Origin of the sequence: Pseudarthrobacter oxydans (assembly GCF_013314975.1) — a bacterium.
Taxonomy (GTDB): Bacteria; Actinomycetota; Actinomycetes; order Actinomycetales; family Micrococcaceae; genus Arthrobacter; species Arthrobacter oxydans.
This window is the reverse complement of record NZ_JABTYH010000026.1, coordinates 1-57,671: the sequence shown is the minus strand read 5'-3', so window position 1 is coordinate 57,671 and position 57,671 is coordinate 1. Positions and strand designations below refer to the sequence as shown.

The following is a 57,671-nucleotide window of genomic DNA, read 5'->3' as shown; positions in this document are numbered from 1 at the left end:
CCCATTCGCTGAGGGACTACGACGCGGACGGCCGCCGCCTGCTCCTGGTGGGCGGCCACGGGCACCACGTGGGCCGGGCCCGGTCCGAGAAACACCATCTTGGCAGCCTCCTGGACTGGGCCGGCCGGCACTACCCCGGCGCCGTTGCCACCCACACCTGGTCCGCGCAGGACTACATGCCCACCAACCTCATGCCTTTCTTCGGCAGGTTCCCCCGCGGCAAAGGCCACATCCACTTCGGCACCGGCTACAGCAAGTGGGGCATGACCAACGCGGTGGCGGCCGCCGTCGGCATCTCTGCCGACATCCTCGGCGGGAACGTGCCCTGGGCAAACACCATCCACCGCAGGGTCACCTCGCCCTCGGGAGCCTTCTCCGCCGTCGCCCTCAACGCCGGCGTGGCAGGCAAGCTTGCCGCCGGCTGGGGACAACTGGCCGCGGAGGGCCTGCGGAAGCACAGCAAGGAGCCGGCCCCCGCCCCGGTGGTTCCGGCCGACGGCGAGGGCAGGGTGTACAGCGAAGGACCCAGGCCGGTGGCTGTCTCCACCGTGGACGGCACCACGTGCAGGCTGTCGGCCGTCTGCACGCACCTCGGGGGCATCCTGCACTGGAATGACAGCGAACTCACGTGGGACTGCCCGCTGCACGGCTCACGGTTCAGCAGCGACGGAAAACTCCTGGAGGGGCCGGCCACCAGGGACCTCCCGGCCGCGGACAAGGCGTGAGCCCGGGCAGGCGGCCGGCATCAGTGTCGGTGCCTTGGGGCATGATGGAGGCATGATCGAGGAAGAGGCCCCCACCAGCGGAAAGGGCACAGGCGGAAAGGGCCCAAGCGCCAGCACCATGGCCCAGTTCAGCAGGCCCACGCGCGACTGGTTCCTCGGTGCCTTCTCAGAGCCGACGCCCGCGCAGGAGGGCGCCTGGCGCGCCATTTCCTCGGGCTCGCACGCCCTGGTGGTGGCCCCGACGGGGTCCGGGAAAACCCTCGCCGCTTTCCTCTGGGCGCTGGACCGGCTCCTGGCCTCCGCCGCGGAAGCACCGGAGGCCACGGTGGCCGCCGGCGCGGCCACCTCGAAGGGCAAGCGATCCCGCGCGCCGAAGCGCAAGACCCGTGTCCTGTACATTTCACCCCTGAAAGCCCTGGGCGTGGACGTTGAACGGAACCTCCGCTCACCGCTGATCGGCATCACCCAGACCGCCAAGCGCCTTGGGCTGCCGGCCCCGCTGACCACCGTGGGCGTGCGCTCCGGTGACACCACCACTGCTGACCGCCGCGCCCTGCTGAGCAACCCGCCGGACATCCTCATCACCACCCCGGAATCCCTGTTCCTGATGCTCACCTCCAAGGCGCGGGAAACGCTCACCGAAGTGGACACCATCATCATCGATGAGGTCCACGCCGTGGCCGGGACCAAACGCGGCGCCCACCTGGCGGTCTCCCTCGAGCGGCTGGATGCGCTGCTGCCCAAACCGGCCCAGCGCGTCGGACTGTCCGCCACCGTGGAACCCAAGGAGCTCGTGGCGCAGTTCCTCGCAGGCACAGCGCCGGTGGAAATTGTTGCCCCTCCTGCCAAAAAGAACTGGGACCTCACCGTCTCCGTCCCGGTGGAGGACATGTCCGACCTCCAGGGCGCCGCGGGGGCTTTCGACTCCGGCCCCGCCTCCGGGCTCCAGCCGCAGGCATCGATCTGGCCGCACGTGGAAGAGAAGATCGTGGACCTGGTGCTGGCCAACCAGTCCACCATTGTGTTCGCCAACTCCCGCCGCCTCTCGGAGCGCCTCACGGCCAGGCTCAACGAGATTTACGCGGAGCGGCAGCTGGTGGCGGCAGGCGGCGGCTGGGATGACCCGGCCCAGCAGGCAGCGGCACCCGGCGTTCCCGCCTCCACCGCCACGCCGGCGCACATGATGGCGCAGGCCGGAAGCTCTGCGGGGGCAGATCCGGTGCTGGCCCGCGCGCACCACGGCTCCGTTTCGAAGGACCAGCGGGCGCTCATCGAGGACGACCTGAAATCGGGCCGGCTGCGGTGCGTGGTGGCCACGTCTTCCTTGGAGCTCGGCATCGACATGGGCGCCGTGGACCTGGTGGTGCAGGTGGAATCACCGCCGTCCGTGGCCAGCGGCCTGCAGCGGGTGGGCCGGGCAGGGCACCAGGTGGGCGAAGTCTCCCAGGGCGTCCTCTTCCCGAAACACCGGGCGGACCTCGTCCACACCGCCATTACGGTGGAACGGATGCTCGGCGGAAAGATCGAGCGCCTCAGCATCCCGGCCAACCCGCTGGATATCCTGGCCCAGCAGACTGTTGCCGCCGCCGCCTTGGGCAGCATCGACGTCGAGGAATGGTTTGCCACGGTACGGCGCTCGGCGCCTTTCGCATCACTCCCGCGCTCAGCGTTCGAAGCCACCCTGGACCTGCTGGCCGGACGGTACCCGTCCGACGAATTCGCCGAACTCCGCCCACGGATCATCTGGGACCGCAACGCGGGCACCATCGAGGGCCGGCCGGGCGCGCAGCGCCTGGCGGTGACCTCCGGCGGGACCATCCCCGACCGCGGGCTCTTCGGTGTGTACATCATCGGCACGGAGGTTGAAGGATCGGCTTCCCCTTCCACGGAGGGCAAACCGGCGCCCGCCCCCAAGGGCGGGCGCCGGGTAGGCGAGCTGGATGAAGAGATGGTGTACGAGTCGCGGGTGGGGGACGTCTTTGCGCTGGGCGCCACCAGCTGGAAGATCGAGGACATCACGCATGACCGCGTGCTGGTCTCGCCCGCCTTCGGCCAGCCGGGCAAGCTGCCTTTCTGGAAGGGCGACTCGCTCGGCCGGCCAGTGGACCTGGGCCGCGCCCTTGGCGCGTTCGTCCGTGAGCTCTCGGCGTCCGACGCCGGCCCTGCCACCGAGCGCTGCAAAGCCAGCGGCCTGGATGAGTTCGCCGCGAACAACCTGATCCAGTACCTCACCGAGCAGAAGCTGGCCACCGAGGTCGTTCCCAGCGACACCACGCTGGTGGTTGAGCGGTTCCACGATGAATTGGGCGACTGGCGCGTCATCCTGCACAGCCCGTTCGGCATGCCCGTGCATGCTCCCTGGGCACTGGCCGTCGGACAGCGCCTCCACCAGAGATACGGGCTGGACGGCTCGGCGATGGCTGCCGACGACGGGATTGTGCTCCGCGTGCCCATGATGGAGGATGAGCCGCCGGGGGCGGAGCTGTTCCTCTTCGACCCCGAGGAACTGGAGCAGATCGTTACAGCCGAGGTGGGCGGCAGTGCACTCTTCGCATCGAGGTTCCGGGAGTGTTCCGCGCGGGCGCTGCTGCTGCCCAGGCAGACCCCGGGCAAGCGGCAACCGCTGTGGCAGCAGCGGCAACGGTCAGCCCAGCTGCTCGATGTCGCCCGGAAGTACCCAACCTTCCCCATCGTGCTGGAAACCGTCCGCGAATGCCTGCAGGACGTCTACGATCTCCCGGCGTTGAAGGACATCGCGGCGTCCGTGGAACGGCGCGAGCTGAGGATCGTCCAGACCACCACGTCCCAGCCGTCCCCGTTCGCCAAGTCCCTCCTGTTCGGGTACGTGGCGCAGTTCCTGTACGAAGGCGACTCTCCCCTCGCGGAGCGCCGAGCCGCCGCGCTGGCCCTTGATTCCACGCTCCTGAACGAGCTGCTGGGGCGCGTTGAACTGCGCGAACTGCTGGACTCCAAGGTCATCGAAGCCACCGAGCGCGAGCTCCAGCGGCTGGCGCCGGACAGGCGGGTGCGGGGCATGGAAGGGGTGGCGGACCTGCTGCGGCTGCTTGGCCCCCTGGCGCCCGAGGAGGTGGCCGCGCGCCTGGAACCGGCCGCAACGGGTGGCCAGCCCGCGGCAGTGGTGCCGCCCCCCGCATCCGACCAGGACGGGGCAGCAACTCAGCCGGCGGAGGCCACCGGTGGTGTCGCTGAGGACCTGGTTGACGCTGACGACTCCGTTTCCCCAGAGGACACCGGGCACGGCCACGCCACGGTGGACGCCGGGCACGCCCAGCCGGTGGAGGCCACTGCCCACCTGGTGGCCCTGCAGCGCGCCAACCGTGCCATCAAGGTCAACATCGGCGGCGTGGAACGCTTTGCGGCTGTGGAGGATGCCGCGCGGCTGCGGGACGCCATAGGCGTTCCGCTGCCCATGGGGGTCCCGCTCGCGTTCATCGAACCCGTCGCGGATCCCCTCAGCGACCTTGTTTCGCGGTATGCCCGCATGCACGGACCCTTCACCGCGGCCGAGGCAGCAGCACGGCTTGGCCTGGGCGTGGCAGTGGTCAGCACTGCCCTGAAACGCCTGGCAGCAGACGGTCGCGTAGTGGAGGGCGAGTTCCGGCCGCATGCAGGGCCAGCGGAAACCGTCCCGGACACCACCAGCGGTGCCGCCGGAGAAGGCACCGGACCGGAGGAAAGCCAGCCTGCAAGTGAACCAGCGGCGCCCAACCTTTCCCCGCACACGGTGGTCAGCGAATGGTGCGACGCAGAGGTCCTGCGCAAGCTCCGCCGTCGTTCGCTGGCAGCCCTCCGCGCGGAAGTGGAACCGGTGGATGCGGCCGCCTACGGGCGCTTCCTGCCCGCCTGGCAGCATGTCAGGACACCCGGCGGAGGGCGCGGCCAGCCGTCGCTGCGGGGGCTGGACGGCATCATCACCGCCGTCGACCAGCTTTCCGGGGTGCCCATTCCGGCCTCGGCCTGGGAACCGCTGGTCCTTGCCGGCAGGGTGTCCAACTACCAGCCGGCAATGCTGGATGAACTGATGGCCGCCGGGGAGGTCCTCTGGTCAGGCGCCGGAGCCCTGCCCGGAAACGACGGCTGGATCAGCCTCCACCTTGCCGACTCCGCCGAACTGACTCTCAACCCTGCCATCGAGTACGAGCCCGGGGATGCGCAGCAGCGCCTCCTGGAGCACCTTCGCAACAACGGCGGCGGCTACTTCTTCCGGCAGCTCACGGACGTCGCCGGGGGCATGGATGCCGTCCTCAGCGACCAGGAAGTGGTGACGGCACTCTGGGACTTGGCGTGGGCGGGCCGGATCACCGGGGATACGTTCGCCCCGGTCCGCGCGCTGATCGCCGGTGGCCACACCGCGCACCGGCAGGTGGCCCGCGCACCCCGCGCCAGGGCACCCCGGCTCAGCAGGCTGGGCCGTTCCCATGGGAGCGGGCTCATGGGATCGCCGGGCCTGGCGGGCGGCAGGTACGGTGCGTCGGCCGGAGGTGCGTCAACTCCCCCGATGGCCGCCGGCCGCTGGTCTGCCCTGCCGCAGCCGGAACTGGACGCCACCATCCATGCCCGGGCCACGGCTGAACTCCTGCTGGACCGCTATGGCGTGGTCACCAGGGGGTCCGTGATGGCGGAACAGATCCTGGGCGGCTTCGGCCTCATGTACAAGGTCCTCGCGAGGCTGGAGGAAGCCGGACGCTGCCGGCGGGGCTACTTCATTGAGCACCTGGGGGCGGCCCAGTTCGCGGTTCCGGCCACTGTTGACCGGCTGCGGTCCTATTCGGAGGACACCCAGCTCGCCAGGCCCGAACCCGTCGCCCTGGCGCTGGCGGCGACGGACCCTGCCAACCCGTACGGAGCGGCCCTCCCCTGGCCGGCCCTCCAGGACGACGCCGGCACGGGGCACCGGCCCGGGCGGAAGGCGGGTGCCCTGGTGGTGCTGGTGGACGGGGCCCTGGTCCTCTATGTTGAACGCGGCGGCAAGACACTGCTGGCCTTCAGCGGCGATGAAGCCGTCCTCTCGGCCGCCGGCGCGGCGCTGGTGGGCGTGGTGACCCGGGGAGCCGTGGACAAACTGATCATGGAGAAGGTCAACGGGCACGGCATCCTGGATACCCCTGTCGCTGCCGCCCTGAGCTCGGCCGGCGCCTACTCCACCCCGAAAGGACTGAGGATCCGTGCCTGAGGGCGATTCCGTCTGGCGGGCAGCCAACCAGCTGCACCAGGCCCTGGCAGGACAAAAACTCCTTGCTTCCGATTTCCGCGTGCCCCGCTTTGCAACCCTCAACCTCACCGGCTGGACCGTGGCGGAAGTGGTGCCCCGCGGCAAGCACCTGCTGATGCGCGTGGTGGGGCCGGACGACAAAAAGCTCACCATCCATTCGCACCTGAAAATGGAGGGAACCTGGCAGGTGTACCCGCCCGGCGGACGGTGGCGCAAACCCGGCTACACCGCCCGGTGCGTGCTGCGCACCGCCGCTGCGGACGCCGTCGGATTTTCCCTGGGGGTTGTTGAGGTGGTGGCCACCGCCAGCGAGGACTCCATCGTGGGTTTCCTGGGTCCGGACCTGCTGGGGCCGGACTGGGACCTGGACGAGGCGGAGCGGCGGGTCCGTTCCGCCCCGGACGTCCCCATCGGCGTGGCGCTGCTGGACCAGCGCAACCTGGCCGGGATCGGCAACATCTACCGCTGCGAAACATGCTTCCTGTCCGGCGTGCACCCCGCTTCCCCGGTCTCGGCGGTCCAGGATGTGCGGACCATGATGACGGACGCCAAGCAGCTCCTGGAAGTCAACCTGGGCCCGGGCCGCCGCGTCACCATCCTCAACGCCCGCGGCATGCCCGTCGGCCGGATGGCGGGGCGGCCCGGCTACTGGGTCTACCGCCGGGAACACCAGCCCTGCCTGAAGTGCGGGACCCCCATCCGGCGCGGCGTGCTGGGCAAGCTGAACGGCGACGAGGAACGGGACATCTACTACTGCCCCCAGTGCCAGCCGCTCCCGGCCCAGGGTTAGGCCTCCGTGTGGTGCCTCAGCTGTTGCCGGCCAGGGAGGCCTTAGCAGGAGTTCCAAGGTTGCTGCCTCCCGGTGAAGCGATGTCTGCGCGGCGTGGCGCCGGCACCATGAACAGCGGAAGCAGCAGCTGGACCAGGGGGCCGATGGCCAGGGCGTAGACAACGGTGCCCACGCCCACCGATCCGCCCAGGAACCACCCGAAAGCCAGGACCACAACCTCGATCAGCGTGCGGGACCACCTGACGGACCAGCCGGTGCGCCTGGCCAGGCCCGTCATCAGTCCGTCGCGGGCGCCGGGACCAAACCGGGCACCGATGTAACAAGCGGAAGCGATGCCGTTCAAAACCACCGCGCCGCCGAGCATGCAGATCTGCCCGCCCAGATGGGTCACGGCCGGAATCAGGGCGAGGCCAATGTCCGCGAACACACCCACCAGGATGGCGTTGCACAGTGTTCCGAAACCGGGCCATTGGCGCAGCGGAATCCACAGCAGAAGCACCAGGAAACTCACGATGATGACCACCACGCCGATGCTGAGTCCTGTCCTGCCGGCCACGCCCTGGTGGAAGACATCCCAGGGGTCCAGGCCCAGTCCTGCGCGGATGAACATGGCCAGGGAAACGCCGTACATGGCGAGGCCGGTAAAGAGCTGAAGGAGCCTGCGGGTCAACATAGGAACGACTCTGGCAGAAAACTGGCCTTGAATTACATAGCCAGTTTGAGATACTGGCCTGATGTCATCCCTCACCGCCTCCGGCCTGTCCCGTCTCCTGGGCGAGTGGAACGTCGGCGCAACGCCCGGCTACCGCGAGCTGGCCGACGTCGTACGCCTGCTGGTGCTCGACGGCCGGGTGGCCCTGGACACTGCGCTGCCCAGCGAGCGCGCCCTGTCCGAAGCCCTGGGCGTCAGCCGGACCATGGTGACTGCCGCCTATGGGCTGCTCCGCGAGCAGGGCTTCCTCACAGGCGGCCAGGGCAGCAGAAGCCGGACGCGGATCCCGCGCCTCACCCCGGCAGGCACCACGCTCTTCACGGGACCGGTGCGGAACGATCCGGCGCTGACCGCCCCCGGGCTCGCGGCTCCGGAGGGACTGATCGACCTCGCCTACGCCTCGCTTCCTGCCAGCGGGGAGGTGGTGCACCGTGCGTTCGCCGCCGCCCTCACCGAGCTTCCGGCCCTGCTCCCCGGATTCGGCTACGACGCCCTGGGCCTGCTCCCGCTCCGGGAAGCAGTTGCTGCGCGCTACACGGCGGCCGGGGTGCCCACAACCGCCAGCCAGATCATGGTGACATCGGGGGCGCAGCACGCCCTGAACATCATCCTCCGCGCCCTGGCCGGCAGGCAGGACCGCGTACTGGTGGAACACCCCAGCTACCCCAACGCCCTCGACGCCATCCGGGCTGCGGGCTGCCGGCCGGTCCCGGTAGCATTCTCGGCCGGTACCGGAATAAGCCCACGCAGGGCCGGCACCAGCGCCGGCACGCACGGCGCCCGGGCAGGGGCCGCGCAGGCGTGGGACATGGCCGCCCTGCAGGCCGCCCTGCAGCAGCAGCGGCCCCGGCTGGCCTACGTGGTGCCCGACTTCCACAATCCCACAGGCCAGCTGATGCCCGACCTCCAGCGCCGCCACCTGGTCCGGGCAGCTGCGGCCGCCGGGACGGTCCTGGTGGTGGACGAGACGCTGCGGGAGCTTAACCTCGACGGCGCTGTGACCGCACCGGTCGCGGCGTTCAGTCCGGCGGTGGTGACCATCGGCTCGCTCAGCAAATCCCATTGGGGCGGGCTGCGCACCGGCTGGATCAGGGCCTCGGAGGACCTGATCCAACGGTTTGCGGGAGCCCGGACCTCACTGGATCTCGGCGGCCCCCTTATGGAACAGCTGGCCGCAGCGCACCTGGTCCGGGCCCTCGATGAGCCGCTGCCGGCACGGATTGCCGCCCTCAGGGACAGCCGCGCCGCCCTTTTGGAGCTCCTTGCCGGCCACCTGCCGGAGTGGGAGGCGGCCTACCCTTCCGGCGGACTGTCCGCGTGGTGCCGGCTGCCCGCTCCCATCAGCACTGCGCTCACCGTCATCGCCCCCGACTTCGGGGTCCGGCTGGCGGCAGGGTCGCGCTTCGGGATAGGCGGCGCCTTCGAGCGTTACCTGCGGGTGCCGTTCACCCTGCCGCCGGACAAGCTTGAAGCTGCGGTCCTGGCCCTGCGTTCAGCGCAGGACCGGCTCGATGCCGCCCCGCAGCTCCGACGGACCCTGAAGAGCGCCCCGGCCGTGGCCATTGCGTGACCGACGGGAGCCCGTGCCCGCCGATCACTGGGTCCCGGGCTCCTACGCGTAGGCCTTTTCGAGGAAGCCGCCCCAGGCCTTGGCCGTGGCATCCGGGTCGCCGGTGCCGCTGAAATCATGCACAGTCATCCCCACCGGAGCGCCCCAGGCGTTGCGGCCGAAGAAGCGGTACATGGCGTCGGAGGTGCGCAACCCCAGGAAGTGCTCGTTGGAGAAGTCCACTTCCCCCGAAAGCCGGCCCACGCCGTCAAGCTCCAGATCCACCCGGGAACCCTGCCCGGCGGAGTCCACGCCCAGCGCGTTGCGAAGCCGCGCAAAGCCGTCCGGAGCCTGGGACGCTGCCGGCGCCTGGATGTCCGTGAACACCACGGGCTGTCCGTCGAAGTACTTCAGGTACTGGCCCAGGGTGTGGAGGTAGAACTCCGTGTGGCGGCTGGCGCCGTCGTACTGCTCGTCCCAGTTGTCCGCGAAGATGCCGCTGTGGACATAGTGCAGGCGGGCGCGGCCGCCGTCGAGCGGTTCGAGCACATGCTCGAGCTGGTTGAACCAGCCGTCCGGGCCCTCGATCCGGGAGACCAGGTGGGTGGGGTACTCCTGGACGGTCTTGACGTCCGGCCACCCGTCCGTGGGGAACATCCACGCGGGCGTTCCGGTGGTCACAGCCTCCCAGACCCGATCCGGCGTCCCCGGAAGTTCGGTGTCGTAGACGATTTCGAAGTTGCGGTTGTCAGTCATTGTCCTGCTCCTTGCCTGAAGGGGTTTGTGTGGGGTCTTTGGCGGGTTTGAGAACGGGGTGGAGCGCCACCACCAGCCGGTGCCGGCGCCCGCGGGGGGCATCGCCGTCGTGGTATTTGTCCACCAGCCGGGTGACCGCCACGCCGAGCTCTTCGGCGAACGCTGCGCGGTCGGCCGCGGTCCGGAACGTGACTTCACCGTCCACCGCGAACGTGGCCAGCTTCTGGCGGGCAGCGGCCGCGCCGGCGATCAGCTTTCCCATCTCCTGGACCATGCGGCCCGCAAGCGCCAGCAGCCAGAATGCTGAAAAATGGCTGGAAAAGCGGCCCGGGTCCGGGGACACCGAGGCCAGCGCCTGGGGAGAGATCAGGTAGGACGACGCTGTGGCCTGGAGGATGCGTTCGGTCATGTTGCCTTTGCGCCGTTCCTCCACCAGCTCCACCAGGCCGTGCTTTTCCAGGGCCCTGAGGTGGTAGTTGACCTTCTGCCGCGGCAGCCCCACCCGCACCGCGAGCTGGGTTGCCGAGGCCGGCACCACCAGTTCGCGAAGGATCCGGGTCCGGATCGGATCCAGCGACGCCTCGGCCGCGGCGGGATCCTCGATGACGGCTATCTCCAACATGATTCAAGTATCGCTACCGACAATTTTTATTGTCAATAACTTTTTTGTGTTCGGTGCCGGGTGTGCCCCTGGGGGCTCCGCCCGGGCCGGCAGCACCCGCCGGTAGAATGGTCCGGTGATGCAATCCCCCCTCCCCGTGCGCGACGGCGTCAACGCCACCCGGCTGCGCCTCCCCGGAGAAGGGCCCTGGGACACGGCCATGGACTACATGATGCACCGCTGGGGACACATCGACCCCCAGGGCATCGAGGACAGGTTCGACGCCGGCGAGATCGTTGGCGAGGGCGGGGTGCCACTGGACCGCGCCACTCCCCTGCAGGACCACACGTTCATCTGGTACTATCGCAGCCTCCCGCCGGAGACGCGGATTCCGGTGGAGATCACCATCCTCCACCAGGACGAGCACCTGCTGGTGGTGGACAAGCCGCACTTCCTGCCCACCACCCCCGGCGGCACCTACATCCAGGAGTCGGCGCTGGTCAGGCTGCGCAACCAGCTGGAGCTGCCGGATCTGATACCCATGCACCGGCTGGACCGCATGACGGCCGGGGTCCTGCTCTTCTCCACCAATCCCCGGACCCGCGGCAGGTACCAGGTCCTCTTCGAGAAGCGGCAGGTCCAGAAGGACTACGAGTGCGTGTCCGCCGCCGAGCCCGCGGAGGGTTATCCCGCCGTCGACTTCCCGGTGGTGGTCCGCAACCGGATGACCAAGTCGCGCAGCTACCTGCTCGCCGAAGTCATCGACGGCGAACCGAACGCGGAAACGCGGATCGAGCGCCTGGAAACGTTCGACGGCGGCGCTGCGCCGGGTGCGGCGGGCACCTCTGCCGCGGCACCGGGAAGTCCCCGGCGGCTGGCCCGCTACCGGCTCGAGCCGCACACCGGAAAAACGCACCAGCTGCGGGTGCACATGGCGTCGCTGGGGCTGGGCATCGTCAATGACGCCTTCTACCCGGACCTGCTGGACAAGGCTCCGGACGACTACACCAGGCCCCTCCAGCTCCTGGCCCGCGGCATCCGGTTCGTGGATCCCATCAGCGGCAAGCCCGTGGAGTACCGCAGCGGGCTGGAACTCAGCGAGGCACACCCGGGCCAGGCCTGATCCGCCGTCTACCTCTGGATGGCCGGTGCGGAGAGGACTATCCTGAGGGGTACCTGGGGCAAGGCAAGGAACCATCATGGACGCATTGGCCTGGATCCCGGGCGACCGCACCGCCGCCAGGGCCGCCTACGCCGCCGCAGGCCTGGGCGCAGTGGGGGTGGCCACCCTCGGTGCCATGTATGCGGTGGAAGTACCCCGCAACGGCCCCTACGTTTTCGGCACCATCAATGACGCAACAGGTGCCCTGTTCAACCTGGCGGCCATCCCCGTAATCCTGCAGGTGCACCGCCGGCTGCCGCGGACGGTGGCCTCGGAGGCCGGCAAATGGGTGGTCACCGCTTCCTGCGCTGCCGGCTCCGCAAGCTCGTTCCTGCTTGTCGTCAAACAGCTCGACTTCAAGAGCTCCACAGTTGTCTCCGTTGCGGCCATGACGGTCCAGGCCGCGTGGTTCCTGCTGGCGCACCGGGCGCTCCTGCCCTCCGGCGCCTACCCTCGGAACCTCGCCCGGCTGGGACAGGCCATCGGAGGCACGCTGCTGGTGGCGCTGCCGGTGGCCGGCCTGACCTGGGCGGAGCAGCTTCCACACTGGGTCCGCTACGGCATCGGCGGAGCAGGAGTCGCGGCGGGAGCAGTCGCCTGGGTCGCCTGGCCCTACTGGTACTTCCTGGCGGGGCAGCACCTCAGCCGTACACCGAAGTCCGAACGGTAGGGGCAGCGCCGGCCGGCCAAATCTGCGGTACGTTGTGGCCATGGACTTCGGCAGCGCTGAAAGCTGGGGGTCGGCGATCTATTTCTGGATCATCCCCGTGGTCCTCGGCGACGCCATTTTTCCCCTGATCCCCTCCGAGATGGTGGTGATCACCGGCGGTGCCCTGTCCGCGGACGGCCGGACCAATGTTTTCCTGGTGGGGTTCCTCTCCGCCCTGGCGTCCTGGGTCGGCGACATGGTGGTTTTCCAGCTCTTCCGGCGCCGGCTGAGCCACGTGCTGGACCGCTGGGCGTGGGGCCGCCGGATCCACCGCGGGATCCATGACGCCATCGCCCGGGCCGGCCGCTCCTCCACGTACGGGACCATCATCGGCGCCAGGTTCATCCCGGGCGGCCGCCTTGCCACCTCTGCCGCGGCAGGCATCGCCAGTGTCGCCGTCCGTGGCTTCAGCCTGTGCGCAGGGATAGGGGCGGTGCTCTGGGCCTGCTGGCTGGTGGGCCTGGGCTACTTCACCGGCTCGGCCACAGGGCTTCCGTTCTGGGCCAGCTCCCTCATCGGCGTGGTGCTCGGCCTTGTGGTGGGGGCCGCCGTCGGCGTTATTGCCACGCGCCGGCGCGGAAATCCGTCCCCCGTGGAGGAACCCGGCCCATTGGCTCCCGAAGCCTGAAGCGCCGTCTTACACCGGCCGCTAAACCGGCGTCCAGCGGGCAGCTAAACCGGTGTCCAGCGGCCGCGGCTGCGGCGCAGCACGGTCAGGGATCCGGTCAGGGCCACGCGTTCGACGGCGTCACGCATCATGGCTGCCGAATCCCGCGCCTGCCGGTTCTCGCCGCTGTATTCTGTGGCGTCAACGAGGAAGCGCAGGTTCAGCTGCGGCACTCCCCCGGCAAGCTGCAGCTGGTGCGCCTCCACATGGTGCCGGGTCCCCAGGGCTTCCACCGCGGTGTCCATGACGGCCTCGGGCGGGTTGCCCGGCCGCAGCCCGGTGATTTTCAGTCGGGTCTGGAAGGAAGGCATGCCCTCCAGCCTATCCCGGCGGCTTCCCCGTCCCCCAAGCCCCTGCAACGCTCTCTCACTTTCTGCAGGGAAACCGCCAACGCTCTCTCACCGGTGCATGAGCGTTGGTGAAAACGCTGCATTAAGTGAGAGAGCGTCGGGGCTAGCCGGTGTTGCGGAGGCCTGCCGCCACACCGTTGACGGTGATGAGCATGGCGCGCTGCAGCCGTTCGTCGATCTCTGCGCCGGTGATGCCGTCGGCTTTCTCCGCGGCTTCGGCAGCTTCCGCACGGACACGGCGGAGGAGCTCCACCTGGAGGTAGCTGATGGGGTCCAGGTACTGGTCCCGGATTTCCAGCGAGCGCTTGAGCGTTGGCTGGGCGTCCAGGAGCAGGTTTTCGCCGGTCAGGTTCTGGACCTCGGCCACGGTGAGCTCATACTCCTCGCGGATGGCGCGGAAGATGTGGTGGAGCTCTTCGGGGACCAGGGTGGAGACGTAGTAGCCTGCGATGTCCAGGTCAGTCTTGGCCAACGTCATTTCCACGTTGGACAGCACCGACCGGAAGAAGTTCCAGTTCTCCCACATCTCCACCAGCTGCGCGGTGTTGCCTGCCTCGCGGGCAGCCTTCAGGCCGGAGCCGACGCCGAACCAGCCGGGCACAATCTGGCGTGACTGCGTCCAGCCAAACACCCAAGGGATGGCGCGCAGCCCGCCGAGCCCGGCGCCGGAGTCCGGGCGCTTGGACGGGCGCGACCCGATGTTCAGAGAGCCCAGCTGCTCCACCGGGGTGGAAGCCATGAAGTAGGCCGGCAGGTCCGGATGGTCGATCAGCTTTCGGTACCGGTCGAAAGCGGCGTCGGAGATGGTCTCCATGACGTGCCCGTACCGTTCCCGCTGGTCCGCGGAGGTGCGCGGATCGCGGTGCAGGGCCGAGCCCTGCAGCACGGCGGCGAGCGACAGTTCCAGGTTTTCGCGAGCGAGTTCGGGCAGCGAGTACTTGTCCGAGATGACCTCGCCCTGCTCGGTGAACTTGATTTCGCCTTCCAGGACGCCGTTGGGCTGGGCCAGGATGGCGTCATAGGTGGGTCCGCCGCCGCGGCCCACGGATCCGCCGCGGCCGTGGAACAGGCGCACGCGCACGCCGTGCTTGGCGGCGATGTCGCGCAGCTTGCGCTGGGTCTTGTGGATTTCCCACTGGCTGGTCATCACGCCGGATTCCTTGTTGGAGTCCGAGTAGCCCAGCATGACCTCCTGCACGTCGCCGCGGAGGCGCACGAGTTCCCGGTAGGAGGGATCGGACAGCAGCTGGTCCACGATTTCGGCCGAGGCCCGCAGCTCCTCCACGGTCTCCAGCAGCGGCGCGAACCCGATCTTGGCGTAGGGCTTCTCGCCGAAGAGGTTCACCAGGCCGGCCTCACGGGCCAGGACTGCCGCGGCAAGCACGTCGTCGGCGCCGCGGGTCATGGAGATGATGTAGGTCTCGATGACGTCCGGGCCGTAGGCGCGCAGGGCGCGGCGGATCTCACGGAAGACGTCGTACGTACCGTCGGCGGCGCCGTCGAGCTTAATGGGGTGTCCGGAGAGCGGCCGGCGCGAGGCGAGCTCGGAGCCGAGCACCTCGAGCCGCTGCCCGCGGCTGAGTTCCGCGTACCGCACGCCGGGCCCGCCCAGCCGATCCATCAGCTGGCCGACGGCGTCATGGTGGTGGTCCGCGTGTTCGCGGATGTCCAGGGTGGCCAGGTGGAGTCCAAAGGAGGCGATGGCGCGGCGGACCCGGGCGAGCGCGCCGTCAGCAGCCAGCGACGCCGAGTGGTTCCGGAGCGAGAGTTCCACGAGTTCCAGGTCGGCAAGGAGTTCGCCGGTTCCGCTGTAGTCGCGGCCGTGCTCGTGGTTGGAGTTTGCAGCCACCCGTTTGCCCGTATTGATCAGCTTGGCTTTAACGCAGGTCAGCTTGAGCCGGTAGGGCTCCTGGGCGTTGAGCTCCAGGACGCGCTTGTCCAGGCCGGGCAGCTTCTTCAGGTCCGCCTCGATGGAGTCCAGGAGCTCCTGGTCCGCGCCGGCAAGCGCGGTGGAGTTGGAGAGGATGGAGATCAGTTCATCGATCATTCCGATGCTGATCCGGACCGCATGTTGGTTCTGGATCTGCAGGATCTCGCGGGTGACTGCCGCGGTGACGTTGGGGTTGCCGTCTCGGTCACCGCCGATCCAGGAGCCGAAGCGGATGGGCGCTTCCTGGGAGGCAAGGCTCACGCCGTGCTCGCCGAGCAGTTCAGAGAGTTCGGTGAGCATCTCCGGCATCGCGTCCGTCAGGATGCTGCTCAGGTAGTAGATGGCGTTGCGGGCCTCGTCCACCGGAGTGGGCCGGACCTGGCGGAGCTCGTCGGTCTGCCACATCTGGTCGATGATCTCGGCCAGCTGGCGATCCTGGCGGCGCCGGGCGGTGGTGCCCTCGGCGCTGGGCTGGGCCAGGACGTCGGAGAGCTTGCGGATCTTGTCCAGCACCGAACGGCGCGAGGCTTCGGTGGGGTGCGCGGTGAAAATGGGGCGGACGTCCAGCCCGTTGACCACTTCCTGCAGCACACCGGTGCCCGCCTGCTCTGCGATGTCCGCTACGGTCTTGGCCAGCCAGCCGTCTTTTTCGGCGCGGGTCCGCAGGCCGCGCACCCGGTGCACCTGTTCAGCGGCGTTGGCAAGGTGGAAGTAGAAGGCGAAGGCACGGACCAGGTCGGTGGCCTGCTCGATAGGCAGCGAGCCAAGGAGTTCGCGGACCTGGGCCACGACGTCGTGTGCGCTCCACGGGCCGGTGGCATCGGCGCCGCCGCGGGCGGCTTCCTTGGATTCCTTGGTGAGGAGGCGGACCTGCTCCACGAGGTCGAGGAGTTCGGGACCGTGCTGGCGGACGAGCGATTCACCCAGCAGGGTGGACACGCGGCGGACGTCTGCCCTCAGTTCGGAGGCAAGATCGGTTTCGGGATTCGTTGCAGTGTGAGCCATGGAAACTATCTTTCGAGGGTTCGGACTTGGCTCGTACACTGCGCTGGATACTGTGAGCCACGTAACTAGCTAAAGATGCTACCCGCAGTGCGGCGCCGTGGGGGAATCCGTCTCAGATAATGTCGCGCACCGGGTAACCTACATGGCGCTTGACGTGGTCCAGCTCTTGGCGGAGCTGGTCAACTTCGGCCCGGTACGCGGTAATTTCCGCGGTGCGGCGCTTGGCAGCCCGGGCGCCGGCCGCCAGGGCCACCAATGCCAGGGGCACGGAAAGCGCCAGGGCCCAGCCCGCGGCAGCAAAGAAATCCAGTGCCACCGGCAGGGCGGAGCGGAAGTCCACGAACTCGTTGACGCCGTCCGTGACGCCGCCCAGCATCCCTTCCAGCGGTTCCAGGAACTGCCCCACCATGGGCGCATCGGAGAGCGGGGGCGGGCTCAGCCGGGACTGCCGCCCACCGCCCCAGCGGCCGTCGCCGAGGTGGTTCAGGACGTAGATCCCTGCGCCCGCGCTGGCTGCCATGAAGACCATCACGGAGGCCAGCCCTGCCAGGTCGGGCCGCCGCGGCCGCCACAGCAGGACCGCCACCCCGGCTGTCACGGCCGTGATCCACGTCAGGGCTTTGAGCCAGTCACCACTTATGCCAGCAAGTATGTCCACGGCACCTATTCAACCGCGCGGACCACCTTGATATTGAAATTGGGTGTGCCCAGGGCGGCGTAGAGGCGCAGCCACAGCGGCAGCAGCATCTCGGCTCCGCGGGCCGTGGTGATGTCGCCCAGGTCGATCACATCGCGGTGGCCCAGCTCCTCCAGCAGACCCTTGACCACCGCCTTTGCGTCCGGATCATCCCCTGACAGGAAAACGGAATGGTCTCCGTCCGCGAGCCGGCGCGGGTCCACCATCAGTCCGGCGTTCATCGTGTTGAGGGTCTTCACAACCCGCGCGCCGGGAAAGGCCCGCTGGATCCGCTCGGCGAGGCTGTCCGTGTTCACCGGGTTCAGCACCGGCGGCATGCCCTGGGAGAAATCCAGGGGGTTGGAAACGTCCATCAGCACTTTGCCGGCAAGGCGTGCTGCCCCGGCTGACCCCAGCGCGTCCAGCGCTCCCGCGCCGTTCGTGGCATTGACCACCAGCTCAGCGGCCTCCGCAGCCTCGGCGAAGGTCATCAGCGGGATGTGGCGGTTCGCGGCATGCCATTCGCTGAAAGCAGGCGCACCCATCATGTCCGGCCCGGTCCTGGCCGAGGTGGCGCCTGGATCCCGTGTTCCGATGTCCGCGACATGCCCCAGCGCGGTGAACGCCCCCGCGAGGGTCCGTCCCACCATGCCTGTGCCAAGCACCGCGATCTTCATGGCCTCCCCCTCTGGAAAGCAGACAGTTTGGAAGTGGTGTCAAAAGCAGGTGCGGGGGCCGTGAAGCACCCGGTCCCTCTGGTTCCGAGGGTACTCCCCGGCCCGGACAAGGCAAGCGCCGGAATGAACAACGGCGCGGAGCGGTTGTAGCCGGGGCAACCCGAAACGCTTGAAAGGAACCATGGGCACCCTCCCGGCCGCCAAGCTGGAACGCTGGCAGCGCTTCCGCGACAACCGCAACAAGGCCCTCGCCGCCCGCCACGGCTGGCTCACCCTCACCTCCTTCCAGTGGCTGGAGGACTCCCCTGCCGCCGTCGAACTGGCACCCGGTCTCTGGTCAACGGATGGTACGACGGCGTCACTTACCGCAGTGCCCGCGGACAAGCTGTCCCTGGTGGAGTCAGGGGACGCTGTAACCGGGACCATCACGGCGGCCCTGGCCGATGAGGAGTCCCTGATGTGGGTCCAGTTCGGCGGCCCCGGCGGGGACCAGGTGGTGGTGGAACTGGCCAGGCGGGCCGGGCGCTACGCCATCCGGACCCGGGACGCGGCCTCGCCGGTACTCACGGAGTTCACCGGCGTCCCCACCTATGGATACAAACCGGAGTGGGAGGTGGCGGGCCGGTTCGAGCCGTACCCCGAGCCCGTGGACGTTCCCATCGCCACCGCCAACCCCCTGGTGGACGGCGTCCACCGGACCGTGGGTGAGGTGGTGTTCCGTGTTCCCGGCAGCGGGCACGAGTTCCGGCTGCAGGCGGAAGAGGAGAAGCTTGGGGCGCTGACCGTCACGTTCCATGACGAAACCAACGGGGAAACCACGGACGACTGGCGGAAGCTCGCCGTGCCCCGCCCGCGGCCGGACCATTCCGTGGTCCTGGACTTCAACCGCACCATCAACTATCCCAGCGCGTTCACCCCCTACGGCACGTGCCCCATGCCCGTGAAGAACAACTCGCTGGACGTGCGCGTGGAGGCAGGCGAGAAGCTGCCCTCCGCTGATTGAGCTGATCCAGCCGACTGGCTGCGTCAGGCGATGGCTGACATTCCGGTGACGGCGCGGCCCGCGATCAGGGTGTTGATCTCGAAAGACCCTTCGTACGTGTAGATGGCTTCGGCATCGGAGAAGATCTTCGCCATCCGGTAGTCGGTGACAATGCCGTTGCCGCCCAGGATGGACCGGCCCAGTGCCACGGTCTCCCGCATCCGTGCGCTCACGTACGATTTCGCGAGTGCCACCTGCGGCATGTCCGCGGCGCCTGCATCCTGCAGCCGGGCAAGCCCGGCCATCATCCCCATGCCGGCCACGGCGTTGCCCAGCATGGTCACCAGCTGCTGCTGGATGAGCTGGAACTGGGCCAACGGCCGGCCGAACTGCCGCCGCTCCACGGCATACTGCCGGGCGACGTCGAAGGCGGCAAGCTGCTGGCCCACTGCCTGCCACGCCACCATGATCCGCGAACCCCGCAGCAGTTCCCTGGTGTCCGCGAAACTGCCGATATTCGCGAACCGGTCTGCCTCGGCCACGTGCACATCCGCCAGGACAATGTCCGCGTTCTGCACCGTCCGCAGCGCGATCTTGTTTTCGATCCGGGTCCGGCTGACGCCCGGCAGGGTGGCGTCCACAATAAAGCCGCGCACGGACCCGTCAGCCTCGTCGCGGGCCCACACCAGCATGAAGTCGCAGAACGTCCCGTTGCCGATCCAGCGCTTTGCCCCGTTCAGCACCCAGGCGTCACCGCCGCCGTCCGGTTCTCCGGTGGCCGACGAGATCCGCCGCGCCCGCGTCTCCATCCCGCCGGCAACGTCCGAACCGTGGTTGGGTTCGGTGAGGGCAAACGCACCGGTGATGCGCAGGCTGGCGGCGTCGGCCAGCAGCCGCTGTTTCTGGTCCTCACTGCCGAAGTCATAGAGCGACTGGACGAACAGGTCGTGGTGGACCATAAAGAACGTGGCGATCGACGTGTCCACGCGCGTCATCTCGGCAATGACCAGGCCGGCGAACAGATGGCTGTAGCCGCGCTCGGCGGGAGTGCTCAGTTCCAGGGCAGCCAGTTTGGGCAGGATCTGCGCCGGGAACTCGGCCTTGTTCCACCAGTCGCCCGCATGGGGTGCGATCTCCGCGGCCAGGAATTCCCGCAGCTCGGCCAGTTTGTCCCGTTCCTTCCGGTCCAGCAGGGACTCAAAATCAAAAAAGTCCGCTGAGGGCAGGTCCGGCATGCTGTCCCGCACTGTTTCGGAGCCCGCCTTGTCAGCCCCCATCATTTCGGTCCCATCCGGATGGCCCCGTCAAGGCGGATGGTCTCCCCATTCAGCATGGCGTTCTCCACGATGTGCGCCACCAGGGCCGCGTACTCGCCGGGCCTGCCGAGCCTGGAAGGATGCGGCACCTGCGCTCCCAAAGAATCCTGGGCTTCCTGCGGCAGCCCGGCCATCATGGGTGTCTCAAAGATGCCGGGCGCGATGGTGACCACGCGCACCAGCGAGCGCGCCAGCTCCCTGGCAACCGGCAGGGTCATGGCCGCCACGGCCCCCTTGGAAGCCGCGTAGGCGGGCTGGCCGATCTGCCCCTCGAAGGCGGCAACGGAGGCGGTGTTGATGATCACGCCGCGCTCCGGGCCGCCCAGTTCCGTGACCGCCGGCCGGGTGGCCACCATCGCCGCCGCTGCCAGCCGCAGGACGTTGAAGGTGCCCACCAGGTTCACCTGGATGACGCGGTTGAAGGCCTCGAGCGGAAGCACGCCGTCCCTGCCCAGGACTCTCCCGGGCGTGGCGATCCCGGCGCAGTTGACCACAATGCGCAGCGGCCCCAGGCTGGCAGCTGTGTCGACGGCGGCCTGCACCTCGGCTTCGTTCGTCACGTCTGCGGGGGAAAAGACGGCGGAACGCCCCTGAGTCCCGGACGCATTGAGCTCTTCTGCCAGGGCCGCGCCGCCGGAGGACGGGAGGTCAACCAGCACCACGGAGGCGCCGTCACGGAAGAGCCGCCGGGCCGTAGCCGCCCCCAGGCCCGAGGCTCCCCCTGTCACCAGTGCAACAGCGCCTTTGACGTCCATACATCCTCCTTGATGCGGGCCCGCAGCGGCTGCCGGCCGCCCGGTGTTAGTTAGTGAATGTTAACTGAAATACCTGCGACCCGCACCAGCGGCCGGCCGGGACCGGCCCGGGGCCGCGCGTTAGGGTGGGAAGCATGACCCGCCTGGACCCCGCCCCCGCCCGCCAGGACCCGTCCGGATGGGATGCCCGGGCCAACCAGGCTGCACAGTCGGTGACCGCACTGTTCGGGCGGAGGCTGCTCTTCCTGCCGGGCACCCACCTGGGTACCGTGCAGTGGCCTGCCCCCGCATGGCGCAAGGACCCCAGGGAAGCGCTGGCAGGGCCCTGGCACTACTGGTGGCAGGCACACTACGTTGACTGCCTGGTTGATGCCGGACGGCGCGAACTGGCCAACGGCGCCACGCCGGACGCCAGGTTCAACGGCCCCGGCCACCCAAGCGCCGGCCGCCTGGCATCCCGGCTGGTGACGGGAATCCGCCTGCGCAACGCCTTCACCTTCGTCAACAGCTATTACGACGACATGGCTTGGCTGGCGCTCGCCACCCACCGGCTCGACACCCTAGCCGAAGAAGCACGCAGGTCCGGACGCCGGCGCAACGCCCGCGTCCGCAGGTCCCTCACGCTCCAGTTCGAGGCCGCGTGCACGGATGACCTGGACGGCGGTGCCTTCTGGAGCAAGAAGCGGGATTTCAAAAACACCCCGGCCTCGGCGCCCATAGCGCTCCACTTTGCCCGGACCGGCCACCCTCAGAAATCCAGGGCGCTGCTGGACTGGCTGGATGCCACCCTTTTCGACCCGGACCAGGGCCTGTACCTGGACGGTGCACGGCTTGGCCCGTCCGGGGAAGTGCTGGTGGAACGCGCGGTCTACACCTACAACCAGGGCCCGGTGCTGGGCGCCCTCCTGGAAATGGGCAGGGAGGCAGACCTTGACAGGGCAGCCGTGGTGGTGGACGCGGTGGACCGGCTGCTCACACTCCCGTCCCCCGCCGGACAGCCACAGGCCCCCTCACCCACGAAAACAGCCGGCCACGCACCAGCCACCGGCGCCATGACGAGCAGCGGGGGCCGGGTGCTGCGCTGCGAGGGACCGGGCGACGGCGGCCTGTTCACCGGGATCCTGTGCCGTTACCTTGCCCTCGCCGCAGCCGACAGCAGGCTCCCGGCGCAGACCCGCACCACCGCCGCCCGGCTGGTGGCAGGAACGGCTGGGGCCTTCTGGTCCGGAAAGCGCTCCGTGCAGGCCGGCGAGGCTGCGGACAGTCACCGCGGCGCCGTCATTTTCTCCCAGCACGCCGCGCAACCGGCGGACGCAACGTACCCCCCGGGCGCCGCCGTCGAACTTTCCACCCAGCTGCAGGCGTGGATGGCCCTGGAGGCCGCGGCAGCTCTCCCCGGCAACACCGGCGACGCCGGTAATGACGCCGGCAATTAGGACACGCAATAGTTTTGTAATTCTTGTGACCCTCGTCACTTAAAGCGCTTTCTGGTTTGTTGCTTAGGTTTGCCTACCCTACAGTTCCAAGCGTGGGCATCCTTCCCCGACGCCCAACAGGACCCCGTCCGCCCGACGTTTCCCCAGAAAGCAGTCCCTCAATGAAGATCCGCAACAGCGCCCTGGCAGGCATCGCACTCGCCGCCACCGCAGCACTTGGACTGACCGCCTGCGGCGGCAGCACCACCCCCGCAGCCACTGGCTCGTCCGACGCCACCGCTGGTGCGGGCAACGGCGAAATCACCGTGTACAACGCACAGCATGAGAGCCTGACCAAGGAATGGATCGATGGCTTCACCGCCGAGACCGGCATCAAGGTGACCATGCGCCAGGGCTCGGACACCGAGCTCTCCAACCAGATCATCCAGGAAGGCGCAGCCTCCCCGGCTGACGTGTTCCTGACGGAGAACTCCCCGGCCATGACCCAGGTGGAGAACGCCGACCTGTTTGCCGACGTGGACGAAGCCACCATCGCGCAGGTGCCTGAAGAGTTCCGCCCGTCCACCGGCAAGTGGACCGGCATCGCTGCCCGCTCCACCGTCCTGGTGTATGACAAGAACAAGCTGACCGAAGACCAGCTGCCCAAGTCCATGCTGGACCTGGCCACCCCGGAGTGGAAGGGCAAGTGGGCGGCCTCCCCGTCCGGCGCCGACTTCCAGGCCATCGTCTCGGCGCTCCTGGAGCTCAAGGGCGAGGCTGCCACGGAGGAATGGCTCAAGGGCATGAAGGAAAACTTCAAGGCCTACAAGGGCAACAGCACCGCCATGAAGGCCGTCAACGCCGGCGAAGTTGATGCCGCGCTGATCTACCACTACTACTACTACGGTGACCAGGCCAAGACCGGCGAGAACTCCAACAACGTCACCCCGTACTACTTCAAGAACCAGGATCCGGGCGCGTTCGTGTCCGTCTCCGGCGGCGGCGTACTGAAGACCTCCAAGAACCAGGAAGCTGCCCAGGAGTTCCTGAAGTACGTCACCGGCAAGAAGGGCCAGGAAATCCTCAAGGACGGCACCTCCTTCGAGTACGCCATCGCGTCCGACGTTCCCGCAAACGAGAAGCTCGTTCCCATCGCGGAGCTGCAGGCCCCCACCGTGGATCCTGCCAAGCTGAACTCGGAGAAGGTCACCGAACTGATGACCTCGGCAGGACTCCTCTGATTTCGTGACTCCTGATCTATCGGCTCCCCCGCGGGGGAGCACGACGACGGCGGGCCGGGGCAACAGCCCCCGCCCGCCTTTCGGCGTTTCTGCGGTGTCCGCCCTGGCGGTGCTGATTGCCCTGTTTTCGCTCGTCCCGCTGGGCTACGTGGCCTACATGACCGTGGCAACGGGGTGGGACACCGCCGTCGAACTCATCTTCCGGCCGCGCGTGGCCGAACTGCTGCTGAACACCGTCCTGCTGATGCTCTTCACCGTCCCGCTGTGCCTGGTCCTGGGGGTTGCAGGCGCCTGGCTTGTGGAACGCACCACGCTGCGGGGCGCGCGGGTGTGGGCCGTGCTGCTGGCTGCGCCGCTGGCCATCCCGGCGTTCGTCAACAGCTACGCCTGGGTTTCCGCCATTCCTTCCCTGGGCGGCCTGGGCTCCGGAGTCCTGATTGCCACGCTCTCCTACTTCCCGCTGGTCTACATTCCCGCCGCCGCCGCCCTCAGCCGGTTGGACCCGGCCATTGAGCAGTCGGCGGCCGCGCTGGGCCTCGGAGCCTGGCGCACGTTCTTCCGGGTGGTCCTCCCCCAGCTCCGCATCGCCATGACCGGCGGCGCGCTCCTGGTGGCCCTGCACCTGCTGGCCGAGTACGGGGCGTTCGCCATGATCCGCTTCGATACCTTCACCACGGCGATCATGGTCCAGTACCAGTCGACCTTCAACGGGGCGGCAGGGAACATGCTCGCCAGCGTGCTGGTGTTCTTCTGCCTCCTGCTGCTGCTGGCCGAGGTCCGCAGCCGCGGCACCGCACGGTACGCACGCATCGGCCCCGGAGCACAGGCGAAGGCGCTGCGCCTGCCGCTGCACGTGTACCAGGTTCCCGCCCAGCTGTTCCTGCTTGCGCTGACGGCACTGGCTTTCGGCCTGCCCCTGTTCTTTGTGCTGCGCTGGGTGGCTTCCGGCGGAACGGCAGCCTGGGCCGCGGACGAGTTCCTCCCGGCGCTGCTCACAACGCTCGGCTACGGCCTGGCGGGCGCCCTTGCCACCACCGTGGTGGCGTTCCCCATGGCCTATCTTGCTGTCCGCCATCCCGGCTGGTTCAGCAAGTCGCTGGAGCTCTCCAACTACGTCACCAGCTCGCTGCCCGGAATCGTGGTGGGCCTGGCTTTCGTCACGGTGAGCATCCGGGTGGTTCCCGGGATCTACCAGACGGCAGGGGTGCTGGTGGCGGCGTACGTGCTGCTGTTCCTGCCCCGGGCCCTGGTCAACCTCCGGGCAGGCCTGGCCCAGGCGCCCAAGGAACTGGACGAGGCGGCACAGGCGCTGGGCAAACCCCCGCTGGTGTCCTTCATCAGGGTCACCCTGCGGCTCACGGCGCCGGCCGCCGCAGGCGGTGCGGCGCTGGTGTTCCTGGCCATCGCCAACGAACTCACCGCCACCCTGCTGCTGTCCCCCAACGGGACACGCACCCTGGCCACCGAATTCTGGAGCAAGAGCAGCGAAATCGATTACGCCGGCGCCGCGCCGTATGCGTTGCTGATGATCCTGCTCTCCGCGCCCATGACGTACCTCCTCTTCCAGCAGTCCAAGAAAGTAGCCGGACAGTGACAGAACAAGCCCCTTCCAGGTTGCCTGAGCCGCGGGTGGCCCCGTCCGTGGCACCCACCACCAACAGCCACCTGGAGATCACCGACGTCACCAAGAACTTCGGCAACCAGGCCGTCCTGAAGGGCGTCAACCTTTCCGTGGCCAGGGGCGGAACCACTGCCATTGTGGGACCCTCCGGATCGGGCAAGACCACCCTGCTCCGGCTGATTGCCGGGTTTGAGCACCCGGACACGGGCAGCATCGCGCTGAACGGCGCCAAGGTGGCGGGCGACGGCGTGTGGGTGCCGGCGCATAAACGGCACATTGGGTACGTGGCCCAGGACGGCGCCCTGTTCCCGCACCTGAGCGTGGGGCAGAACATCGCGTTCGGGCTGGACCAGGACCGCCTGCCGGGCGGCCGGCGGGCGGTGGCCGGACGGGTCAGCGAGTTGCTGGAAATGGTGTCCCTGGACCCGGCCATGGCCAAGCGCCGCCCGCACCAGCTGTCCGGCGGGCAGCAGCAGCGGGTGGCCCTGGCGCGGGCCCTGGCGCGCGAGCCGGAACTGATGCTCCTGGATGAGCCTTTTTCAGCACTCGACGCGGGACTCAGGGTGGCCACCCGCCGTGCCGTGGCCAAGGTCCTGAACGAGGCGGGGGTCACCACCATCCTGGTCACCCACGACCAGGCCGAGGCACTGTCCTTCGCGGACCAGGTGGCCGTGATGCGCGGCGGCAAACTCGCCCAGATCGGCAACCCGTTCGTGGTGTATACCCGCCCCGCGGACCGTGCCACAGCGGAGTTCCTTGGAGACGCCGTCATCCTCGATGCCTGGCTTGAGGGATCGCTCGCCACCTGTTCCCTGGGTGCCATCCCCGTCCGCAGGCCGCCGGCCCAGGGCCGGGTGCAGCTGATGCTGAGGCCGGAGCAGATCCGGATTGCCGAGGACGCGGCCATCCGCGGCGTGGTGGTGGACACGGACTACTTTGGTCCGGAAACCACCGTCCGGCTGAAGCTCTCGGTCCCGCCGCAGCTGGCCTCCACCCCCGACCACCGCTACCCCGGCGGCGGCGAGATCATCACCATCCGGCACTGGAACGCATCCATCGCCCGCCCGGGCATGGAGCTGTGCCTGCGTGTGGTGGGTGAAGGCGTGGCATTCCCGCTCGATTCCTGAACAGTCTCCATTCCTGAACAGTGGGCCCGCGCACAGGCGCGGGCCCAAGTTCGCCACCGGACGTCCGGCTCAGCGGATGGCGGCAAGAGGCGTGACGGTGCCGCCCCTGATGCCGACGGCACCACCCGAAGCCGCAAGCCGGACGTCCTTGGCCCCCGCCGGCGGGAAGACCAGCGAGGTCAGCGTCTCGCGGCCGCCGTCCACGAAGACTTCCACGGAAGACCGGTCAATATAGGCGGCCAGCTGAACCGTGTCCGCGTCGGTGTTGCCACTGGCCGAGCTCACCGTCCGGTACCCCTCCGCCGGGCCGCCGGCAGCCTGCGCCACCGAATCCCCGTCCCGGACCACAAAGGCCTGCCCGGTCCCGAAGTCGTAGCCCACCGTGGCGTAAACCTTGCCGGCGCTTTGCAGGAGGACACGGGCTTCACCGCGGCCGGATGCAGGCCTTTCCAGTTCCAGGTCCACCTTGAACGCACCGCTGTCCGGAACCGGCAACGGCTCCCCCGCGCCTTCGCGGGCCGTTCCCGCAGGGATCCGCTCCGGGCTCCCCTCCAGGGACGCCAGCGCACGGGTGGGCGCCGAGGCCAAAACCGGGCGATCGCCGTCGGACACCAGCCGGATGTCACGCACCACGGAGGCCGCCCCGAACCAATCGCCGGTGGGCAATTCCCGGGCGTACGCCCAGTTGTTCATCCAGCCGATGGCGTGCCGCGAGGCCTTCCGCTGGCCGTCCGTCAGGCGCGGATCATCCCAGGTGACGGCGGCGTAGAAGTCCGTTCCGCCGTCGAGCCACTGGTGGTCTCCGTCGGGCGTGAAGCCCTTTCCGTCAAAGCTGCCGGTCCAGTACGCCAGCCCGGTAGTGCGGCCCTCGTCCGCGCCGTTAGCGCTGGCGGCCAGCACCCAGGTCCGTTTGGAGGGATCGCCGTCGACGTCCAGCTGGAAGAAGTCCGGGCACTCAAGGATGCCCAGCCCGTCGCGCTCAAATGCCGAAACATAGGTCCAGTCCTTGAGGTCCGGGGACGTGTAGAAGCCGATTTTGTGGCCTTCGGCCAGCAGCATCAGCCACTGGTTGTTGGCGTCGTCGCGGACAATGCGGGGATCCCGCCAGTGCTCCTCGCCGGGGTTCTCCATCACCGGGTTCTGTTCGTGGTTCTGGAAGCTGTAGCCGTTGTCCGTGGAGTAGAACAGTGACTGCCGCTGGACGCCGTCATGCTGCTGGGTAAGGACCGCGATCACGGCTCCCTTGCCGAATCCCGCGGTGCCTTCCGTATCCACCACCGCTGTGCCGGTCTCGATATCGCCGAGTCCGTTGCGGTACTTCCCGATGGCCACGCCCTCGTTTTTCCAGTTGACCAGGTCGGTGCTGGTGGCGTGGAACCATTCGGTGCCGTTCCCTTCCGGGTAATCGGCGTTGTACAGGTAGTAGTAGTGCCACTGGCCGTCCAGGAAGAACGGCTTCTGGGGATCGTTCATCCAGCGCTGGTCCGGTGTGAGGTGGTAGGCGGGGCGGTACTCCCCCGCGGGCGGCTCGAAGCGGTCCGCAGCCGGCGCGGGCCACGTCCGGTCCACGCCGAGGTCAGCCAGCAGGGCATCGCGCGCCTCGGTGCTGATGCAGTCAGGAAGGCGCGCCGCAGCAGCATCCCCAACCGTGTCCGGGGCCGCGCTGCTTCGCAGGAAAACCTTGCCGTCCACGCGCGCTCCGGCCAGCCAGCCCGCACCGCATTCAATGCTCCGCACATCCTCCGCGCCCTCGGCGTCGAGCGCCCGGCCACGGTCCACGAGCGTGGTGTCCCCGCCGTCCAGCCACAGCGTCGCGTAGCTGCCGGTGGAGTCCCTGGCCGTTGCCTGCGCCGACGCAACACCGTCCAGGACGCGGCCGGCAACGGCGGCCGGCCCCGTCCGGACGTTGCCGGCGAGCAGCAGGGAAACCACCAGGGCCAGGGCAGCGGCCACGGCGGCAACCACCCAGAGCAGGGGCCGGTTTCTAAGGGCAGGGAGTACAGGTCCGAGGATTTTTCGGGGCATGGTTTTCGATCCGTCGCTGAACGCACAAGTGCCGCTCCCCAGCAGGGGAACGGCACCAGCGCAAGTGAACCGTCAATTTTACAGGCAGGCCGGCAGGAACCCAACCGGGCACGGATTCCTGGATCCACTTCCCGTACGGTCAGGCCACGCCGCCGGGACGCTTCTTCTGCGGATAGAGCGATTCCCCGCGCGCCAGCATCTCCACGAAGTCAGTGATCCTCTTCGCGCGGGTGGCAGGCCGGACAGCGGAGTTGACCCGGTAAATCATTGCGAACCGGTTTGTCCCGGTGAGGACATCGAACATCGCCTGGGCGGCTGGAACCGCGGCGATGGCCGCCGCCAGGTCAGCCGGGACCTCCGCCACCGCCTGGCCGCCGTACGCATTGTCCCAGCGGCCATCGGCCTTCGCCGCATTCACGGCTGCCCAGCCGGCATCGGTCATCCGGCCTGCCGCGTCCAGGCGCGCCACATGGCCGACATTCCTGGCAGACCACGGGCTCCTGGGCCGGCGCGGTGTCATCCGCTGGAGCGACGTTTGCTCATCACGGCGGCGCGCCTGGCCATCGATCCAGCCGAAGCACAGGGCCTCATCCAGCGCCGCGGCGTAATCCAGTTCCGTCACGTTTCCGCCCTTCTTGTGCAGGACCAGCCACACCCCGGGACTGGTGCTGTGGTTTGCCTCCAGCCACCGGCGCCACGCCGCCGCGTCCGGCAGCAGCAGCTCCTCAAGTTCAACGGTCATGGCCCTATTCTGCCCCCGCATCACGGCACCACGGCAGCCCCTCTCCACAAGCGCCGGCGCCGTGGCATCATGGGCCTAGAGGTCCCTGGATACCGAGGATTAAGGAAACCAAGATGCTCCGTGTGCGCCCCCTCCACTTCACGTCCAGGCTGGATTCCTGGGGCAGGCTCCTCACCGCCCTGGGCATGGTCCGGACCGAGAACGACGCCGGCTGGCAGGTTTTCGACGCCGGGCTGGGACGCCTGGCCCTCCACGCCGTCCCCGAGGGGGCCGCGGAAGACGGCAGCACCGCGCTGGCAGTGGAGGTGGGGGACCTTGCGGAGTTCGCCCGGCGCACCAACCTGGCTGCTGCGGAAGATGGCACCACACCCGCAGAGCTGGTCGCCGCGGACCATGGCGACGCCTGCCGGATCACGGCTCCCGACGGTTTCAGCTTCCTTGCGGACAAAGCCGCCCACGGCGCCCAGTGTGCCGACGCCGATCCTGCCCTGGCCGTCGTCGGGGTCTGGTTCACGGAGGACCCCGCCTCTGCCTCCCGCACCCTGCAGCAGGTGGGCGCGCGTCCGCGTCCGGTTCCGGACCAGGACGACACCGCCGACTTCACCGCCAAGAACGGCGGGGTCCTGATGGTCCGGCCGGCCTCGGGGGCGCCGCGTTCCGGCCTGGGTTTTGAGTACGACGGCGGACTGGAACCTTTGCGGGAACGCCTCGCCTCAGCGGGTATCCAGGCCGGCATCACGGAGGAAGCCTTCGCGCGCACCCTCCACGTTGCCAACCCGGATGCCGGGGCAGCTGCGCACGTGCCGGCGACGCTCTGGATCTCCCAGCGTCACGCGTGACAGGACCTCCACGGGAAGGCCGGATGACCCGACGCATTCCGCCGGCAGCTGAGTTCCACCCGTCACGCAGCGTCCCATGGGGTAGAACTTAACCATGAACGTGCGCACCCCTGACCCGAATCCCGGCTGGCTCTCCGAAGAAGACCTCTTTGAGGCACGCGGGCGGCTGCCCATGGTCTATGTGGAGGCTGTGCCGGTCAGGCTGGACCCGCTGGGCTTCGTCAATGAGGTGGGAACCCTGCTCCAGGCGGATGAGGACGGGACCATGGTCCGCTCCCTGGTCTCGGGCCGCGTCATCTACCGCGAGACCATCCGCGCTGCCCTGCTGCGGCACATGGAAAAGGACCTGGGACCGCTGGCGTTCCCGCAGCTCCCCATCAGCCCGGTGCCCTTCACCGTGGCGGAATACTTTCCCGCACCGTCCCAGACCGGCTTCACGGACGAGCGGCAACACGCCGTGGCCTTGGCCTACGTCATCCCGGTCACGGGTGAATGCGAGCCCCGCCAGGACGCCCTGGAACTGACCTGGATGACCCCCGAGGAAGTCCTCAGCCCCGGCGTCCAGATGGAGTTCGTCGGCGGCCGCGGCAGCCTCATCCGCCAGGCGCTGGCCTTCGCCGGCGTCGGCTTCTGACACTCACGCCGGAACCTGGGGGTCCCCGATTTTAGGTGCCCGCCTTTGTAGACTGTAGGGCGGACCGCAAGAGAACTTAAGGACTCCCATGACCGAAACACCAGCCGCCAGGCACCATCTTGAACAGCAGGCTGGATCTCTGACCACCGGCACCCACATTGTCCTGCCCGACGGCGGGCGCACGGCGGAAGTCCACCAGGTCGAGCTGGAGCGGGACGACTTCGGAGCCCCCGCACTGGTGCTCGCCAGCCTTACCGGCGGCGGAACCCTGCGCATCGCGGTGGGCACCACCGTGACGGTGGTGGACGAAAACCCCGACGCCGTCACCCAGCTTCCGCGGGCGGCCCGCCCTGCGACTGGCTCGGGGCAGAAGGCAGGGCAAGACGCAGGGCAGGAGCAGCCCAGGCAGCTCCGCGAAGAGGCGGCGCCCGCTGCCGCCGCTCCCGCCGTCGTCGTTCCTCCCCTTCCGCCGGTCCCGCCGGCCCTCAGCGGACCCAGCGAAGAGGACCTGGCACTGATTCCCGCCCCGCAGGGCACCCCGGAGTCCGTTGTGGAAGCTGCCGCGGAGGCCCATCCTGACGCGATGGGCGTCCTGTTGCTGTCCGACCGGCTGGCCAAGGGCGTCAACTTCAAGTCCGGCAGCTGCCTGAAGGACCTGAGCGACCTCGCCCATGAGCTGTTCATCACCCTCAAGGACGCCGACGGCGCCCTGGCCGTGGCCGACCTCCTCAACGTCCTTCCCTTCGACGGGAATCCCGGCCGGTGGTCATCCGTGGAAGCATCCCTGGCGCTCTCCAGCTACATCTGCCGCCAGAACGGCCAGTCGGAACGGGCCGAGGTCTACGAAAAGCTGATCCGGACCCCGGAAAACCAGGAGACGGACCCATTCAAGGCCAGGATGGCTGCCAAGGTACGGCAGCGTTCCCTCAATGAGCCCAACCTGTACGACAAGGAAATTTTCCGCTCCATCGACAACTCCAACCATGACGCCGAACGCGAATGGCGGCTGCTGCGGCTCGAGTCCCTGCTGTTCCTGCGGGCCCACGGGGGCTCCGAAACCATCGGGATGGTCGAGCTGGAGCGGCGCATCAGCAACGAGCTTGAGGCCGTCCGCGCCTGACGCCGGACCCCTCCCGCCGGTACGGTGCCTGGTTGGGTAATTTGCCCCCTACCCGGCGCCGTGCCGGAGTTGTACATTCGGGGCTATGACGAACAATCTCAGCGTAGTGATCAACGCCGACGCGCCGCAGGTCTGGACCATGCTGCGGGAACCGTCCAAAGTAGCCCAGTGGCATGGCTGGCAGGCAGAAGACCTGGACTCCGAGATCAAGGAGATCTACTTTTCCGGCGATGTTGAGGAGTCCCCGGACCACACCAGCCTGACCGTCCACGGCGGGGACATCTTTGAGCTGAAACCCGTACCCAACGGAACGCAGGTCAGCGTGACCCGCGGGGCACTGGACCACGACTCCGAATGGGCTGCCTGGGACGAGGACATCACCCAGGGCTGGCTCACGTTCCTGCAGCAGCTCCGCTTCGCCCTGGAACGCCATCCGCACGGCAAACGACACACCCTCTTCCTGCATCTCACGGAAGGAGAGGGCTCCGCGATCGAGAAGCTCGGGCTGACCGACGTCCCGGCGCCGGGCGAAAACTACCAGGTGAAACTGGGGACCGGCGAGGAGATCAGCGGCAAGGTCTGGTACCGGACCAGCCACCAGGTGGGCCTCACTGTCCACAGCTATGCCGAGCATGGGGAGGGGCTCCTGGTGGTGGCCGACCACCCGGCGATCAAGGACGTGCGCGAGGAAGGCGAGGGCTCGCTGGTCATCGTCTCCACCTACGACCTGGGCGCCGCAAGGCTCGAATCCGTGCGCTCCTCCTGGGATGCCTGGCGGGCTGGGAACTACCCGGCATCCGAACCGGTCAGCTGACAGGGCCGGTTGCCGGGACGGGACGGAAAGCTGGCACACTGGTACGGTGCCAGCCAACCCTGCCCCAGCTCCTTTCCCTGCCGCCGCGGCTGAAACGGCCCTTACTGGAACGGCGCCGTGGACTGCGGCCGGCGCCGCGGCGGACCGGCAGTCGGAATTCTCCTTCCGGGTGGGCACCCGGCTCAGCGAGAACTGCCCGCCGACCGCTGCCCAGGTGGCTTCCAACGGCGGCCGGTTCCTGGGACGGACCGGGACCATCTCCACGCCGCACGGTGAAATCCAGACGCCCGCGTTCATCGCCGTCGGAACCAAAGCCACCGTCAAGGCGGTGCTGCCCGAAGCCGTGGCGGACCTGGGCGCGCAGGCCGTGCTGGCCAACGCCTACCACCTGTACCTGCAGCCCGGCGCGGACATTCTCGACGAGGCGGGCGGCCTTGGCGCATTCATGAACTGGTCCGGGCCCACGTTCACGGACTCTGGTGGATTCCAGGTGATGAGCCTGGGCTCGGGGTTCAAGAAGGTCATCGACATGAAAGCCGTGGATGCGTCCGGGCCGGATGACGCCGTCGCCCCCGGAAAGGAACGCCTGGCCCACATTGACGACGACGGCGTGTGGTTCAAGAGCCACCTCAACGGCGACAGGCACCGGTTCTCCCCCGAAATCTCCATGCAGGTGCAGCACCAGATCGGCGCGGACATCATGTTCGCCTTCGATGAGCTGACCACCCTGCAGAACTCCCGCAGGTACCAGGAGGAATCCCTCGAACGCACCCGCCTGTGGGCGTTGCGCTGCATCGAGGAGCACTTCCGGCTGACCTCGTCCCGGGCGGGCAAGCCGTACCAGGCCCTGTTCGGCGTGATCCAGGGTGCGCAGTACGAGGACCTGCGGCGCAAGGCGTGCCGGGACCTCGGCGCCATGCCGTTCGACGGGTTCGGCATCGGCGGGGCACTGGAGAAGGAGAACCTGGGCACCATTGTCCGGTGGTGCAACGAGGAACTGCCCGAGGACAAGCCGCGCCACCTGCTGGGCATCTCGGAACCGGACGACATCTTCACGGCTATCGAGAACGGCGCCGACACCTTCGACTGCGTCTCCCCCACCCGGGTGGCCCGCAATTCCGCCTTCTACACCCCGCAGGGACGCTTCAACCTCTCCGGCGCCAAGTACAAGCGCGACTTCGGCCCGCTCCAGGACGGGTGCGACTGCTACGCCTGCACCAACTACTCGCGGGCCTACATCCACCACCTCTTCAAGGCAAAGGAGATGCTCTCCGCCACGCTGATCTCCATCCACAACGAACGGTTCGTGGTGAAGATGGTGGACGACGCCCGCCTCGCCATCGAGGACGGGACCTTCTTCGATTTCAAGGCGGAGACCCTGGGGCAGTACTACTCCTGACCTGCCCGGAAGGCCGCCGTCGCCAGCTGTTCCGGTATCCTGACCCGATGCTGATCCAGATCCCCGCCGCCGACGGCACTGCCGAAGCCCTGGTGGCCCGCCCGTCCACGGGCAGCGGCCCGTTTCCCGGCGTCATCCTGTACATGGACGCCTTTGGCCTGCGCCCGCGCATAGAGGACATGGCCCAGCGCGTCGCCGACTGGGGCTATGTGGTCCTGGCACCGAACGTCTTCTACCGCGAAGGGACGGCCGCGGAGCTGGCACCGCGCGGTGACATGACCACGCCGGAGGGCAGGCAGGCGGCCGGCAAGGCGGCCTTTCCCCGGGTGGGGCGCCTCACCACGGACAAGGCGCTGCCGGACATTGACGCCTGGGTGGCGGCCCTTGGAACGCTCGACGGCGTTGCGCCGGGTCCCATCGGCACGTTCGGCTACTGCATGGGAGCCAGGCTGGCGGTGCGCACCGCCACGGCCCACCCGGACGTGGTGGCAGCCTGTGGCGGATTCCATGGCGGCGGTCTTGCCACAGACGAGCCGGACAGCCCGCATCTGGGGCTGGACAGGGCAACGGCACGGTTCGTGTTCGGCCACGCCGACCACGACCAGAGCATGGGCCCCGACGCCGTGGCCCGGCTGGGTAAGGCCCTCGACGCGGCCGGCCTTGCGTCATCCAACGAGGTCTACAAGGGCGCATCGCATGGCTACTCGATGGCCGACACCTCTGCCTTCCACGCGAAGGCCACGGAACGGCACTTCCGGGAACTGCGGGCCCTGCTCGACGGGACGCTCAAGGGCGGCGCCTAAGCTGCGTTCGTCACCGCTGCCGCCGGGGCACCGTAGCTCGGTTCGCGCTTCTTCACCCAGCGGATCACCAGCGACGTTACGGGGACCAGGATGAACTCCACCAGGGTCTTGTACACAAAGCCAACCACCACGTAGTTCACAAAGGTCGCGGCGTCGGTTATTCCGATGACCGAGGCGGCGATGCTGCAGAAGATCAGCGTGTCCACGAACTCGCCGGCCACCGAGGAGCCCATGATGCGGGCCCACAGGGACTTCTCGCCGGAGCGTGCCTTCATCCGCACCATGATCCAGGAGTTGATGGTCTGCCCGGCCAGGAACGCCAGCAGCGACGCCAGCACGATCTGCGGGACGGGACCGAGCGCGCCCTCCAGTGCTGCCTGCTTGGACATTCCGAACTCGTCGTCGAATCCGGGCAGGGCGATGATCGCCCAGTAGCAGAGTGATGCGAAGACGGACAGCCCGAAGGTGGTGAGGATGGCTTTGCGTGCCACCCTGAAGCCGTAGACCTCGCTGATGACGTCGCCAAGGATGTACGCCAGCGGGAAGAGGAAGAAGCCGCCGTCGGTGATGATCGGCCCGATGGCCACTCCCTTGGACGCCCCGATGTTGGACAGGATCAGCACCACCGCCATGATGGCCAGCATGATGCCGAAGTACGGGGACCCGATCGAGGCGAACCGTGGGCGGTCCGGAACTGGAGGGTTTTGGGGCATGGTGTGGTGGCCTGAAGCTGGGGTCATGGCGGAGGTCCGTTCGTAGTGGTTCGCTCGGCGCCCGGGGAGCGGGAACACCGGCTGTATTAGCACTGTTCCCCCATTCTCCCACTGTGCGGGAGAATGCCGTGCGGCGGCGTGATGGGCCCAATCTGAACGCGTTCAAATCTGTGGTAGTTTTCTTGAACACGTTCAATTTCGAGGAAAGCCCATGACCGTAAAGAGCGAGCAGACGCGACAGCTGGTGGCCGGCGTCGCACTGCGCATGTTCCGGGAAATCGGCTTCGCCAAGACCACCATGCGGGCCATCGCAGCCGAGGCGGGCGTCTCGGTGGGCAACGCCTACTACTACTTCGCGTCCAAGGACGATCTGGTGCAGGAGCTGTATCTGCAGGTACAGGCTGAGCACGCGGCCAGGGCGGCCGAAGCGCTCAAGGACGCTGCCGACCTCACCAGCCGGCTTAGGGCCACCCTTCACACGGGCCTAGACGCCATGGCCCCCTACCACCGGTTTGGCGGCGACTTCATAGCCACCGCCATCCGCCCGACGTCCCCGGTCAATCCCTTCGCCGCCGGATCAACCGCAGCGCGCGAAGCCTCGCTGGACATCTTCCGCACAGCGGTTGAGGCCGCGAAACCGCCGGCACCGAAAAAGCTCAGGTCCGATCTTCCGGAACTGCTGTGGCTTTTCTACATGGCCGTCACCCTCTTCTGGGTCTACGACACCTCCGATGGGCAGCAGCGGACCAGGCGCCTGGTGGACGGCGCCGTCCCGCTGATCACACGGGGACTCTCGTTGGCCCGGGTTCCCGGTATGGGCAGGATCCTGGACGACTTCCTGAGCCTGAGCCGCAGCATCCGTGGCTGACGATCGAAACAACACAGTTGGGGGGACCATGAGCGGCACAAGAACGGTGGTACTGGCCGGAGCTTCCGGATTCATCGGCAGGTATTTCCGGGCCCGGTTCGAGAAGGACGGCTGGTCGGTGCGCACCATTGGCCGCAAAGGCGCCAAGGGGTCGCCGTCGGCCACGTGGGATGACGGCGACGCCCGCCTGGCCCGGGTGCTGGACGGTGCGGAGCTCCTCGTGAACCTCGCGGGACGCTCCGTCTCCTGCCGCTACAGCGCCCGGAACAAGGCCGCCATACGGAAGTCCCGCGTTTCCACTACAGCGGCACTAGGCCGTGCCGTCGCACTGTGCCGGCAGCCGCCGTCGACCTGGCTCAATGCGAGCACCGGCACCATCTACCGCCATGCCATGGATGGCCCGCAAACCGAACGTGACGGCGAACCGGGCACGGGATTTTCAGTGGACGTTGCCCGCGCGTGGGAAGCCGAACTTGCAGCCGCCGTTACCCCGGGGACGCGTAAGATCCCGTTGCGGATCTCGATCGTCCTGGGCCCCGGAGGAGGAGCACTGCGGCCCTTCGCCACCCTTGCCCGGCTGGGCCTGGGCGGCCGGATGGGCCCCGGCACGCAGAAGTTCAGCTGGATCCATGTGGAGGACCTTTACCGGTGCGTGCGCTTCGTGCATGCCCGGAAGGACCTCAGCGGCCCCGTGAATGTTGCGTCTCCGGATGTGGTGGACAACCGCGAGCTGATGCGCATGGTCCGCCGGGCCTATCGAGCCAGGTTCGGCATCCCCACTCCGGCCTGGCTGCTGCGGCTGGGAGCCATCCTGATCCGGACGGAGGCGGAACTGGTCCTGAAGAGCCGCTGGGTCCAGCCGGAGAAGCTGCTGGACGCGGGCTTCGTCTACAGCCAGCCCGAACTGGGCCGAGCGCTTCAGCAGATCGCCAGGGGCGCATGAGCCGGACGCGCAGGGTGACTTTCGGCCCCGCCGCGGCCTTGGAACCCTGACCAGCAGCACGGCCACATGCTGTACAGCACCACAAAGCGGGCGTTCGACGCCGGATGGCAGGATGGTGCCATGACTTCCGCTTCCCTTGACGCCCAGTCCCCCGCTGACACTCCCGCCGTCGTCCTGACCATCGCCGGTTCCGAAGCCACTGGCGGCGCCGGCGCCCAGGCCGACCTGAAGACGTTCCAGGAGCTCGGCGTCTTTGGCATCGCCAACCTGACCTGCATCGTCTCGTTCAACCCGAACGACGACTGGAACCACCGCTTTGTCCCGGTGGACCAGCAGGTTATCGCGGACCAGCTGGAGGCGACCACGGCGGCGTACGGTCCGGCCCCGGACGGGCAGTCCGTGCCCGGCCGGCCGGTGCTGGACACCGTCAAGATCGGGATGCTGGGAAGCCCCGCCACCATCGCCACCGTGGCCGATGCCCTGGGCGGAAACCGGTTTGGGAACGTTGTCCTCGACCCGGTCCTGATCTGCAAGGGCCAGGAGCCGGGGCATGCCCTTGATACGGACCAGGCCCTCAAGGCGCAGATCCTGCCGCTGGCCACCTTTGTCACGCCCAACCACTTTGAAGCCGAGTCGCTGTCCGGCCTGGAAATCACCGACGTCGAGTCCCTCAAGGCTGCCGCTATCCGCATCCACGAACTCAGCGGTGCAGCTGTGCTCGCAAAGGGTGGTGTACGGCTGGAAGGCCCGGACGCCGTCGACGTCTTCTACGACGGTGAAACCCTGGAAGTGCTGAGCGCGCCCAAGGTGGGCGAGGTGGCCGTTTCCGGCGCCGGCTGCTCGCTGGCGGCCGCAGTGACTGCCGAACTCGCCAAGGGCGCGTCGCCTCTTGACGCTGCCCGCACCGCCAAGGAGTTTGTCACCGCGGGGATCCGGAACCGCGTGGCCTCCGGCGCCCCGTTTGATGCACTGTGGCAGGGCGGCGCCCGCTAGTTTCGCCGCCCAACCCCGGACGCTCTCTCACTTAATGCGCGTTTTTCCGGACGCTCTCTCACTTAATGCGCGTTTTTCCGGAACCCTCTTGCACTGCGCGCGAGAGGGTTCCGGCTTTTCCTGCATTAGCTGATGGAGCGTCGTCTGGGAGGGGGACGGCGGCGGACCGATCCCACGACGTTCACCTGGGGTCGGCCACAGTTCCCATGAACAGCGGCAGCCCGGTTTCGCCGTGAACGATCTGGTAGTGGAACGGCCGGTCGAACTCGATGGTCCGCTCGGGCTCTGGTGGAGCGCTGGTGGCCTCTCCGTTGATCTGGGTCACAGCGGCGGCAATGGTGCCCTTTTCGGCCACCGTGATGTTGGCAGCCTGGGCGGCCTGGGTAATCATCATCTGCGGCTGGATGTTGTTGAAGTCTTCCGTGGTGCCGAGCATGTTCTCCAGTCCCAGCGCCTCGAAGACCTTGCGGAGATCAAAACTGGACCTGTGGTCCCAGCGGGGCAGCTGGATCTGGACTGATTCGGGCCGGGCAGTATCGAACGTGTCCGCGATTTCCGTCAGTTTCTCCGCGTCGAAGGCCGCAGGGGCGGGAGTGTCACGGGAAGCGGCCGTGCCGTCGGGAGCGGTGTTCCCGTCGGGCAGGACCAGCCGCATGACGAAACCGTCGGCATAGGGAAGATCCACACCCTGCCAGCCGGTGCCTTCCGCATATTTCATCGTGAGTTCGTTGTGCATGGCCGGCACGTCGATTTCCTCCCCCGCGGCTGTGGTGAAGGGCAGGTCAGAGGTGGCGTTCGGATCGAACGGTGTGCTCCAGGCAGAGGCGAAGTACAACGAGTTGAGCAGGCTGAAAGTGTTCTTTGGGCTGTACTCCGCCGGGGCTTCCTTGATCCTGCCGCCGGTGTTCCTGTTCACCCAGGCATCGATGGCAGGCTTGGTTGCACCCTCATCGCTGAAATCCACGGGATACACGCCGGTTCCATAGTGCCGAGCCAGGGTGTCCAGGAAGGGCTGTCCGGCAGGCACGTCCTTGTCGACGAACAGCCCGTTGGCCGGGTGCATGACCGGCTTCCGCGGCGGGTTGTCCTCATCCACCGCGCCAGGGTCACCGTCAAACTCTTCGAGCGACCGAAGGACCGAGTTCATGGTTTCATCCCTGTTCTCAGCAGGAAATTGCAGGATGCTGTCCATCTCGGCCGCGGTCTTACCGGTGGCACCTGCACGGAGCATGGCGAGGGCAATCAGGAGGCTCCCGGGCGAGGACACCACATTCCCGTTTGAGCCGTCGCCGCCGTCGGCCAGCAATGCTTCGCCGAGGAAGAACGCGGACGCCCGGAAGGAGCGCAGTTCAGCGGCGTAGTCCGCACGGTCCACCGATACCCGCTCGACGCCGTCGGCCGTGAGAAGCTCCGGGAGCGCCGGCGGCGGGGCTGGCGCCCCACAGCCTGCCAGTCCCATCACAGCACCCAACGCAATCATCCGCTGAAAACGAAACACCTCTGTTGCCTCCCCCGGCACGCCGCGGGCGGGAATCCTCCGCCTCCTCCCAGTGAAACAGCGACGGCGGCGGAGGACCATGCCGGCAGGATCACGCTTTGCACTCGATTTGGTCTCGCGCGCGCCGGAGGCCCGCCGGACGGTCTCTCACTTAACGCAAGAAAACCCGGTACGCCCTATCACAAGGTCGCCCGCAGGGCCCGGCTTCCGGGCTTTCCACATACAGCTTTTATGTTCTGGCGGTGCGGGATGCTGCCTCCCTACGTTTGAGCTAATCGGAAACAGCAAGCGAGATGAGGATCAAGGTGGCACGAAAGCAGGGACGGCAGGCGGCACGAACGAATCATGTGCGGAACCAACCAGGTGACCCGTTCAAAGCCTCCGCGCCGCAAGTGGCCACCCCTTCATCGGGCAACGTCCGGGAGTTGGAAACCCTGGCCCCGGCCTTCATCTGCTGGTACGTCCAGCGCCCCTTCAGCACAGACGTGGAAGAGGTGCTGGCGAGCCTGAAGCTCTTCTTCCGCTTCTACCCTGAGTCTGGTGAAAAGCGTTCCATCACTGCCCTCGACCCGGCCGAGGTCGCAGCAAGATTGGCGTCCCTCATCATCCATACCGTCTATGAAGGCATCGTGGCCACCTATTCGCTGACGACGTTCCTGCGCTTTCTCCACGATTCCGGCCGGTGGTCCGGCAAGCCGGAATCGTACCGGGCAGTAAGCGGCATCCTGACGGACATCATCTGCCTGGACATGCGCTCGGCACCCGGCGGCGCGGAGACGGCTAACGTCGCCACGACTGCCCCCGCTGGCTAGCTCCCCGAGTGCGCCTGAAGGAAGCTGTACACCTCGGTCTCGTCCACACCGGGGAAGGCCCCGGGCGGCATTGCGGCCAGCAGGTGCGAATGGGCACGCGCGGAAGGCCATGCATTACCGGCCCAGTGCGACGCAAGCTCGGCTGGCGGTCGCTTGCAGCAGTTTGGATCCGGGCAGGTGGACTTGGCCCTTGCCGTCGTCTCCCGCCCCCGGAACCATTTCACGTGCTGGTACGGGACCCCGATGCTCAGCGAAAACTCCCCGGTGGCGGAGCGTTCGGTGCGGGCGGTGCACCAGTAAGTCCCCGAGGGCGTGTCGGTGTACTGGCTGTAGGCACTGAATTTGTCCGGGACGTCGAACACTGCCCGGGACGTCCACGCCTTGCATGACGGCTGGCCCTCGATGGCGCCGGTGTGGTCCTGGGGGAACGCCACGCCGTCGTTCTCGTAGGCCTTGTAGATGATCCCGCTCTGGTGGGTCTTCTGGAAGTGCGTGGTGATGCCCAGGTGCTGGGTGGCCAAGTTGGTAAACCGGTGGGCGGCCGTTTCGTAGGACACGGCAAAAGCATCGCGGATGTCTTCCACCGCGATCTCCTTGGCGGCCTTGGCCTTGTGCAGGAATTCCATGGTGGCCTGCTCGGGGAGCAGGAGTGCGGCGGCAAAATAGTTTGTTGCCACGCGCTGGGCCAGGAAGTCGCCGTAATTCTTCGGGGTTTCATGGCCCAGGACGTAGTGGCCCAGCGCCTGCAACAGCACCGACCGGGGGTCATGGTCCGTCCGCTGGTTCTGGGTGAGGTAAATTCTGCGGTTCTTCAGGTCGGTCACGGACCGCGTTGAATGCGGCAGGTCACCCACGTGGTGGAGCGTGAATCCAAGATTCTCGGCGATGTCCGCGATGACGTGCTGACTGAGCGGACCGGCGGCGTAGCCCACGGCCTTAAGGACCTTCTGCGCCTCGGCCTCGTACTCCGGGAAATAGTTGCCGCGTTCACGCATCATCGCCCGCAGTTCGCCATTCGCCCGGCGGGCTTCCTCTGGGGTGGCCACCTGCTCGTTCATCTTGCGTTCCAGCTCATGCAGCAGGCCCACCTGGGCCTCCAGCACATCCAGCGGAAGCCGCGAACTGATGCGGATTTTGGGCAGGTTCAGCGTCTCGTACAGCGGGCTGCGCTGGTAGCGTTCCAGCTCGATCTCCAGGGCAGCTCGGCGGCTGGGCGGCTCGGCACCAAGAAGCTGGTCGATGCTGACGTTGAGCGCGGAGGCCAGGTGCTGGAGCAGCCCCAGCTTGGGTTCCCGCCTTCCGTTCTCGATCAGGCTCAGTTGGCTGGGCGCCGTGCCGACGGCGGCGCTGAGGTCATCGAGGGTCAGTCCAGCCTGCTTGCGCAGATGCCTGACCCGCCGGCCGAGGCTGATGACGTCCAGGCCGGCGGACGCGGCGGAGGGTGCTTGCGGCGTGACTTCTCTGTTCCAGCTTCCAGGCGTCATTTCTGAAGGATACGTGAAGAAGTGCATTTCTTTCCATACTTTTTCTCTAGAAAGGTGCTTGAAAGTGCTGAAAAGTAGTGATCACGGAAAGAAACACCGCACCGGAAGCCGGCGGGAACTGCAAAGGCGCAGTTCCCGCCTACCGATTCCGGAGCTCAATCAAGGAGATCAACGATGACTGCAGCATTTGAGCCCACCCAGCAGACGCCCGCAGAGCAGGCCGCCGCCCTGGAGCTCGAGTGGGCCGCCAACCCGCGCTGGGAAGGTGTGACCCGGGACTACAAGGCTTCCGATGTCGTCCGCCTCCGCGGCCGCGTCTCCGAAGAGCACACCCTGGCCCGCCGCGGCTCGGAGAAGCTGTGGAAGCAGCTCACCGAAGAGCACAAGACCGGCGGCTACACCAACGCCCTCGGCGCCCTCACCGGCAACCAGGCCGTGCAGCAGGTAAAAGCCGGCCTCCGCGCCATCTACCTCTCGGGCTGGCAGGTCGCAGCCGACGCCAATAACTCCGGCCACACCTACCCGGACCAGTCGCTCTACCCGGCCAACTCGGTTCCCACGGTGGTCCGCCGCATCAACAACGCCCTCCTCCGGGCGGACCAGATCGAGTTCTCCGAAGGCATCCAGACCGTCGAGGACTGGATGGTCCCGATCGTTGCTGACGCCGAGGCAGGCTTTGGCGGGCCGCTCAACGCCTACGAACTGATGAAGTCCATGATCCAGGCCGGCGCCTCAGGCGTTCACTGGGAGGACCAGCTCGCGTCCGAGAAGAAGTGCGGCCACCTCGGCGGCAAGGTGCTGATCCCCACCCAGCAGCACGTCCGCACCCTGAACGCGGCCCGCCTCGCAGCCGACGTCGCCGGCACCCCGTCCGTGGTCATCGCCCGCACCGACGCCGAGGCAGCCACCCTGATCACCTCCGACGTCGACGAGCGCGACCAGGAATTCATCACCGGCGAGCGCACCGCCGAAGGCTTCTACAAGGTCCGCAACGGCATCGAACCCTGCATCGCCCGCGCCAAGGCCTACGCCCCGTACTCCGACCTCATCTGGATGGAAACGGGCACCCCGGACCTCGAACTTGCCCGCAAGTTCGCCGAGGCCGTCAAGGCCGAGTTCCCGGACCAGATGCTCTCCTACAACTGCTCGCCGTCGTTCAACTGGCGCAAGCACCTGGACGACGCCACCATCGCCAAGTTCCAGCGTGAACTCGGCGCCATGGGCTTCACGTTCCAGTTCATCACCCTGGCCGGTTTCCACGCCCTGAACTACTCGATGTTCGATCTCGCCCACGGCTACGCCCGGGAAGGCATGAGCGCCTACGTCGAGCTCCAGGAGAAGGAATTCGCCTCCGAATCCCGCGGCTACACCGCAACCAAGCACCAGCGCGAAGTCGGCACCGGCTACTTCGACGACATCGCCACTGCGCTCAACCCGAACGCATCCACCCTCGCACTGGTCGGATCGACCGAAGAGGGCCAGTTCCACTAAATCTTTCCCAAGTAAGTAGCAGTAGGTGTCGTTTTGAGGGCTCAAAACGACACCTACTGCTACCCAGATGGGCCATGCACCAGGAGACCGAGATGAACAGCTTTACTGACAGTTTCACGATCAATGGAATCACCATGACTGCCCAGCCGATTTGCCGGCAGGACGAAGTGCTGACACCGGATGCCTTGGCTTTCATTGCCAAGCTGCACAGGACGACGGCGGCCCGGCGGCAGGAGCTGCTGCAGGCACGCCGGACGCGGCGGGCGGAGATCGCTGCCGGGCAGGACCCGCGGTTCCTCCGCGAGACCGAGGAAATCCGCAACGACCCGTCCTGGCGCGTCGCTCCCCCGGCCCCGGGGCTGGAGGACCGCCGCGTGGAAATCACCGGTCCGGTGGACAAGAAGATGACCATCAACGCCCTGAATTCCGGGGCCAAGGTGTGGCTCGCGGACATGGAGGACTCCTCCACCCCTACCTGGCGGAATGTCATCAAGGGCCAGCTGAACCTCACCGATGCCCTGGAGCGGCGCATCGACTTCACCTCCCCCGAGGGCAAGGAATACAAGCTCCGCCCCGCCGGCGACCTCCCCACCATCGTGGTCCGCCCCCGCGGCTGGCACCTACCCGAGAAGCACATGCTGATCGACGGCGAACCCATCGCCGGCGGCATCGTGGACTTCGGCCTGTTCTTCTTCCACAACGCCCGCCGCCTCCTGGCCCAGGGCAAAGGCCCGTACTTCTACCTGCCGAAAATCGAGAACCACCTCGAAGCCCGCCTGTGGAACGACATCTTCATCCTGGCCCAGGACCTGCTCGGCATTCCGCAGGGCACCATCCGCGCCACCGTGCTGATCGAAACCATCACCGCGGCCTTCGAAATGGAGGAGATCCTCTACGAACTGCGGGACCACGCCGCCGGACTCAACGCCGGCCGCTGGGACTACATCTTCTCCCTCATCAAGAACTTCCGCACCCGCGGCCCGCGCTTCGTCCTGCCGGACCGCAGCCAGGTGACCATGACCCAGCCCTTCATGCGGGCCTACACCGAACAGCTGGTCCGTGCCTGCCACAAGCGCGGCGCCATGGCCATCGGCGGCATGGCCGCAGCTGTCCCCAACCGCAAGGACGAAGCCGCCAACACCAACGCCCTCGAAAAGGTCCGTGCGGACAAGACCCGCGAGGCCAACGACGGCTTCGACGGCTCCTGGGTGGCCCACCCTGACCTGGTGCCCGTTTGCCGCGAGGTGTTCGACAGCATCCTGGGCAGCAAGCCCAACCAGCTGGACCGCACCCGCGAGGACGTGGTCCCCGACGACCGGGCCCTCATCAACGTTGCCGCCACCACCGGCACCATCACCGAACAGGGCATCCGGAACAACATCGAAGTGGGCATCCGCTACATCGAATCCTGGCTCCGCGGCAACGGCGCGGTGGCCATCCACAACCTCATGGAGGACGCCGCCACCGCGGAAATCTCCCGCTCGCAGCTCTGGCAGTGGATGTTCGCCAGCGCCATCACGGACCGCGGGGAAATCGTCACCCACCACTGGATCGAGGAACTCCTGGACGAGGAATTCGCGCGGCTGGAACGCTTCGACGGCGACCGCTTCGAGGACGCCCGCGACATCTTCGAGGAGGTCACCATGGCCCGGGACTTCCCGTCCTTCCTCACCCTGCCCGCCTACGCGCGGTACCTGACAGAGGCCCGCGAGAAGGCCACGGTCGAGGAACTCGCCGCCGCATAACCAGAATTCCGTTCGCCGGGCCGGCACGCCCTCCGCAACAGGCCCCTCCGAAATCCGGAGGGCTGGCCCGGCGACGGAACACCCCCCGGACGCTCTCTCACTTGATGCAGGAAATCCCCGATCGCTCTCTCACTTGCCCCAGGAAAGTGAGAGAGCGATCGTCGTTAAGCGGCATTAAGTGAGAGAGCGTCCCTTAAGGGGGGAAGGACGTACGACGGCGGCGCCTGGCTCAGCGGCCCTTTGGCACCCGCCGCACGGAGAGGGCAGTGCTGGCAAAGAACGTCAGCACGGACGCCAGGATCACCAGCAGGGCCGGGGTCCAGGAGCCGGAGGCGTCGTGGATGAAGCCCACCAGCGGCGGGGCGGCGGCTCCGATTGCGTAGCCGGCGCCCTGCACCACAGCGGACATGCGTCCCGCCGATGCCTGGTCCCTTGCCAGCCGGATGATGGCGATGAAGATGACGGTGATGCCGCCGCCCTGGGCGATACCGCCGGCAGTGGACCACAGCCACCATGCTCCGGGTGCCAGCAGCAGACCGGCGGGCACGGTGATCCACAGGACACCCAAGGTGACCGTCACGGACGTCATGCTCATGTATTTAGCGGCAAACGGCACTCCAAGACCGCCCACGATGGCGAGGATCTGGAAGATGGAGGAAGCCGCGCCGGCCTCGGTTGCGGACATTCCCAGCTCGTCGTTGAGGTAACTGGGCAGCCAGGCCGTCACCCCGTAATAGGAAAACGCCTGCCCGGCGAAGCCCGCCGTCAGCCCCGCAGTGATCCAGCGCGAGCCCCGGACCGGCGCCAGGCTGCTGGTCGCTGTGCTTTCGGGCGAGACCAGGAATGCGTTTCGCGGACCCACGGCGAGAATCCAGAACGCCACCGCTGCCACCGCCAGGACCGCCACCGATCCCAGCGCGAACCTCCACCCCGCCACGCCGGCCAGCGGTGCCGTGGCCACCGACGTCAGGAACGAGCCGATGTTCAGGGCTGCCGTGTAGATGCCCATCGCGGTCCCCTGCCGGGCGGGGGCAAAGTCGCGGCGGATAATCAGGGGCACCGCGATGTTGCCCACCGTAATGGCCAGGCCGATCACGACCGTACCGGCCATCACCAGGACCGGTCCCCCAGAGGAACGGACCAGGACGCCGGCCAGCACTCCAAGGATGGTCAGCGTCACTGCGAACTCGGCACCGAACTTCCTGGAGGCCAGGGATGCCAGGGGCGCGGCCAGGGAGAAGCAAAGAACCGGGATACTGGTCAGCAGCCCCAACATCACCGGCGAGAAGTTGAGCTCGGCCTGCATCAGGTCCACCACCGGGGCAACGGCTATGAACGGTCCCCGAAGATTAAGCGCCAGCAGGCCGATGCAGGCCAGCAGGATCCAACTGGAGGGAACCCGGGCGAGGATCCGGCCGCTCACAGGGCCAGGAACCGGTCTGGGGGTGGTTTCATCACTCCCATTGCTATCACGCCCGGCGGTTCAGCGGTTCCAGGCGTCCCCGCAGGACCTGCTGCCTTACGATGAACTTCACGCCAGAGAGATCCGGGACGAAGGACACCGCCATGCAGCACCGCCTCGCCATCCTTGATGACTACCAGGATGTAGCCCATGGTTTTGCCGACTGGGCAGCCCTGGAAGCGGAGGGGGTCAGCGTTGTTACCTACCGTGAACCTTTCGCCTCGGCCGAGTCCCTGGTGGCCGCGCTGGCGGATGCCACCATTGTGGTTGCCATGCGCGAGCGGACCGCCTTTCCGCGCGAAGTGCTCGAGAAACTTCCCGGCCTCCAACTCCTGGTAACCACCGGGATGGCGAATGCCTCCGTTGATGTTGCCGCGGCTGCCGAGCAGGGCATCACCGTCTGCGGAACTCCGGGTTCGCCCACCGCCGCTCCCGAGCTGACGTGGGCACTCCTGCTGGCCATCGCCAGGAACCTGACAGCCGAGGAGAACTCCCTGCGCGCCGGTACCTGGCAGACCTCGGTGGGATTCGAGCTGGCAGGAAAAACCCTTGGTGTTGTGGGACTTGGCAAGATCGGGCGCCGCATTGCGGCCTACGGGCAGGCCTTCGGGATGGAGGTGCTGGCCTGGAGCCAGAACCTGACGGCCGGGGCGGCGGAGGAGGCCGGTGCGCGGCTGGTGTCCAAGGAGGAGCTGTTCCGCCAGTCCGACGTCGCCACGCTCCACCTCCGGCTCTCGGCACGCTCGGAGAACATCGTGGGTGAACCGGAGCTGCGCCTGCTGGGACCCGAAGGCATCCTGGTCAACACCGCCCGGGGCCCGCTGGTCAACCAGGACGCACTGCTCAGGGCCCTCAGCGAGGGCTGGATCCGGGGGGCGGCCCTGGACGTGTTCGACCAGGAACCGCTGCAGGCCGGGCATCCGCTCCTCACCGCACCCAACACGGTGCTCTCGCCGCACCTCGGCTACGTCACGCGGGAAAGCTACCGCCAGTTCTACGGCGGGGCATTCGAGGATGTCACCGCCTGGCTGGCCGGCGCCCCCGTCCGGACCATCACGCCGTAGCCGGTCTTCAGCCCGCCATGGCGTTCCCCGCGAGGGTTGCCTCGATAACCGCCGGGGAAAGGACATGCTGGGTCACCAGCTGGCTGGCGCCGAGGATCGCGGCCTTGTCCCCTGCATGGGACAGCCCGATCCGGAGCTGCGACGTGGCAAGGGGCAGCGAGCGCCGGTAGACAACCTCCCGGACGCCGGCCACCAGGTGCTCGCCCGATTCCCCGATGCTCCCGCCGATGACGATGACCGACGGGTTCAGGAGGTTCACCACAGTGGCGAGCACATCGCCCACGTCCCGGCCTGCCTGGCGGAGTGCCTGGACAGCCTGCTGGTTCCCGTGGGCCACCAGGCTGACCACGTCCGCCCCCGTCGCCGCTTCCAGCCCCTCGCTGCGAAGGCCAGCGGCAATGGCGGGTCCTGACGCGAGGGCTTCGAGGCAGCCATGGTTGCCGCACCGGCACAGGACGTGGTCCCCCCGGGGGACGCGGACATGTCCAAGGTCGCCGGCCGTGCCGTTGGCACCGCGCTGCAGCTGGCCGCTGCTGATGATCCCCGCGCCGATGCCGGTGGCCACCTTCACGAAGATGAAATTGTCCTGGTCCGGCCAGTGGGCGGTTCGCTCACCCAGCGCCATGATGTTGACGTCGTTGTCCACCAGCACGGGGACCGGCAGCGAGCGCTGGACAAACCGGACCACATCGAACCCGTCCCAGCCGGGCATGATGGGCGGCTTGACGGGGCGGCCGGTGTCATGCTCCACGGGTCCGGGCAGCCCGATCCCCACACCCGCCAGGTCCGCCACGCCGCGGGATGCCGACGCCAGAAGTTTCGCCGCCTCGCGGACCACCAGCCCCAGGACCTTCTCCGGCCCGTCCGCCACCTGCTGGTCCACCCGCCGTTCAGCGAGCACCGATCCGCCCAGGTCCGTGACGGCCAGCGCCACATGCGTGGCTCCGACGTCCACCGCCAGCACCACGCGGGCGGCCGGGTTGAAGGCAAAGCGCGACGGCGGCCTGCCGCCGCTGGAGGTTGCCTCACCTGCCGGGCCAACAAGTCCGGAAGAGATCAGGGCATCGATCCGGGTGGCCACGGTGGACCTGGCCAGGCCTGTAATGCCGGCCAGCTCAGCGCGGGTGCGGGCCCTGCCATCCCGCAGCAGCTGGAAGATGTCGCCGGCGCGCCCCGGCAACGCCTGGGCCTCGGCGGAAACCTGCCGACCGGTCGTCTTGTTCATAGGACATGGATAGCAGATCTACTTAATTATGTCACGGCAGCAGCTTTTGCTTGACGTTCGGCAAAAGTACTCCTAGCTTTGCAGGTAGACCTGCATCACACTTGCCGGTACGGCCAAGCAACCAGGAGACACCTTGTCCTACTCAATTCAGCTATACACCCTGCGCGACGCCATCCAGGAGGACCTGGCAGGGACCATCCGCAGGGTCGCGGACATCGGCTTTACCCAGGTGGAGCCCTACAACTTCGTGGCCACCGCAAAGGAACTGGGGGCGGCCCTGAAAGAGAACGGACTGACGGCACCGTCCGGCCACGCACCGCTGCTCAGCCAAGACCAGGACCAGATCTTCGCGGCAGCCCGGGACCTGGGCATCACCACGGTGATCGACCCGTTCATCCCCGCCGACCGCTGGCAGGCGGCTGAGGACATCCAGGCCACGGCAGCGGCCCTGAACGAGGCCGCCAGGAAGGGTGCCGAATACGGCATCCGGGTGGGTTACCACAACCACCAATGGGAACTGGAGTCCACCATTGAGGGCAGGACCGCCCTGGAATACTTCGCCGGCCTGCTCGATCCGGAACTGGTCCTTGAAGTGGACACCTACTGGGTGGCTGTCGGCGGGCAGGACCCCGTGGACATCCTCACCAGGCTCGGCGACCGGGTAAAGCTGATCCACATCAAGGACGGGCCACTCACGACGGACACCAAGGCGCAGCAGCCTGCAGGCAAGGGCCGGGTTCCGGTCCTCGACGTCATCGCCGCCGCCACTTCCCTGGAGGTGGGCGTGGTGGAATTCGATGACTACGACGGGGACATCTTAGAGGGCATCGCGGAGAGCCTTGCCTTCCTCAAGGCCGCCGCAAGCACCGAAGGAGCCCAGGCATGAGCACCCCCTCCACGGCCAAGGGCCCGGTTGGCGTCGGCGTCATCGGCGCGGGCAACATCAGCAAGCAGTACCTGGACAACCTCACCACGTTCCCTGACCTGAAGGTCCACGTCATTGCCGACCTCTTCGAGGAGGCGGCCGAAGCCCGCGCCAAGGAATACGGAATCGCCGAGTGGGGCGGGGTGGAAAAGGCGCTTCACCATCCCGACGTCGAAATCATCGTCAACCTGACCATCCCGGCAGCGCACGTTGAGGTGGCCACCGCAGCCGTCAACGCCGGCAAGCACGTCTGGACCGAGAAGCCCTTTTCCCTCGACCGCGAATCGGGTCTGGGGCTCCTCAAGACGGCCGACTCCGCAGGCATCCGCCTGGGCTGCGCCCCCGATACCTTCCTCGGCGCCGGCCTCCAGACCGCGCTCCGCCTGATCCAGCGCGGCGACATCGGCACCCCGCTGACGGCCATGACCACGTTCCAGACGCCCGGACCGGAGTCCTGGCACCCCAACCCGGCGTTCCTTTTCCAGTACGGGGCGGGCCCCCTGTTCGACATGGGCCCCTACTACCTCACCACCCTGGTCCAGGCATTCGGCTCCATCCGCAAGGTGGCCGCCGTCGGGTCCAAAGCCAAGGACGTCCGCGTCATCGGTTCCGGCCCCAAGGCCGGCGAGGAATTCACGGTGGAAGTCCCCACCCACGTCTCAGCGATGGCCCAGTTCGAGAGCGGAGCATCCTCCCACAGCGTCTTCTCCTTCGAATCCCCCCGCCAGCGGATGGGCTTCGTGGAGATCACCGGGACGGAGGCCACCCTGTCCCTGCCGGACCCCAACAACTTCGACGGCGACGTCAGGCTCTGGCGCGCGGGCGACGAGGACTGGACCACCATCCCGGCCACGGGGCCTGCCAACGGCCGCGGCATGGGCGTCCTGGACATGGCGCGTTCGCTCCGCGCCGGTGTCCCGCACCGGGCCACCGGCGGGCTGGCGTACCACGTGCTGGATGCGATGGTCTCCATCTCGGAGTCCATGGACTCGGGAACGTTCGTGGACGTGGCAAGCTCCGCACCGGCGTCGGCTCCCCTCCCCGAAGACTGGGCGCCGGAAACCCTGACCCTCGGAGGCTCCGCATGAGCCCGGACGCAGGCACCACCGCGCCGCTGGGCGTGGCCATGATCGGCTACGCCTTCATGGGCAAGGCGCACTCCAATGCGTGGCGGAACGTGGCCAGCTACTTCGACGTCCCCGCGTTCGAGCAGAAGGTCCTGGTGGGCCGGGATGCCGCAGCCGTTGCGGAGGCCGCCGCCAAGTACGGGTGGGCAGAAACCGCCACGGACTGGCGGACTGTCCTGGACCGGGACGACATCCACATCATCGATGTGTGCGCACCCGGCTGGATGCACGCGGAAATCGCCATCGCCGCCCTGGATGCCGGCAAGCACGTCCTGCTGGAGAAGCCGCTGGCCAACACAATGGCCGAGGCTGAAGCCATGACCGCCGCCGCAGCACATGCCCGGTCCAAGGGCGTGCAGTCGATGGTCGGGTTCAACTACCGCAGGGTCCCGGCCCTCGCCCTGGCCAAAGAGCTCATCGCCGAGGGCAGGATCGGAACAGTCAGGCACGTCCGCGCCGCTTACCTCCAGGACTGGCTCGCGGATGACCAGGCGCCGATGTCCTGGCGGCTGAAGAAGGAAACCGCGGGCTCCGGCGCGCTCGGCGACATCGCCTCCCACGCGATCGACCAGGTCCTGTTCCTGCTCGATGACCGGGTCACGGAAGTCTCGGGCCGTGTGCACACTTTCGTGAACCGCCGCCCCGGCACGGGCGGTCAGGCAGGCGGGCTGGAGGACGTAACGGTCGACGACGCCGCCTGGGCTACGCTGTCCCTCGCCTCCGGAGCGATCGCCTCAGTGGAGGCATCCCGGGTGGCCACCGGCCGGAAAAACTCCCTCCAGCTCGAGGTTTTCGGCGACAAGGGAGCCCTCCGGTTCGACCTGGAAAACCTCAACGAACTCCAGTTCCTGGACGCCACCGCCCCCGCCCGGGAGCAGGGCTTCCGGAGGATCCTGGTCAGCGAGCCGGAGCACCCCTACGTGGATGCGTGGTGGCCGCAGGGCCACATCATCGGCTGGGAGCACACCTTCACGCACGAGGTGCGCGACTTCCTGCTGGCCGTCAGCTCCGGAACCGCGCCATCGCCGTCGTTCGAGGACGGACTGGAAGTCCAGCGCATCCTGGACGCGGTGGAGCAGTCCGCCGCGTCCAACAGCACCCTGGTCCAACTCTCCCCCGCCGCAACCCCGGCAGCCGGCACAGCCGGTACCACCGAAGGAGCCTGACATGACCCGCCCGTTTACCCTGTTCACCGGCCAGTGGGCCGACCTGCCGCTCGAGGAAGTTGCCAGACTCGCCTCGGGCTGGGGCTACGACGGCCTGGAAATCGCCGTCTCCGGAGACCACCTGGACGCCTGGCGCTGGGACGAGCCCGGCTACGTCGAGTCCAAGCTCGCCCTGCTGGAGAAGTACAACCTCAAGGTCTGGGCCATCTCCAACCACCTCAAGGGCCAGGCCGTCTGCGATGACCCCATCGACTTCCGCCACCAGGCCATCGTGGGGCCGAAGGTCTGGGGTGACGGCGACCCCGAGGGCGTCCGCCAGCGCGCCGCCGAGGAAATGCAGCACACCGCCCGGCTCGCCAAGGCACTCGGCGTGGACACCGTCGTCGGCTTCACCGGCTCCTCCATCTGGCAGTACGTCGCCATGTTCCCGCCCGTCCCGGAGAAGGTCATCGACGCCGGCTACCAGGACTTCGCCGACCGCTGGAACCCCATCCTGGACGTCTTCGACGAATGCGGCGTCCGGTTCGCCCACGAGGTCCACCCCTCCGAAATCGCCTACGACTACTGGACCACCGTCCGGACCCTCGAAGCGATCGGGCACCGGGAAGCGTTCGGCCTGAACTGGGACCCCTCGCACATGATGTGGCAGGGCATCGACCCGGTCTCCTTCATCTGGGACTTCAAGGACCGGATCTACCACGTGGACTGCAAGGACACCAAGGTCCGCCAGACAGGCCGCAACACCGTCATGGGCTCCCACCTCCCCTGGGGCGATCCCCGCCGCGGCTGGGACTTCGTCTCCGCCGGACGCGGCGACGTCCCCTGGGAAGCGTCCTTCCGCGCGCTGTCCGCGATCGGCTACGACGGCCCCATCTCGGTCGAGTGGGAAGACGCCGGCATGGACCGCCTCCATGGCGCCCCCGAAGCCCTCGCCGCCCTCAAAAAGTTCGACTTCCCGGCGTCGAACACCTCCTTCGACGCCGCCTTCAAGCAGTAACCGCGAAGAGTCGGCAGGGACGTAAAATCCCTGCATGACCTCTTCCATCCGAAAGGCAACAGCGGACGACGCCGGCGCGCTGGCTGCGCTGGCGGCCGTCACCTTTCCGCTGGCGTGCCCGCCGTCAGCGTCACCTGATGACATCGCAGCGCACCTTGCGAACACGCTCAGCGAACGGCACTTCCAGGACTACCTGGCCGATCCGGACACCACCATCCTGGTGATCGACGGCGGCGGGCTGCGCGGCTACAGCCTGCTGGTGAACCGGCCGGCCGAAGACCCGGACGTCGTTTCGGCACTGGGAATCATGCCGTCAGTGGAGCTGAGCAAGTGCTACGTCCACCCTGAACACCACGGGCTCGGGGCCGCCGCCGAGCTGATGCACGCCAGCCTCCGGGCGGCGGCGGAAGCCGGCGGCCGGGCCGTCTGGCTGGGAGTCAACAGCCAGAACGCCCGGGCCATCCGGTTTTATGAGAAGTCCGGGTTCCGGAAAGTGGGTACCAAGTCGTTCCGGCTGGGCAGCGCGGTTGAACACGACTTCGTGCTTGAGCGGGAGGTTCCCTGAAGGACTGCCCGGCCGGTCCACGGCTCCGCCTGCCCGATCTCAGGCGTTCCGGGGCGGGTAGGCCAAGTGCGGGCGCGGTTCGGCGATGAGCTTGAGGCCCGGCGGCAGGCCGTCGATGCTGCCGCCGGTACCGTGGGCCCTGATGGTGACCCGGGAGGTGTCCAGCAGGACGTTCGCGGCCTGGAAGTCGCCCATATCCTCGGGCAGGATCGGCGCCAGGTGGACCACTCCGCGCGTGAACACGGGGTCGAACCGGAGCAGGGCGCGGATCAGCTGTATCGGTGCCGCAGCAGCCCACGCCTGAGGTGAGCATGCCGTCGGATAGGGGACGGGGCCGGGGAATTCGCCGCGGTCAAACCCGCAAAAAAGTTCGGGCAGCCTGCCGTCGAAGTGCTCAGCGGCGTCAATGATGCCGGTGGCGAGCCGCCGGGCTTCCTCAACGAACCCGTAGCGCATCAGCCCGGTGGCAACCAGGGCCGAATCGTGGGGCCAGACGGAACCGTTGTGGTAGCTGACCGGGTTGTACGCGCCCATGTCGGAGGCCAGGGTGCGGATACCCCAGCCGGTAAACATCTGGGGCGACATCAGGTGCTCCACGACGGACGGCGCCTTGTCCTCGTCCACGATGCCCATCCACAGGCAGTGCCCCATGTTTGACGTACAGGCATCCACGGGCCGCTTGTCCTTGTCCAGCGCAACAGCGAAATAGCCCTTGTCCGGCAGCCAGAACTTTTCGTTGAAAGCAGCCTTCAACTGCTCCGCGCGGCCCTCCCAGTGCTGTTCCAGGGCGTGGTCGCCGGTCCAGCGGGCCAGCAGGGACCGGCCCACGTAGGCGCTGTAGACGTATGCCTGGACTTCGCAGAGGGCGATGGGCGCCTCTGCCATGGTTCCGTCCGCGAAGTTGATGCCGTCCCAGGAGTCCTTCCACCCTTGGTTGATGAGTCCATGGTCATTGGGACGGAGGTACTCCACAAACCCGTCGCCGTCACGGTCACCGTAATGCTCGATCCACTCCAGTGCGCGGTCCACGTGGGGCAGCAGAGGTTCCACGACGTCCTTTGACAGCCCCCACCTGCTGAGTTCGCCAACGAGGGCAGCGAACAGCGGCGTGGCGTCGGCGGTGCCGTAATAGGCGGTTCCGCCGACAGCCAGGCCCGCGGTGACGCCAAGCCGCACTTCATGCGGGATGCGCCCGGGCTCTTCCTCCGAGTCCTTGTCAACTTTCGTCCCCTGGAGGCCTGCCAGGGTCTGCAGCGTTCCGGCAGCCAGTTGTGGATCAACCATAAGGCTCATATAGGAGGACAGGATGGAGTCCCGTCCGAACAGAGCCATGAACCATGGCGCACCCGCCGCCACGGCTGCCCGTTCGGGGTGATGGGGGTCAAAAATCCGGAGTGAACCCAGGTCGCTTTGGCTGCGGTTGAGAACAGCCTGCAGGTTGGCGTCCGCCACGGTAATCACGGGAACGTTCTGCTCCCAGCGGTGGTGCCGCCGGACGCCTTCCCGATGATGCGGAAGCCCGGTCTCGGTAAAGGCTTCGGCGGGCCCCTGGCCGTTGATCAGGGGTACCACAATGATGCTGGTGGACCATTTGCCGCGGGCAGGGACCGTTGCCCGGAACCGAAGACCATCCAGGCTGACATCGGCTCCCCGGGCACGCACCGCCGTTCCCCGCTGCTGCCCGTCACGGACGCTTTCGATGACCAGCTGGCCGTCCCGGACAGACCGGGTGGTTTCGTGTGTACCGGGAATCCGTCCGCCCTTGACGTCGAAGAGATCAGCCTGGTCAGCGGCCACAAGAAGCTCAATGTCACATTCAACGGGCTCCGCCGAGTAGTTCTCCAGCGTGATGTCATCCTGCAAGCCCGGCCCGATGTGGCGGACCTGCCGGACCACCAGGGGGCTGTCGAACCGGCCGTCCGGCCACTTCGCACGGCCAACGAACGTGGCCTCGAAAGGCTTTGGCCGCTGGGCCGAGAGCGGCTCCCGCAGCACGCCGTTGACCCGCAGCACCCAGTGGGAAATGATGCGGGTGTCCTGGAAGAAAACACCGTTCGTGCCGCCGTCGGCACTGATGTCCCCGGTCCCGGACGAGATGCAGAATGAGGACCCCTCCAGCACTGTCACGGAACCGGACTCGGCCGCACCTGCCTCGGTGTCTTCGTTCCACGCGGTCATGGAAGGACTCCTTCCTTCAGGGAGTGGACGCTGCCGGGGCTGCGAGGACCGCCGGCCCCTTAAAGATTCTGGTGCACGTGTGCGGTATCCGGAACCCCTCCAGGCATTCTGCTTTCGATCAGTTCCGTGAACAGCCGGAGGTGCTGGCCCACCATGCGCTCCACGCTGAAGCGCTCCGCCACAACCCTGCGGCAGGCAGCCCTGTCCAGCCCGGCAGCAGCCCCGGCGAAACGGGCCAGGTCCCCGGTTTTGCCGAGAAAGCCCGTACGTCCGTGGTCGACAATCTCCGGGGCAGAACCAATCTTTGTCCCGATGACCGGCGTGCCGGTGGCCAGCGCCTCGATCATCACCAGCCCGAACGGCTCAGACCACTGGATGGGGTTCAGGAAGGCCAGCGCCCCGCCCATCAGCCGGTACTTGGTCGCGTCATCCACCTCCCCCACGAAATCCTCGTTTGGCCCAAGCAGCGGCTCAATGACCTCGTGGAAGTACCGGAGTTCAGCGGGTTCGCGCATCTTCACGGCGATCCGCAGCGGCATACCGGCCTCGCGGGCGATCACGATGGCTTCCAGCAGCCCTTTGTCCGGGCAGGACCGCCCTACAAAGCACAAGTAGCCGCCATCGCCGGCACCCACCGGCACCGAGGAAACGTCCATGCCGTGATGGATGACGCGGGTGATCGGCACCTCGGGGGCATGCGAGGCCTGGTCCCGGGAGATTGCGATGATGGCGGCCCGGCGGCGCGCGATGGCCCCGTAGATGTCCACAGCATGCGCATTGAGTGGGCCGTGGATAGTGGTCACCACTGGCGTCCCCTGGGGAGAATGCACGTAAAGGGGCCCCGCCATTGTGTGGTCATGGATGATGTCCACGCTCCCAAGGCTTTTGTAAGCCCTGACGACGTGGCTGAGTTCCGAGGTGGTGGAACCCAGTTCATGCGGTGCCGAGTCCTGCATGCCCGCCACGAGCGGGACAGGGCAGGTGCTGTCCGAGGGCGCTGCCAGCAAAACCTCATGGCCTGCTGCCACGAACCCCCGGGCCAGGTTGTCCACTACCCGTTCAATGCCCCCGTAGGTCACAGGTGGAATCGGGATCCACGGTCCCGCAACAAGTCCTATCCGCATTCCTGGCCTCCAGGATTTTGACAGGCCGGGATCCCCAGGTGTCCTGGCATTTCCATCGGATCCGTTCGACGGTCCGCATGGCGATTCGGAACAGCTCTCCGAGGGCGTTTGCTTAACCTTGCTCCGACTATCGCCCTAACAGGGCCGCAGCACAAGCCCTACTGTGGGGTACCTAACAACGGCCGCCGGAATGACGCCGCGCGCCACCGGGTTGTCCCAGGTATGAAGATTGAGATCTGGTCCGACGTCGCGTGCCCGTGGTGCTTCATCGGCAAGCGCCGCTTTGAAGCCGCCCTGGCGGCGTTTCCGCACCGGGATGCGGTGGAGGTGACCTGGCGTAGCTATCAGCTGGACCCCGCCCTTCCTGAGCACTACGACGGAACCGAACTGGACTACCTCAGCACCCGCAAGGGCATGCCGCGGGAGCAGGTTTCACAGATGTTCGACCATGTGGCCCGGGAGGCCAGCGGTGAGGGGCTGAACTACCGCTTCGATTCCGTGGTCGTGGCCAACAGCTTCACCGCACACCGCCTGATCCATCTCGCTGCCGCGCACGGCAGGCAGGACGCCGCCAAGGAGCGCCTGCTCAGTGACCACTTCGAGCATGGCAAGGACATCGGCAGCCGCGAATACCTGACGTCCCTGGCGATGGAACTGGGCATCGGCCGGGCCGAGGTGGACGAGCTGTTCACCACCGACAAGTACGCGGATGACGTCCGCTTTGACGTCGAAGAGGGCCGGTCCCTGGGCATCAGCGGCGTGCCGTTCTTCGTCATTGACCGGAAGTTTGGCCTCTCCGGGGCCCAGCCGACCGAGACGTTCTCTGCAGCCTTGGACCAGGCATGGCAGGACGCCAACCCGCTGGTACTGGTCAATTCCGCGGAGGGCGGGGCGTGCGGGCCGGACGGCTGCCCCG

Annotated in this window: 49 protein-coding genes (1 of these 49 running past the window's edge); 31 read left to right on the top strand and 18 right to left on the bottom strand. The window is 67.5% G+C overall.

Annotated elements, in window-relative coordinates:
- The 3 genes from HTS88_RS15965 to HTS88_RS15955 form a co-directional block, all read left to right on the top strand.
- Nucleotides 1–725, top strand: partial view of an FAD-dependent oxidoreductase gene (locus HTS88_RS15965; RefSeq protein WP_174180047.1) — the 3' portion only. It extends 796 nt beyond the left edge of the window; only the last 725 of its 1,521 coding nucleotides appear in the window; the start codon falls outside the window, past its left edge; its stop codon occupies nt 723–725.
- 118 nt (nt 726–843) lie between these two features.
- Nucleotides 844–5,919, top strand: coding sequence for an Lhr family helicase (locus HTS88_RS15960; protein ID WP_174180080.1), 5,076 nt, complete (start codon nt 844–846; stop codon nt 5,917–5,919).
- Nucleotides 5,912–6,748, top strand: coding sequence for an Fpg/Nei family DNA glycosylase (locus tag HTS88_RS15955; RefSeq protein ID WP_174180045.1), 837 nt, complete (start codon nt 5,912–5,914; stop codon nt 6,746–6,748). The genes HTS88_RS15960 and HTS88_RS15955 overlap by 8 nt, the downstream gene beginning before the upstream one ends.
- A gap of 16 nt (nt 6,749–6,764) precedes the next feature.
- Here HTS88_RS15955 and yczE read toward each other — a convergent pair whose 3' ends face one another.
- Nucleotides 6,765–7,421 carry a membrane protein YczE gene (gene yczE / locus HTS88_RS15950; RefSeq protein ID WP_174180043.1) on the bottom strand — a complete coding sequence of 219 codons (657 nt, stop codon included), beginning with the start codon at nt 7,419–7,421 and terminating at the stop codon, nt 6,765–6,767.
- Between the two features lie 61 nt (nt 7,422–7,482).
- On the opposite strand from yczE, the gene yczR reads away from it, so the two are divergent.
- Entirely contained in the window at nt 7,483–9,030 is a 1,548-nt protein-coding gene (gene yczR / locus HTS88_RS15945; RefSeq protein WP_425515562.1) for a MocR-like transcription factor YczR, read from the top strand.
- Between the two features lie 42 nt (nt 9,031–9,072).
- Here yczR and HTS88_RS15940 read toward each other — a convergent pair whose 3' ends face one another.
- Both HTS88_RS15940 and HTS88_RS15935 read right to left on the bottom strand, forming a co-directional pair.
- A complete protein-coding gene (locus tag HTS88_RS15940) occupies nt 9,073–9,765 on the bottom strand; it encodes an SRPBCC family protein (RefSeq protein WP_174180041.1) in 693 nt (230 codons plus the stop codon).
- Complete coding sequence (locus HTS88_RS15935; protein WP_174180039.1) at nt 9,758–10,387, bottom strand: winged helix-turn-helix domain-containing protein; 630 nt, start codon at nt 10,385–10,387, stop codon at nt 9,758–9,760. The genes HTS88_RS15940 and HTS88_RS15935 overlap by 8 nt, the downstream gene beginning before the upstream one ends.
- Before the next feature lie 118 nt (nt 10,388–10,505).
- On the opposite strand from HTS88_RS15935, the gene HTS88_RS15930 reads away from it, so the two are divergent.
- The 3 genes from HTS88_RS15930 (at nt 10,506) to HTS88_RS15920 (ending at nt 12,865) form a co-directional block, all read left to right on the top strand.
- Nucleotides 10,506–11,489 (top strand): RluA family pseudouridine synthase, encoded by a 984-nt coding sequence (locus tag HTS88_RS15930; protein WP_174180076.1) that lies wholly within the window; start codon nt 10,506–10,508, stop codon nt 11,487–11,489.
- Between the two features lie 76 nt (nt 11,490–11,565).
- Nucleotides 11,566–12,198 (top strand): hypothetical protein, encoded by a 633-nt coding sequence (locus tag HTS88_RS15925; protein WP_174180037.1) that lies wholly within the window; start codon nt 11,566–11,568, stop codon nt 12,196–12,198.
- A 40-nt stretch (nt 12,199–12,238) separates the two neighbouring features.
- Nucleotides 12,239–12,865, top strand: coding sequence for a DedA family protein (locus HTS88_RS15920; RefSeq protein WP_174180035.1), 627 nt, complete (start codon nt 12,239–12,241; stop codon nt 12,863–12,865).
- Between the two features lie 44 nt (nt 12,866–12,909).
- Here the strand turns inward: HTS88_RS15920 and HTS88_RS15915 are convergent, their stop codons facing one another.
- The 4 genes from HTS88_RS15915 to HTS88_RS15900 form a co-directional block, all read right to left on the bottom strand.
- Complete coding sequence (locus tag HTS88_RS15915) at nt 12,910–13,215, bottom strand: hypothetical protein (protein ID WP_066273735.1); 306 nt, start codon at nt 13,213–13,215, stop codon at nt 12,910–12,912.
- 142 nt (nt 13,216–13,357) lie between these two features.
- On the bottom strand, nt 13,358–16,189 hold the full coding sequence (ppc, locus tag HTS88_RS15910) for a phosphoenolpyruvate carboxylase (protein ID WP_174180032.1): 2,832 nt from the start codon (nt 16,187–16,189) through the stop codon (nt 13,358–13,360).
- Nucleotides 16,190–16,301: 112 nt separating this feature from the next.
- Nucleotides 16,302–16,847, bottom strand: coding sequence for a hypothetical protein (locus HTS88_RS15905; protein ID WP_174180030.1), 546 nt, complete (start codon nt 16,845–16,847; stop codon nt 16,302–16,304).
- Between the two features lie 5 nt (nt 16,848–16,852).
- Nucleotides 16,853–17,542 (bottom strand): NADPH-dependent F420 reductase, encoded by a 690-nt coding sequence (locus tag HTS88_RS15900; RefSeq protein ID WP_174180029.1) that lies wholly within the window; start codon nt 17,540–17,542, stop codon nt 16,853–16,855.
- Nucleotides 17,543–17,723: 181 nt separating this feature from the next.
- Between HTS88_RS15900 and HTS88_RS15895 the strand changes: the two genes are divergently transcribed.
- On the top strand, nt 17,724–18,545 hold the full coding sequence (locus tag HTS88_RS15895; protein ID WP_174180026.1) for a DUF1684 domain-containing protein: 822 nt from the start codon (nt 17,724–17,726) through the stop codon (nt 18,543–18,545).
- 23 nt (nt 18,546–18,568) lie between these two features.
- Here the strand turns inward: HTS88_RS15895 and HTS88_RS15890 are convergent, their stop codons facing one another.
- On the bottom strand, nt 18,569–19,804 hold the full coding sequence (locus HTS88_RS15890) for an acyl-CoA dehydrogenase family protein (RefSeq protein ID WP_246256367.1): 1,236 nt from the start codon (nt 19,802–19,804) through the stop codon (nt 18,569–18,571).
- Nucleotides 19,801–20,595, bottom strand: a complete 795-nt coding sequence (locus HTS88_RS15885) for an SDR family NAD(P)-dependent oxidoreductase (RefSeq protein WP_174180024.1) — start codon at nt 20,593–20,595, stop codon at nt 19,801–19,803. Before HTS88_RS15885 ends, HTS88_RS15890 begins: the two co-directional genes overlap by 4 nt.
- Nucleotides 20,596–20,729: 134 nt before the next feature.
- On the opposite strand from HTS88_RS15885, the gene HTS88_RS15880 reads away from it, so the two are divergent.
- From HTS88_RS15880 to HTS88_RS15865, 4 genes are all read left to right on the top strand, one after another.
- A complete protein-coding gene (locus HTS88_RS15880) occupies nt 20,730–22,031 on the top strand; it encodes a glycosyl hydrolase (RefSeq protein ID WP_174180022.1) in 1,302 nt (433 codons plus the stop codon).
- 161 nt (nt 22,032–22,192) lie between these two features.
- Entirely contained in the window at nt 22,193–23,251 is a 1,059-nt protein-coding gene (locus HTS88_RS15875; RefSeq protein WP_174180020.1) for an iron ABC transporter substrate-binding protein, read from the top strand.
- A 4-nt stretch (nt 23,252–23,255) separates the two neighbouring features.
- Nucleotides 23,256–24,845, top strand: a complete 1,590-nt coding sequence (locus HTS88_RS15870; RefSeq protein WP_174180017.1) for an ABC transporter permease — start codon at nt 23,256–23,258, stop codon at nt 24,843–24,845.
- Nucleotides 24,842–25,999: an ABC transporter ATP-binding protein gene (locus HTS88_RS15865; RefSeq protein ID WP_174180016.1), complete on the top strand. Its 1,158-nt coding sequence runs from the start codon at nt 24,842–24,844 to the stop codon at nt 25,997–25,999. Before HTS88_RS15870 ends, HTS88_RS15865 begins: the two co-directional genes overlap by 4 nt.
- Before the next feature lie 69 nt (nt 26,000–26,068).
- On the opposite strand, the gene HTS88_RS15860 is transcribed toward HTS88_RS15865, so the two are convergent.
- A complete protein-coding gene (locus HTS88_RS15860) occupies nt 26,069–28,024 on the bottom strand; it encodes a glycoside hydrolase family 32 protein (protein WP_174180014.1) in 1,956 nt (651 codons plus the stop codon).
- Between the two features lie 139 nt (nt 28,025–28,163).
- The gene (locus HTS88_RS15855; protein ID WP_174180012.1) at nt 28,164–28,766 is read right to left on the bottom strand and encodes a YdeI/OmpD-associated family protein; all 603 of its coding nucleotides are present in this window, start codon (nt 28,764–28,766) and stop codon (nt 28,164–28,166) included.
- Between the two features lie 113 nt (nt 28,767–28,879).
- Here HTS88_RS15855 and HTS88_RS15850 point away from each other — a divergent pair, with 113 nt between their 5' ends.
- From HTS88_RS15850 to HTS88_RS15825, 6 genes are all read left to right on the top strand, one after another.
- A complete protein-coding gene (locus tag HTS88_RS15850) occupies nt 28,880–29,605 on the top strand; it encodes a VOC family protein (RefSeq protein WP_174180010.1) in 726 nt (241 codons plus the stop codon).
- Between the two features lie 94 nt (nt 29,606–29,699).
- A complete protein-coding gene (locus tag HTS88_RS15845; protein ID WP_066273708.1) occupies nt 29,700–30,239 on the top strand; it encodes an NUDIX hydrolase family protein in 540 nt (179 codons plus the stop codon).
- 88 nt (nt 30,240–30,327) lie between these two features.
- Complete coding sequence (locus tag HTS88_RS15840) at nt 30,328–31,359, top strand: DUF6707 family protein (RefSeq protein WP_174180008.1); 1,032 nt, start codon at nt 30,328–30,330, stop codon at nt 31,357–31,359.
- A gap of 85 nt (nt 31,360–31,444) precedes the next feature.
- Nucleotides 31,445–32,173 (top strand): SRPBCC family protein, encoded by a 729-nt coding sequence (locus tag HTS88_RS15835; protein ID WP_174180006.1) that lies wholly within the window; start codon nt 31,445–31,447, stop codon nt 32,171–32,173.
- Nucleotides 32,174–32,219: 46 nt separating this feature from the next.
- A complete protein-coding gene (tgt, locus tag HTS88_RS15830; RefSeq protein ID WP_374724857.1) occupies nt 32,220–33,572 on the top strand; it encodes a tRNA guanosine(34) transglycosylase Tgt in 1,353 nt (450 codons plus the stop codon).
- A gap of 47 nt (nt 33,573–33,619) precedes the next feature.
- Nucleotides 33,620–34,375, top strand: a complete 756-nt coding sequence (locus HTS88_RS15825; protein WP_174180004.1) for a dienelactone hydrolase family protein — start codon at nt 33,620–33,622, stop codon at nt 34,373–34,375.
- On the opposite strand, the gene HTS88_RS15820 is transcribed toward HTS88_RS15825, so the two are convergent.
- On the bottom strand, nt 34,372–35,115 hold the full coding sequence (locus HTS88_RS15820) for a queuosine precursor transporter (RefSeq protein WP_174180002.1): 744 nt from the start codon (nt 35,113–35,115) through the stop codon (nt 34,372–34,374). The genes HTS88_RS15825 and HTS88_RS15820 overlap by 4 nt on opposite strands.
- A 184-nt stretch (nt 35,116–35,299) precedes the next feature.
- On the opposite strand from HTS88_RS15820, the gene HTS88_RS15815 reads away from it, so the two are divergent.
- The 3 genes from HTS88_RS15815 to HTS88_RS15805 all read left to right on the top strand — a co-directional run bounded on the left by HTS88_RS15815 (nt 35,300) and on the right by HTS88_RS15805 (nt 37,892).
- Entirely contained in the window at nt 35,300–35,956 is a 657-nt protein-coding gene (locus tag HTS88_RS15815) for a TetR/AcrR family transcriptional regulator (RefSeq protein ID WP_174180000.1), read from the top strand.
- Nucleotides 35,957–35,984: 28 nt separating this feature from the next.
- Nucleotides 35,985–36,899, top strand: coding sequence for a TIGR01777 family oxidoreductase (locus HTS88_RS15810; protein ID WP_174179999.1), 915 nt, complete (start codon nt 35,985–35,987; stop codon nt 36,897–36,899).
- Nucleotides 36,900–37,019: 120 nt separating this feature from the next.
- A complete protein-coding gene (locus HTS88_RS15805) occupies nt 37,020–37,892 on the top strand; it encodes a hydroxymethylpyrimidine/phosphomethylpyrimidine kinase (protein ID WP_174179997.1) in 873 nt (290 codons plus the stop codon).
- A 181-nt stretch (nt 37,893–38,073) separates the two neighbouring features.
- Here the strand turns inward: HTS88_RS15805 and HTS88_RS15800 are convergent, their stop codons facing one another.
- Nucleotides 38,074–39,351: a serpin family protein gene (locus tag HTS88_RS15800; RefSeq protein ID WP_174180070.1), complete on the bottom strand. Its 1,278-nt coding sequence runs from the start codon at nt 39,349–39,351 to the stop codon at nt 38,074–38,076.
- Nucleotides 39,352–39,782: 431 nt separating this feature from the next.
- Here HTS88_RS15800 and HTS88_RS15795 point away from each other — a divergent pair, with 431 nt between their 5' ends.
- On the top strand, nt 39,783–40,202 hold the full coding sequence (locus HTS88_RS15795; protein ID WP_174179995.1) for a BTB/POZ domain-containing protein: 420 nt from the start codon (nt 39,783–39,785) through the stop codon (nt 40,200–40,202).
- Here HTS88_RS15795 and HTS88_RS15790 read toward each other — a convergent pair.
- Complete coding sequence (locus HTS88_RS15790; protein WP_174179993.1) at nt 40,199–41,713, bottom strand: XRE family transcriptional regulator; 1,515 nt, start codon at nt 41,711–41,713, stop codon at nt 40,199–40,201. The two genes, HTS88_RS15795 and HTS88_RS15790, sit on opposite strands and share 4 nt — an antisense overlap.
- Before the next feature lie 147 nt (nt 41,714–41,860).
- Between HTS88_RS15790 and aceA the strand changes: the two genes are divergently transcribed.
- Both aceA and aceB read left to right on the top strand, forming a co-directional pair.
- Entirely contained in the window at nt 41,861–43,177 is a 1,317-nt protein-coding gene (aceA, locus tag HTS88_RS15785) for an isocitrate lyase (protein WP_174179991.1), read from the top strand.
- Between the two features lie 92 nt (nt 43,178–43,269).
- The gene (gene aceB, locus HTS88_RS15780) at nt 43,270–44,922 is read left to right on the top strand and encodes a malate synthase A (RefSeq protein WP_174179989.1); all 1,653 of its coding nucleotides are present in this window, start codon (nt 43,270–43,272) and stop codon (nt 44,920–44,922) included.
- A gap of 229 nt (nt 44,923–45,151) precedes the next feature.
- Here the strand turns inward: aceB and HTS88_RS15775 are convergent, their stop codons facing one another.
- Entirely contained in the window at nt 45,152–46,345 is a 1,194-nt protein-coding gene (locus HTS88_RS15775; protein ID WP_174179987.1) for an MFS transporter, read from the bottom strand.
- 143 nt (nt 46,346–46,488) lie between these two features.
- On the opposite strand from HTS88_RS15775, the gene HTS88_RS15770 reads away from it, so the two are divergent.
- On the top strand, nt 46,489–47,448 hold the full coding sequence (locus HTS88_RS15770) for a D-2-hydroxyacid dehydrogenase family protein (protein ID WP_174179985.1): 960 nt from the start codon (nt 46,489–46,491) through the stop codon (nt 47,446–47,448).
- A gap of 7 nt (nt 47,449–47,455) precedes the next feature.
- Here the strand turns inward: HTS88_RS15770 and HTS88_RS15765 are convergent, their stop codons facing one another.
- Complete coding sequence (locus tag HTS88_RS15765) at nt 47,456–48,673, bottom strand: ROK family transcriptional regulator (RefSeq protein ID WP_174179983.1); 1,218 nt, start codon at nt 48,671–48,673, stop codon at nt 47,456–47,458.
- Nucleotides 48,674–48,806: 133 nt separating this feature from the next.
- Here HTS88_RS15765 and HTS88_RS15760 point away from each other — a divergent pair, with 133 nt between their 5' ends.
- The 5 genes from HTS88_RS15760 to HTS88_RS15740 are packed head-to-tail and all read left to right on the top strand — an operon-like array spanning nt 48,807 to nt 53,453.
- On the top strand, nt 48,807–49,559 hold the full coding sequence (locus HTS88_RS15760) for a sugar phosphate isomerase/epimerase family protein (protein WP_174179981.1): 753 nt from the start codon (nt 48,807–48,809) through the stop codon (nt 49,557–49,559).
- Nucleotides 49,556–50,686 (top strand): Gfo/Idh/MocA family protein, encoded by a 1,131-nt coding sequence (locus HTS88_RS15755; protein WP_174179979.1) that lies wholly within the window; start codon nt 49,556–49,558, stop codon nt 50,684–50,686. The genes HTS88_RS15760 and HTS88_RS15755 overlap by 4 nt, the downstream gene beginning before the upstream one ends.
- A complete protein-coding gene (locus tag HTS88_RS15750; RefSeq protein ID WP_246256366.1) occupies nt 50,683–51,891 on the top strand; it encodes a Gfo/Idh/MocA family protein in 1,209 nt (402 codons plus the stop codon). The genes HTS88_RS15755 and HTS88_RS15750 overlap by 4 nt, the downstream gene beginning before the upstream one ends.
- Nucleotide 51,892: 1 nt before the next feature.
- A complete protein-coding gene (locus tag HTS88_RS15745) occupies nt 51,893–52,888 on the top strand; it encodes a sugar phosphate isomerase/epimerase family protein (protein ID WP_174179977.1) in 996 nt (331 codons plus the stop codon).
- Nucleotides 52,889–52,922: 34 nt separating this feature from the next.
- Nucleotides 52,923–53,453 (top strand): GNAT family N-acetyltransferase, encoded by a 531-nt coding sequence (locus HTS88_RS15740; RefSeq protein ID WP_174179975.1) that lies wholly within the window; start codon nt 52,923–52,925, stop codon nt 53,451–53,453.
- A 39-nt stretch (nt 53,454–53,492) separates the two neighbouring features.
- Here the strand turns inward: HTS88_RS15740 and HTS88_RS15735 are convergent, their stop codons facing one another.
- Entirely contained in the window at nt 53,493–55,631 is a 2,139-nt protein-coding gene (locus tag HTS88_RS15735) for an amylo-alpha-1,6-glucosidase (RefSeq protein WP_174179973.1), read from the bottom strand.
- 59 nt (nt 55,632–55,690) lie between these two features.
- Entirely contained in the window at nt 55,691–56,755 is a 1,065-nt protein-coding gene (locus tag HTS88_RS15730) for a glycosyltransferase family 4 protein (RefSeq protein ID WP_174179971.1), read from the bottom strand.
- 222 nt (nt 56,756–56,977) lie between these two features.
- On the opposite strand from HTS88_RS15730, the gene HTS88_RS15725 reads away from it, so the two are divergent.
- Nucleotides 56,978–57,671, top strand: a 694-nt coding sequence (locus tag HTS88_RS15725) for a DsbA family oxidoreductase (RefSeq protein WP_174179969.1), incomplete at its 3' end; no start/stop codon positions are given.

Coding starts and splice junctions, on each gene's coding strand:
- HTS88_RS15735 (WP_174179973.1), bottom strand. CDS start 55,631: ATGACCGCGTGGAACGAAGACACCGAGGCAGGTGCGGCCGAGTCCGGT.
- HTS88_RS15855 (WP_174180012.1), bottom strand. CDS start 28,766: ATGACCGTTGAACTTGAGGAGCTGCTGCTGCCGGACGCGGCGGCGTGG.
- HTS88_RS15860 (WP_174180014.1), bottom strand. CDS start 28,024: ATGCCCCGAAAAATCCTCGGACCTGTACTCCCTGCCCTTAGAAACCGG.
- ppc (WP_174180032.1), bottom strand. CDS start 16,189: ATGGCTCACACTGCAACGAATCCCGAAACCGATCTTGCCTCCGAACTG.
- yczE (WP_174180043.1), bottom strand. CDS start 7,421: ATGTTGACCCGCAGGCTCCTTCAGCTCTTTACCGGCCTCGCCATGTAC.
- HTS88_RS15790 (WP_174179993.1), bottom strand. CDS start 41,713: ATGCACTTCTTCACGTATCCTTCAGAAATGACGCCTGGAAGCTGGAAC.
- HTS88_RS15880 (WP_174180022.1), top strand. CDS start 20,730: ATGACCCGCCTGGACCCCGCCCCCGCCCGCCAGGACCCGTCCGGATGG.
- HTS88_RS15730 (WP_174179971.1), bottom strand. CDS start 56,755: ATGCGGATAGGACTTGTTGCGGGACCGTGGATCCCGATTCCACCTGTG.
- HTS88_RS15885 (WP_174180024.1), bottom strand. CDS start 20,595: ATGGACGTCAAAGGCGCTGTTGCACTGGTGACAGGGGGAGCCTCGGGC.
- HTS88_RS15815 (WP_174180000.1), top strand. CDS start 35,300: ATGACCGTAAAGAGCGAGCAGACGCGACAGCTGGTGGCCGGCGTCGCA.
- HTS88_RS15745 (WP_174179977.1), top strand. CDS start 51,893: ATGACCCGCCCGTTTACCCTGTTCACCGGCCAGTGGGCCGACCTGCCG.
- HTS88_RS15810 (WP_174179999.1), top strand. CDS start 35,985: ATGAGCGGCACAAGAACGGTGGTACTGGCCGGAGCTTCCGGATTCATC.
- HTS88_RS15800 (WP_174180070.1), bottom strand. CDS start 39,351: ATGGGACTGGCAGGCTGTGGGGCGCCAGCCCCGCCGCCGGCGCTCCCG.
- HTS88_RS15845 (WP_066273708.1), top strand. CDS start 29,700: ATGAACGTGCGCACCCCTGACCCGAATCCCGGCTGGCTCTCCGAAGAA.
- HTS88_RS15930 (WP_174180076.1), top strand. CDS start 10,506: ATGCAATCCCCCCTCCCCGTGCGCGACGGCGTCAACGCCACCCGGCTG.
- HTS88_RS15755 (WP_174179979.1), top strand. CDS start 49,556: ATGAGCACCCCCTCCACGGCCAAGGGCCCGGTTGGCGTCGGCGTCATC.
- HTS88_RS15915 (WP_066273735.1), bottom strand. CDS start 13,215: ATGCCTTCCTTCCAGACCCGACTGAAAATCACCGGGCTGCGGCCGGGC.
- HTS88_RS15740 (WP_174179975.1), top strand. CDS start 52,923: ATGACCTCTTCCATCCGAAAGGCAACAGCGGACGACGCCGGCGCGCTG.
- HTS88_RS15925 (WP_174180037.1), top strand. CDS start 11,566: ATGGACGCATTGGCCTGGATCCCGGGCGACCGCACCGCCGCCAGGGCC.
- yczR (WP_425515562.1), top strand. CDS start 7,483: ATGTCATCCCTCACCGCCTCCGGCCTGTCCCGTCTCCTGGGCGAGTGG.
- HTS88_RS15765 (WP_174179983.1), bottom strand. CDS start 48,673: ATGAACAAGACGACCGGTCGGCAGGTTTCCGCCGAGGCCCAGGCGTTG.
- HTS88_RS15875 (WP_174180020.1), top strand. CDS start 22,193: ATGAAGATCCGCAACAGCGCCCTGGCAGGCATCGCACTCGCCGCCACC.
- HTS88_RS15840 (WP_174180008.1), top strand. CDS start 30,328: ATGACCGAAACACCAGCCGCCAGGCACCATCTTGAACAGCAGGCTGGA.
- aceA (WP_174179991.1), top strand. CDS start 41,861: ATGACTGCAGCATTTGAGCCCACCCAGCAGACGCCCGCAGAGCAGGCC.
- HTS88_RS15835 (WP_174180006.1), top strand. CDS start 31,445: ATGACGAACAATCTCAGCGTAGTGATCAACGCCGACGCGCCGCAGGTC.
- HTS88_RS15935 (WP_174180039.1), bottom strand. CDS start 10,387: ATGTTGGAGATAGCCGTCATCGAGGATCCCGCCGCGGCCGAGGCGTCG.
- HTS88_RS15825 (WP_174180004.1), top strand. CDS start 33,620: ATGCTGATCCAGATCCCCGCCGCCGACGGCACTGCCGAAGCCCTGGTG.
- HTS88_RS15850 (WP_174180010.1), top strand. CDS start 28,880: ATGCTCCGTGTGCGCCCCCTCCACTTCACGTCCAGGCTGGATTCCTGG.
- HTS88_RS15940 (WP_174180041.1), bottom strand. CDS start 9,765: ATGACTGACAACCGCAACTTCGAAATCGTCTACGACACCGAACTTCCG.
- HTS88_RS15770 (WP_174179985.1), top strand. CDS start 46,489: ATGCAGCACCGCCTCGCCATCCTTGATGACTACCAGGATGTAGCCCAT.
- HTS88_RS15960 (WP_174180080.1), top strand. CDS start 844: ATGGCCCAGTTCAGCAGGCCCACGCGCGACTGGTTCCTCGGTGCCTTC.
- HTS88_RS15805 (WP_174179997.1), top strand. CDS start 37,020: ATGACTTCCGCTTCCCTTGACGCCCAGTCCCCCGCTGACACTCCCGCC.
- aceB (WP_174179989.1), top strand. CDS start 43,270: ATGAACAGCTTTACTGACAGTTTCACGATCAATGGAATCACCATGACT.
- HTS88_RS15920 (WP_174180035.1), top strand. CDS start 12,239: ATGGACTTCGGCAGCGCTGAAAGCTGGGGGTCGGCGATCTATTTCTGG.
- HTS88_RS15750 (WP_246256366.1), top strand. CDS start 50,683: ATGAGCCCGGACGCAGGCACCACCGCGCCGCTGGGCGTGGCCATGATC.
- HTS88_RS15820 (WP_174180002.1), bottom strand. CDS start 35,115: ATGACCCCAGCTTCAGGCCACCACACCATGCCCCAAAACCCTCCAGTT.
- HTS88_RS15890 (WP_246256367.1), bottom strand. CDS start 19,804: ATGATGGGGGCTGACAAGGCGGGCTCCGAAACAGTGCGGGACAGCATG.
- HTS88_RS15895 (WP_174180026.1), top strand. CDS start 17,724: ATGGGCACCCTCCCGGCCGCCAAGCTGGAACGCTGGCAGCGCTTCCGC.
- HTS88_RS15900 (WP_174180029.1), bottom strand. CDS start 17,542: ATGAAGATCGCGGTGCTTGGCACAGGCATGGTGGGACGGACCCTCGCG.